The 55,439-nt window shown below is 72.4% G+C and carries 53 protein-coding genes (2 of these 53 cut by a window edge); 31 read left to right on the top strand and 22 right to left on the bottom strand.

The features are described from left to right. Positions 1–20, bottom strand: the start of a protein-coding gene (locus ACFFGY_RS10360; RefSeq protein WP_377044414.1) for a glycosyltransferase family 2 protein. 1,915 nt of this gene lie to the left of the window's left edge; the window shows 20 of its 1,935 coding nt (coding positions 1–20); it begins with the start codon at positions 18–20; its stop codon lies off the left edge, out of view. Between the two features lie 302 nt (positions 21–322). On the opposite strand from ACFFGY_RS10360, the gene rfbB reads away from it, so the two are divergent. From rfbB to rfbA, 4 genes are read left to right on the top strand one after another with little or no spacing between them, the layout of a single operon-like run. Then, positions 323–1,378, top strand: a complete 1,056-nt coding sequence (gene rfbB / locus ACFFGY_RS10365) for a dTDP-glucose 4,6-dehydratase (RefSeq protein WP_377044415.1) — start codon at positions 323–325, stop codon at positions 1,376–1,378. Between the two features lie 12 nt (positions 1,379–1,390). After that, entirely contained in the window at positions 1,391–1,948 is a 558-nt protein-coding gene (gene rfbC, locus ACFFGY_RS10370) for a dTDP-4-dehydrorhamnose 3,5-epimerase (protein ID WP_377044416.1), read from the top strand. 8 nt (positions 1,949–1,956) lie between these two features. Next, positions 1,957–2,859 carry a dTDP-4-dehydrorhamnose reductase gene (gene rfbD, locus ACFFGY_RS10375; protein ID WP_377044417.1) on the top strand — a complete coding sequence of 301 codons (903 nt, stop codon included), beginning with the start codon at positions 1,957–1,959 and terminating at the stop codon, positions 2,857–2,859. Between the two features lie 23 nt (positions 2,860–2,882). Then, complete coding sequence (rfbA, locus tag ACFFGY_RS10380; protein ID WP_377044418.1) at positions 2,883–3,752, top strand: glucose-1-phosphate thymidylyltransferase RfbA; 870 nt, start codon at positions 2,883–2,885, stop codon at positions 3,750–3,752. Between the two features lie 41 nt (positions 3,753–3,793). Here rfbA and ACFFGY_RS10385 read toward each other — a convergent pair whose 3' ends face one another. Then, on the bottom strand, positions 3,794–4,393 hold the full coding sequence (locus tag ACFFGY_RS10385) for a D-sedoheptulose 7-phosphate isomerase (RefSeq protein WP_377044419.1): 600 nt from the start codon (positions 4,391–4,393) through the stop codon (positions 3,794–3,796). Between the two features lie 263 nt (positions 4,394–4,656). Between ACFFGY_RS10385 and ACFFGY_RS10390 the strand changes: the two genes are divergently transcribed. Then, positions 4,657–5,064: a GtrA family protein gene (locus tag ACFFGY_RS10390; protein WP_377044420.1), complete on the top strand. Its 408-nt coding sequence runs from the start codon at positions 4,657–4,659 to the stop codon at positions 5,062–5,064. A gap of 31 nt (positions 5,065–5,095) precedes the next feature. On the opposite strand, the gene ACFFGY_RS10395 is transcribed toward ACFFGY_RS10390, so the two are convergent. Both ACFFGY_RS10395 and gmd read right to left on the bottom strand, forming a co-directional pair. Then, positions 5,096–6,097 carry a GDP-mannose 4,6-dehydratase gene (locus ACFFGY_RS10395; protein WP_377044421.1) on the bottom strand — a complete coding sequence of 334 codons (1,002 nt, stop codon included), beginning with the start codon at positions 6,095–6,097 and terminating at the stop codon, positions 5,096–5,098. A gap of 3 nt (positions 6,098–6,100) precedes the next feature. Further along, positions 6,101–7,081: a GDP-mannose 4,6-dehydratase gene (gene gmd / locus ACFFGY_RS10400; RefSeq protein ID WP_377044422.1), complete on the bottom strand. Its 981-nt coding sequence runs from the start codon at positions 7,079–7,081 to the stop codon at positions 6,101–6,103. A gap of 490 nt (positions 7,082–7,571) precedes the next feature. Here gmd and ACFFGY_RS10405 point away from each other — a divergent pair, with 490 nt between their 5' ends. Continuing rightward, positions 7,572–8,501 (top strand): 2-hydroxyacid dehydrogenase, encoded by a 930-nt coding sequence (locus ACFFGY_RS10405; protein ID WP_377044423.1) that lies wholly within the window; start codon positions 7,572–7,574, stop codon positions 8,499–8,501. A gap of 23 nt (positions 8,502–8,524) precedes the next feature. On the opposite strand, the gene ACFFGY_RS10410 is transcribed toward ACFFGY_RS10405, so the two are convergent. The 4 genes from ACFFGY_RS10410 to ACFFGY_RS10425 all read right to left on the bottom strand — a co-directional run bounded on the left by ACFFGY_RS10410 (position 8,525) and on the right by ACFFGY_RS10425 (position 12,330). Beyond that, positions 8,525–9,346, bottom strand: coding sequence for an ABC transporter permease (locus tag ACFFGY_RS10410; protein ID WP_377044424.1), 822 nt, complete (start codon positions 9,344–9,346; stop codon positions 8,525–8,527). After that, positions 9,346–10,152, bottom strand: coding sequence for an ABC transporter ATP-binding protein (locus tag ACFFGY_RS10415; RefSeq protein WP_377044425.1), 807 nt, complete (start codon positions 10,150–10,152; stop codon positions 9,346–9,348). Before ACFFGY_RS10415 ends, ACFFGY_RS10410 begins: the two co-directional genes overlap by 1 nt. Positions 10,153–10,234: 82 nt before the next feature. Next, positions 10,235–11,371 carry a hypothetical protein gene (locus tag ACFFGY_RS10420; RefSeq protein WP_377044426.1) on the bottom strand — a complete coding sequence of 379 codons (1,137 nt, stop codon included), beginning with the start codon at positions 11,369–11,371 and terminating at the stop codon, positions 10,235–10,237. After that, on the bottom strand, positions 11,368–12,330 hold the full coding sequence (locus ACFFGY_RS10425) for a hypothetical protein (protein ID WP_377044427.1): 963 nt from the start codon (positions 12,328–12,330) through the stop codon (positions 11,368–11,370). The genes ACFFGY_RS10420 and ACFFGY_RS10425 overlap by 4 nt, the downstream gene beginning before the upstream one ends. Positions 12,331–12,642: 312 nt before the next feature. Between ACFFGY_RS10425 and rfaE1 the strand changes: the two genes are divergently transcribed. The 3 genes from rfaE1 (at position 12,643) to ACFFGY_RS10440 (ending at position 16,602) form a co-directional block, all read left to right on the top strand. Continuing rightward, positions 12,643–14,118, top strand: a complete 1,476-nt coding sequence (gene rfaE1, locus ACFFGY_RS10430) for a D-glycero-beta-D-manno-heptose-7-phosphate kinase (RefSeq protein ID WP_377044428.1) — start codon at positions 12,643–12,645, stop codon at positions 14,116–14,118. Between the two features lie 190 nt (positions 14,119–14,308). After that, positions 14,309–15,670 carry a dGTP triphosphohydrolase gene (gene dgt, locus ACFFGY_RS10435; protein WP_377044429.1) on the top strand — a complete coding sequence of 454 codons (1,362 nt, stop codon included), beginning with the start codon at positions 14,309–14,311 and terminating at the stop codon, positions 15,668–15,670. Then, positions 15,667–16,602 (top strand): WcbI family polysaccharide biosynthesis putative acetyltransferase, encoded by a 936-nt coding sequence (locus ACFFGY_RS10440; protein ID WP_377044430.1) that lies wholly within the window; start codon positions 15,667–15,669, stop codon positions 16,600–16,602. Before dgt ends, ACFFGY_RS10440 begins: the two co-directional genes overlap by 4 nt. 154 nt (positions 16,603–16,756) lie before the next feature. Here the strand turns inward: ACFFGY_RS10440 and ACFFGY_RS10445 are convergent, their stop codons facing one another. From ACFFGY_RS10445 to ACFFGY_RS10460, 4 genes are all read right to left on the bottom strand, one after another. Further along, the gene (locus ACFFGY_RS10445) at positions 16,757–17,233 is read right to left on the bottom strand and encodes an MmcB family DNA repair protein (protein WP_377044431.1); all 477 of its coding nucleotides are present in this window, start codon (positions 17,231–17,233) and stop codon (positions 16,757–16,759) included. Between the two features lie 240 nt (positions 17,234–17,473). Continuing rightward, on the bottom strand, positions 17,474–18,247 hold the full coding sequence (locus ACFFGY_RS10450; RefSeq protein WP_377044432.1) for a cyclase family protein: 774 nt from the start codon (positions 18,245–18,247) through the stop codon (positions 17,474–17,476). Further along, a complete protein-coding gene (gene fahA, locus ACFFGY_RS10455; RefSeq protein ID WP_377044433.1) occupies positions 18,244–19,581 on the bottom strand; it encodes a fumarylacetoacetase in 1,338 nt (445 codons plus the stop codon). The genes ACFFGY_RS10450 and fahA overlap by 4 nt, the downstream gene beginning before the upstream one ends. 13 nt (positions 19,582–19,594) lie before the next feature. Then, on the bottom strand, positions 19,595–20,866 hold the full coding sequence (locus ACFFGY_RS10460; protein ID WP_377044434.1) for an MFS transporter: 1,272 nt from the start codon (positions 20,864–20,866) through the stop codon (positions 19,595–19,597). A gap of 133 nt (positions 20,867–20,999) precedes the next feature. Between ACFFGY_RS10460 and ACFFGY_RS10465 the strand changes: the two genes are divergently transcribed. Next, positions 21,000–21,635, top strand: a complete 636-nt coding sequence (locus ACFFGY_RS10465) for a TetR/AcrR family transcriptional regulator (protein ID WP_377044435.1) — start codon at positions 21,000–21,002, stop codon at positions 21,633–21,635. A 145-nt stretch (positions 21,636–21,780) separates the two neighbouring features. Here ACFFGY_RS10465 and panS read toward each other — a convergent pair whose 3' ends face one another. Then, positions 21,781–22,737 (bottom strand): ketopantoate/pantoate/pantothenate transporter PanS, encoded by a 957-nt coding sequence (gene panS, locus ACFFGY_RS10470; RefSeq protein ID WP_377044436.1) that lies wholly within the window; start codon positions 22,735–22,737, stop codon positions 21,781–21,783. Positions 22,738–22,976: 239 nt separating this feature from the next. On the opposite strand from panS, the gene ACFFGY_RS10475 reads away from it, so the two are divergent. From ACFFGY_RS10475 to ACFFGY_RS10505, 7 genes are all read left to right on the top strand, one after another. After that, entirely contained in the window at positions 22,977–23,969 is a 993-nt protein-coding gene (locus ACFFGY_RS10475; RefSeq protein ID WP_377044437.1) for a Bug family tripartite tricarboxylate transporter substrate binding protein, read from the top strand. A 207-nt stretch (positions 23,970–24,176) separates the two neighbouring features. Beyond that, complete coding sequence (locus ACFFGY_RS10480; RefSeq protein WP_377044438.1) at positions 24,177–24,647, top strand: hypothetical protein; 471 nt, start codon at positions 24,177–24,179, stop codon at positions 24,645–24,647. Next, entirely contained in the window at positions 24,644–25,135 is a 492-nt protein-coding gene (locus ACFFGY_RS10485; RefSeq protein ID WP_377044439.1) for a hypothetical protein, read from the top strand. The genes ACFFGY_RS10480 and ACFFGY_RS10485 overlap by 4 nt, the downstream gene beginning before the upstream one ends. A gap of 40 nt (positions 25,136–25,175) precedes the next feature. Continuing rightward, positions 25,176–25,598: a hypothetical protein gene (locus tag ACFFGY_RS10490; RefSeq protein ID WP_377044440.1), complete on the top strand. Its 423-nt coding sequence runs from the start codon at positions 25,176–25,178 to the stop codon at positions 25,596–25,598. Positions 25,599–25,641: 43 nt separating this feature from the next. Next, entirely contained in the window at positions 25,642–26,166 is a 525-nt protein-coding gene (locus ACFFGY_RS10495; RefSeq protein ID WP_377044441.1) for a hypothetical protein, read from the top strand. Continuing rightward, positions 26,166–26,585 carry a hypothetical protein gene (locus ACFFGY_RS10500; RefSeq protein WP_377044442.1) on the top strand — a complete coding sequence of 140 codons (420 nt, stop codon included), beginning with the start codon at positions 26,166–26,168 and terminating at the stop codon, positions 26,583–26,585. Before ACFFGY_RS10495 ends, ACFFGY_RS10500 begins: the two co-directional genes overlap by 1 nt. A 164-nt stretch (positions 26,586–26,749) precedes the next feature. Then, positions 26,750–28,135, top strand: a complete 1,386-nt coding sequence (locus ACFFGY_RS10505) for an L-serine ammonia-lyase (protein WP_377044443.1) — start codon at positions 26,750–26,752, stop codon at positions 28,133–28,135. Positions 28,136–28,201: 66 nt separating this feature from the next. Here the strand turns inward: ACFFGY_RS10505 and ACFFGY_RS10510 are convergent, their stop codons facing one another. The 3 genes from ACFFGY_RS10510 to ACFFGY_RS10520 form a co-directional block, all read right to left on the bottom strand. Continuing rightward, entirely contained in the window at positions 28,202–29,005 is an 804-nt protein-coding gene (locus ACFFGY_RS10510) for a hypothetical protein (RefSeq protein WP_377044444.1), read from the bottom strand. A 24-nt stretch (positions 29,006–29,029) separates the two neighbouring features. Then, positions 29,030–29,443: a DUF350 domain-containing protein gene (locus tag ACFFGY_RS10515; protein ID WP_377044445.1), complete on the bottom strand. Its 414-nt coding sequence runs from the start codon at positions 29,441–29,443 to the stop codon at positions 29,030–29,032. Between the two features lie 220 nt (positions 29,444–29,663). Further along, positions 29,664–31,382, bottom strand: coding sequence for a DUF2491 family protein (locus ACFFGY_RS10520; protein WP_377044446.1), 1,719 nt, complete (start codon positions 31,380–31,382; stop codon positions 29,664–29,666). Positions 31,383–31,675: 293 nt separating this feature from the next. Between ACFFGY_RS10520 and ACFFGY_RS10525 the strand changes: the two genes are divergently transcribed. Continuing rightward, positions 31,676–32,638: an aldo/keto reductase gene (locus tag ACFFGY_RS10525; RefSeq protein ID WP_377044447.1), complete on the top strand. Its 963-nt coding sequence runs from the start codon at positions 31,676–31,678 to the stop codon at positions 32,636–32,638. 89 nt (positions 32,639–32,727) lie between these two features. Here ACFFGY_RS10525 and ACFFGY_RS10530 read toward each other — a convergent pair whose 3' ends face one another. Continuing rightward, the gene (locus tag ACFFGY_RS10530) at positions 32,728–33,630 is read right to left on the bottom strand and encodes an MBL fold metallo-hydrolase (protein WP_377044448.1); all 903 of its coding nucleotides are present in this window, start codon (positions 33,628–33,630) and stop codon (positions 32,728–32,730) included. A 460-nt stretch (positions 33,631–34,090) separates the two neighbouring features. On the opposite strand from ACFFGY_RS10530, the gene ACFFGY_RS10535 reads away from it, so the two are divergent. The 4 genes from ACFFGY_RS10535 (at position 34,091) to ACFFGY_RS10550 (ending at position 41,187) form a co-directional block, all read left to right on the top strand. Then, on the top strand, positions 34,091–35,278 hold the full coding sequence (locus ACFFGY_RS10535; protein WP_377044449.1) for an N-acetylmuramoyl-L-alanine amidase family protein: 1,188 nt from the start codon (positions 34,091–34,093) through the stop codon (positions 35,276–35,278). 333 nt (positions 35,279–35,611) lie between these two features. Then, complete coding sequence (locus tag ACFFGY_RS10540) at positions 35,612–38,173, top strand: penicillin-binding protein 1A (RefSeq protein ID WP_377044450.1); 2,562 nt, start codon at positions 35,612–35,614, stop codon at positions 38,171–38,173. 122 nt (positions 38,174–38,295) lie between these two features. Then, positions 38,296–39,426, top strand: coding sequence for a peptide chain release factor 2 (gene prfB / locus ACFFGY_RS10545; protein WP_377044451.1), 1,131 nt, complete (start codon positions 38,296–38,298; stop codon positions 39,424–39,426). A gap of 204 nt (positions 39,427–39,630) precedes the next feature. Then, positions 39,631–41,187, top strand: a complete 1,557-nt coding sequence (locus tag ACFFGY_RS10550) for a hypothetical protein (protein WP_377044452.1) — start codon at positions 39,631–39,633, stop codon at positions 41,185–41,187. Positions 41,188–41,307: 120 nt separating this feature from the next. Here the strand turns inward: ACFFGY_RS10550 and ACFFGY_RS10555 are convergent, their stop codons facing one another. Both ACFFGY_RS10555 and ACFFGY_RS10560 read right to left on the bottom strand, forming a co-directional pair. After that, complete coding sequence (locus ACFFGY_RS10555) at positions 41,308–41,997, bottom strand: lysophospholipid acyltransferase family protein (RefSeq protein WP_377044453.1); 690 nt, start codon at positions 41,995–41,997, stop codon at positions 41,308–41,310. 274 nt (positions 41,998–42,271) lie between these two features. Beyond that, entirely contained in the window at positions 42,272–42,877 is a 606-nt protein-coding gene (locus ACFFGY_RS10560; RefSeq protein ID WP_377044454.1) for a nitroreductase family protein, read from the bottom strand. Between the two features lie 157 nt (positions 42,878–43,034). Between ACFFGY_RS10560 and ACFFGY_RS10565 the strand changes: the two genes are divergently transcribed. The 4 genes from ACFFGY_RS10565 to ACFFGY_RS10580 all read left to right on the top strand — a co-directional run bounded on the left by ACFFGY_RS10565 (position 43,035) and on the right by ACFFGY_RS10580 (position 48,846). Further along, a complete protein-coding gene (locus tag ACFFGY_RS10565; RefSeq protein ID WP_377044455.1) occupies positions 43,035–44,210 on the top strand; it encodes an FUSC family protein in 1,176 nt (391 codons plus the stop codon). Between the two features lie 199 nt (positions 44,211–44,409). Beyond that, positions 44,410–44,799 carry a DUF485 domain-containing protein gene (locus ACFFGY_RS10570; RefSeq protein ID WP_377044456.1) on the top strand — a complete coding sequence of 130 codons (390 nt, stop codon included), beginning with the start codon at positions 44,410–44,412 and terminating at the stop codon, positions 44,797–44,799. Continuing rightward, positions 44,796–46,619 (top strand): cation acetate symporter, encoded by a 1,824-nt coding sequence (locus ACFFGY_RS10575; RefSeq protein WP_456316158.1) that lies wholly within the window; start codon positions 44,796–44,798, stop codon positions 46,617–46,619. Before ACFFGY_RS10570 ends, ACFFGY_RS10575 begins: the two co-directional genes overlap by 4 nt. Before the next feature lie 172 nt (positions 46,620–46,791). After that, positions 46,792–48,846, top strand: a complete 2,055-nt coding sequence (locus tag ACFFGY_RS10580; protein WP_377044457.1) for an MASE4 domain-containing protein — start codon at positions 46,792–46,794, stop codon at positions 48,844–48,846. A gap of 106 nt (positions 48,847–48,952) precedes the next feature. On the opposite strand, the gene ACFFGY_RS10585 is transcribed toward ACFFGY_RS10580, so the two are convergent. Next, on the bottom strand, positions 48,953–49,756 hold the full coding sequence (locus ACFFGY_RS10585; RefSeq protein WP_377044458.1) for a ferredoxin--NADP reductase: 804 nt from the start codon (positions 49,754–49,756) through the stop codon (positions 48,953–48,955). A gap of 194 nt (positions 49,757–49,950) precedes the next feature. Between ACFFGY_RS10585 and ACFFGY_RS10590 the strand changes: the two genes are divergently transcribed. The 3 genes from ACFFGY_RS10590 (at position 49,951) to ACFFGY_RS10600 (ending at position 53,041) form a co-directional block, all read left to right on the top strand. Further along, a complete protein-coding gene (locus tag ACFFGY_RS10590; protein ID WP_377044459.1) occupies positions 49,951–50,670 on the top strand; it encodes a GNAT family N-acetyltransferase in 720 nt (239 codons plus the stop codon). Positions 50,671–51,023: 353 nt separating this feature from the next. Beyond that, positions 51,024–51,551 (top strand): GNAT family N-acetyltransferase, encoded by a 528-nt coding sequence (locus ACFFGY_RS10595; RefSeq protein WP_377044460.1) that lies wholly within the window; start codon positions 51,024–51,026, stop codon positions 51,549–51,551. A gap of 254 nt (positions 51,552–51,805) precedes the next feature. Then, complete coding sequence (locus ACFFGY_RS10600) at positions 51,806–53,041, top strand: oxalate decarboxylase family bicupin (protein ID WP_377044461.1); 1,236 nt, start codon at positions 51,806–51,808, stop codon at positions 53,039–53,041. Positions 53,042–53,115: 74 nt separating this feature from the next. Here the strand turns inward: ACFFGY_RS10600 and ACFFGY_RS10605 are convergent, their stop codons facing one another. Then, positions 53,116–53,538, bottom strand: a complete 423-nt coding sequence (locus ACFFGY_RS10605; protein WP_377044462.1) for a pore-forming ESAT-6 family protein — start codon at positions 53,536–53,538, stop codon at positions 53,116–53,118. Positions 53,539–53,766: 228 nt separating this feature from the next. On the opposite strand from ACFFGY_RS10605, the gene ACFFGY_RS10610 reads away from it, so the two are divergent. Further along, positions 53,767–54,207 (top strand): DUF3597 domain-containing protein, encoded by a 441-nt coding sequence (locus tag ACFFGY_RS10610; protein WP_377044463.1) that lies wholly within the window; start codon positions 53,767–53,769, stop codon positions 54,205–54,207. A 109-nt stretch (positions 54,208–54,316) separates the two neighbouring features. Here the strand turns inward: ACFFGY_RS10610 and ACFFGY_RS10615 are convergent, their stop codons facing one another. After that, positions 54,317–54,703 (bottom strand): hypothetical protein, encoded by a 387-nt coding sequence (locus ACFFGY_RS10615; RefSeq protein WP_377044464.1) that lies wholly within the window; start codon positions 54,701–54,703, stop codon positions 54,317–54,319. A gap of 39 nt (positions 54,704–54,742) precedes the next feature. On the opposite strand from ACFFGY_RS10615, the gene ACFFGY_RS10620 reads away from it, so the two are divergent. Next, on the top strand, positions 54,743–55,439 hold the 5' portion of the coding sequence (locus ACFFGY_RS10620; protein ID WP_377044465.1) for an ArsR/SmtB family transcription factor. The gene runs 350 nt beyond the window's last position; only the first 697 of its 1,047 coding nucleotides appear in the window; it begins with the start codon at positions 54,743–54,745; the stop codon falls past the right edge of the window.

The raw sequence follows: 55,439 nt of genomic DNA on the forward strand, positions 1-55,439 counted from the left end.
AGGTGCTGGGCGGGGCTCATGTCCCGCCATCCCTAGCCGGGGGGCGGAAGCGGCGCCACCCTTCGTGCCAGGGGGAGGGTCGTGCCAGGGGAAGGGGCAGGCCGCCACGTCCCGCCGCGCCTGCTTGCTGGCCCTGGTGCGATCTGGTAGCGACCGGCCCCTGTTTCCGGGGATCGGACCTGTGGGAGCCCGGACCGGTGGAGGCGCGGGTGACCGTGGGTTCCCGGTCAGCGGCGTCCTGCCGGCCGGCCACCTCCCCCGACCGGCACAGCCGGACCGGCAAAGCCAGACTGGCACAGCGTTGAAGGAAGATCCCCCGCCGATGCGCAAGAAGTTCCTCGTCACGGGCGGCGCCGGCTTCATCGGCTCCGCCGTGGTGCGCAAGCTGATCCGCGACACCCCGCACGAGGTCCTGGTGGTCGATAAGCTGACCTATGCCGGCAACCTCGAATCCCTGGGGCCGGTGGCCGACAGCGACCGCTACCGCTTCCTGCAGGCCGACATCGCCGACCTCGCGGCCATGCGCGCCGCTTTTGCCGAGTTCCGGCCCGACACGGTGATGCACCTGGCGGCCGAGAGCCACGTGGACCGCTCGATCGACGGGCCCGGCGAGTTCCTCCAGACCAACGTGGTGGGCACCTTCACCCTGCTGCAGGCGGCGCTGGACCACTGGCGCGGGCTGGACGAGGCCGGGAAGGGGGCCTTCCGCTTCCACCACATCTCCACCGACGAGGTGTTCGGCTCACTGGGCGCGGAGGGCTTCTTCCGCGAGGACACGCCCTACCAGCCGAACTCGCCCTACTCGGCCTCCAAGGCGGCCTCGGATCACTTCGTGCGCGCCTGGCACCACACCTACGGCCTGCCGACGGTGGCCACCAACTGTTCCAACAACTATGGCCCCTACCACTTCCCCGAGAAGCTGATCCCGCTCACCATCCTCAACGCGCTGGAGGGCAAGCCCCTGCCGGTCTACGGGAAGGGCGAGAACATCCGCGACTGGCTCTACGTGGACGATCATGCCGAGGCGCTGATCCTGGTGGCGGAGCGGGGCGTGGTGGGCGAGACCTACAACATCGGCGGCCACAACGAGCGCACCAACATCGACGTGGTGCGCGCCATCTGCGCCCTGATGGACGAGATGGCGCCGGCGGAACGGCCGCATGCCGAACTGATCACCTTCGTGACCGACCGCCCGGGCCATGACGCCCGCTACGCCATCGACGCCGGCAAGATCGAGCGCGAGCTCGGCTGGCGCCCGGCGGAAACCTTCGAGACGGGGCTGCGCAAGACCGTGCGCTGGTACCTCGACAACCGCGCCTGGTGGGAGAGCGTGCGCTCCGGCTCCTACCGTGGCGAGCGCCTCGGCCTCAGCGCGTAAAAGGCGATCCCCATGCTCGACGTCGAAACCACCGCCATCCCCGAGGTCAAGGTGATCCGCCCGAAGCGGTTCGGCGATCACCGGGGCTTCTTTTCCGAGGTCTACAACCAGGCGCGCTTCCGCGAGGCCGGCATCACGCTGGACTTCGTGCAGGACAACCATTCCCTGTCGGCCGAGGTCGGCACGGTGCGCGGCCTGCATTTCCAGAGCCCGCCCTTCGCGCAGGACAAGCTGATCCGCGTGGTGCGCGGCGCCATCCTGGACGTGGCGGTGGACATCCGCCGTTCCTCGCCGACCTACGGCCGGCACGTGGCGGTGGAGCTTTCGGCCGAGAACTGGGCGCAGATGCTGGTGCCGGCGGGCTTCGCGCACGGCTTCTGCACGCTGACCCCGGATGCCGAGGTGCTCTACAAGGTCACCGGCCTTTACGCCCCGGACCACGACCACGGCCTCGCCTGGGATGACCCGGCACTCGGGATCAACTGGCCCGTTTCGGCGGAAGCGGCGATCCTGTCCGACAAGGACCGCAGGCACCCCGTCCTCGCCGACCTGCCCACCTACTTCGCGTGAACCGCCCCATGCGCATCGCCGTCACCGGCCGCGAGGGCCAGGTGGTGCAGTCGCTGATCGAGCGCGCCGCCCACCACGGCGTCACCGTCGTGGCGGTGGGCCGCCCGGCGCTCGATCTCGCCCGGCCCGAAACCGTGTTGCCCGCCCTGCGCGACGCGGCGCCGGACCTGGTGGTGAGCGCCGCCGCCTATACCGCGGTGGACAAGGCCGAGAGCGAGCCCGAACTGGCCGAGCGGATCAACGGCGCCGGTGCCGGTGCCGTGGCCGCCGCCGCGGCCGCGATCGGCGTGCCGGTGGTGCACCTGTCCACCGACTACGTCTTCGACGGCACGCTCGACCGCCCTTACCGCGAGGACGACCCCACCGGCCCGATCGGTGCCTACGGCCGCTCCAAGCTGAGCGGCGAGCGGGCGGTGGCCGCCGCCAATCCCGACCACGCGATCCTGCGCACCGCCTGGGTGTATTCGCCCTTCGGCGCGAACTTCATCAAGACCATGCTGCGCGTCGGCGCCACGCGCGACGAGCTGACTGTGGTGGCCGACCAGCAGGGCTGCCCGACCGCGGCCCTCGACATCGCCGACGCGGTGATCGCGGTGGGGCGCAACCTCATCGCTTCGCGCAATGAGGCCTCGCGCGACGAAGCCTTGCGCGGCGTGTTCCACATGACCGGCAGCGGCAGCACCAACTGGGCGGAGTTCGCCAGCACCATCTTCAGCATCTCCGCCCGCCACGGCGGGCCGGAAGCGCGCGTGCGGCCGATCACCACCGCCGAGTACCCGACACCGGCCAGGCGCCCTGCCAATTCCCGCCTCGACGGCACGAAGCTCACGCGGGTTCACGGCGTGACGCTGCCCGACTGGCGCCTTTCCACCGAACGCTGCATCCTCCGCCTGCTCGCCGCGGCGGCCTGAGACACACCGAGGAACACGCGACCATGAAGGGCATCATCCTCGCCGGCGGCAGCGGCACCCGGCTGCACCCGATGACGCACGTCACCTCGAAGCAGCTGCTGCCGATCTACGACAAGCCGATGATCTACTACCCGCTTACCACGCTGATGCTGGCGGGCGTGCGCGATATCCTGATCATCTCGACCCCGGCCGACCTGCCGCGCTTCCGGGAGCTGCTGGGCGACGGCAAGGAATGGGGCATCAGCATCTCCTATGCCGAGCAGCCGAAGCCCGAGGGTCTGGCGCAGGCCTACATCATCGGCGCCGACTTCGTGGGCAACGACTGCTCGATGCTGGTGCTGGGCGACAACGTGTTCTACGGCCACGGCCTGCCGGACCTGCTCAAGCGCTCCTGCGCGCGCGACGCCGGCGCCACCGTCTTCGCCTACCGGGTGAGCGACCCCGAGCGCTACGGCGTGGTGGATTTCGACAAGGACTTCCGCGCCCTGTCGATCGAGGAAAAGCCGCTCAAGCCCCGCTCCAACTGGGCGGTCACCGGCCTGTATGTCTACGACCCGCAGGTGGTGGAGATCGCGGCCAAGCTGAAGCCGTCGCCGCGCGGCGAGCTCGAGATCACCGACGTGAACAACGCCTACTTGGAGCGCGGGCAGCTGCAGGTTGAGCTACTGGGCCGTGGCTTCGCCTGGCTGGACACGGGCACGCCCGACACACTGCTGGAAGCGGGCGAGTTCGTGCGCGCCCTGGAAAAGCGCCAGGGCTTCCGCATGGCCTGCCCGGAGGAGATCGCCCACAGCCTCGGCTGGATCGACACGGCGCAGCTGATCGCGCTCGGCCGTAAGCTGCAGAAGAGCACCTACGGCCAGTACCTGCTGCGGGTCGCCGAGGGCGGCTGAAGGCCGGCGGCGCGTCCCGCCGTAGGCCCCCCACCATCGGCTTAAGGGGCCGATGGCGGAAAGAAGTGCCGCTCCACCAGCGCGCAGACCACGTGCGCCGCGGTGATGTGCAGCTGCTGCACCACCGCTGTCTGCCCGGCCGGCGCCAGCAGCGTGGCGTCGCAGCGCTCCGCCAGTGCCCCGCCGTTGCGGCCCGTGAAGCCGAACACGTGCAGCCCCATCTCCCGCGCCGCCTCGGCCGCCAGCAGGATGTTGGGGGAGCGGCCGGAGGTGGTGATCCCCAGGAACACGTCGCCCGGCCGTCCGATCGCCCGCACCTGGCGTGCGAAGACCTGGTCAAAGCCGTAGTCGTTGCCGATCGCCGTCAGGGCCGAGGTGTCGGTGGTCAGCGCGATCGCCGCCAGCGGCGCGCGGTCGTACATCAGCCGCGACACGAACTCCGTCGCGATGTGCTGCGCGTCCGCGGCGCTGCCGCCATTGCCCGCGAGAAGCAGCTTGCCGCCGGCACGCAGGCTGCGGCAGGTCGCCTCCGCCACGCGGAAGATCACCTCCTGCGCCGCCGTGTCGGCCGCGAGGTCCTCGGTGGCGCGAACGGACTCCGCGAGGTAATCCCGTGCGTAGCGGCGCTCGGTCTCGTGCATGGTGGGGGCTCCGGGGCTCGGCGCATGGCGTGTGGTTGCGGCGTGGTTCCGTGCCGGGCGGCAGGAAGCGTGGTCGCTGGCCGCGTCCTGGGGCACCCTGGGCAGGCGGCTCCGGACGAGGCCGGGCGGCTCATACCATCGCCGCGCCACCGCATGAAGCCGGCGCGGCGACGGCCTGCCGGGTGGGACGCGGGGCCGGCAAGGGGGCGCACCTTCCCGCGTGTCGCGGGATGCCGCCGCGTCGTTGTTGGAGAGGATAACTGGTGGGAGGTTGGCGCGCCCTGGCGGCGCAGTTCCTGCGCTTCGGCGTGGTGGGCGCCACGGGCGTCGTGGTGGATTCGGCGGTGCTGCTGCTGGCGCTGCGGCTGGGCTTCGGCCCTTATGGCGGGCGCGTGCTGTCCTACCTCGTGGCGGCCACGGCGAACTGGGCGCTGAACCGGGCCTGGACCTTTCGCGGCAACGGGGCCGCGATGGGGCGCGCGCAGCAGTGGGGGCGCTTCCTGATCGTGAACCTCGCGGGGTTCGTGGCGAACTACGGCACCTACGCCCTGCTGCTGAACACCGTGCCGGCGGTGCGGGACCAGCCGGTGATCGGGGTGGCGGCCGGGGCGCTGGTCGGGATGACCGGCAACTTCGCGCTGTCGCGCCGCTACGTGTTCCGCCCGGGCTGAAACCAGGCCGGGGCCTGGCCCTGAACCGGCGTCAGCCCGCCGCCACCCTGGCGCGCCAGTCGGCCAGCATGTCATCGAGCGTGCGCTGCCAGGGCGTGGCCGGGCGCCAGTCCAGGGTCCCCCTGGCGGCGGCAACGCTGCCCGCGGTGCGCTCCAGGTCGGTGGGGCGCAGGCGCGCGGCCTCGGCCTCGACCCGCACGCCCTTCAGGCCCGCGCGCTCGATCAGCCCGTCGAGGATGTCGCCCACGCGGCGCGGCGTGCCGGTGGCGAGGTTGAGCACCGTGCCCGGCGGCAGTTCCGGCCGCACGAGCGCCGCGGCATAGGCGGTGCAGACGTCGCGCACGTCGAGGAAGTCGCGCCAGCGGTCCAGCGCGCCGGTGCGGATCACCGGCTCCTGTTGCCCGACCTCGATCAGCGCGACCTGCCGCGCGAAGGCGGCCACCACGTAGTCCGGCGACTGGCCGGGGCCGGTCTGGTTGAAGGGGCGCAGCCGCACGGCGTCGAGGCCGCGCAGCGCCATCTCGCCCACCGCGAGGTCGGCCGCGGCCTTGGAGGCGGCGTAGGGATTGGCCGGCTGCATCGGCGCGTTCTCGTCCAGCGGGGTGCCGGCCTGGAAGCTCAGCCCGTAGACCTCGGCCGAGGAGATATGCAGCAGCCGCGCCGCCGGACGCTCCGCCAGGATCGCTTCCGCCAGCGCCAGCGTCCCGTCGAGGTTGGTGCGCCAGGTCAGCCGCGGGTCACGGAAGGAAGCGCCCACCGAGGCCTGGGCCGCCAGATGCACCACCGCGTCGGGCGCCAGCGCGCGGATCGCGGGGCGCAGATCGGTCGAGAGCAGGTCGAGCGTGACCGTCTCGTCGGCGCCCGCCACCTTTCCGTCGCCGTGCCGCGTGGTGGCCACCAGCCGCGCGCCCGGCAGGGCGGCGCGCAGCATGGGCAGCAGGTGCCGCCCCACGAAGCCGCCCGCGCCGGTGAGCAGGACGCGACGCGGCCCCGCTGCGATCCCTGGTTCCGCTTCCGGCCCCGCGCCCGCCACGGCTCAGCCCATCCGCACCCGGTGGCGGGCGAGGTCGGCTTCCACCATCTCGGCGATCATGTCCTCGAGACTGGTTTCCGCCTCCCAGCCCAGCTTCTGCCGGGCCTTGGCGGCGTTGCCGAGCAGCACGTCCACCTCGGCGGGGCGCAGAAAGGCGGGGTCGACCTTCACGAACTCCTCGTAGTCGAGGCCCACATGCGCGAAGGCGATGCGGCACATGTCGCGCACCGTGGTGGTGCGGCCGGTGGCCACCACGTAGTCGTCGGGCGTGTCCTGCTGCAGCATCATCCACATGGCGCGGACGTAGTCGCGGGCGTGGCCCCAGTCGCGCTTGGCGTCGAGGTTGCCCATCTTGAGTTCGGTGGCCAGGCCCAGCTTGATGCGGGCCGCACCGTCGGTGACCTTGCGGGTGACGAACTCGATGCCGCGCAGCGGGCTCTCGTGGTTGAACAGGATGCCCGAGCTGGCGTGCAGCCCGAAGGACTCGCGGTAGTTCACGGTCATCCAGTGGGCGTAGAGCTTGGCCACCGCGTAGGGCGAGCGCGGGTAGAAGGGCGTCGTCTCGCTCTGCACCGGCTCTTGGATCAGCCCGTACATCTCGGAGGATGAGGCCTGGTAGAAGCGGGCCTTCGGGGCGGCGAGGCGCACCGCCTCCAGGATGTTTCCGGCGCCCAGCGCGGTGACCTGCCCGGTCAGCAGCGGCTGGTTCCAGGAGGTCTTCACGAAGCTCTGCGCGCCGAGGTTGTACACCTCGTCCGGCTGAACCTCCTGCAGGATACGCAGCAGCGAGCTCAGGTCGATCAGGTTGCCGTCCATCATCCGCACGCGCTGGGCGATGCCGAGCCAGCGCAGGCGCTCGTCGATCACGTCGCCCGAGGAGGAGCGGCGCAGCAGCCCGAACACCTCGTAGCCCTTGTCCAGCAACAGCTGCGACAGGTAGGCGCCGTCCTGTCCCGTCACGCCCGTAATCAGTGCTCTCGCCATGCGTGCCTGGTCTCTGCCTTCTCGGTCGTCGCGCTACACCTTCCTTAAAACACATTGTGCCCGGCGGGAACGCCGAAGGGCTGCCCGGGGTGCAATGGCGCGCAAGGAACCATCCTCAGGTTGCGGTGCGGCAAAGAGATGGGTGTCCTGCCGGCGGCGGCTTCCGCACTGGCGGGTCGCCCGGCAGCGGGAAGGCAGGCAGCCCGCCGCCGAACCGCCGGAGGCCTGCCGGCGCAAGGGCAGGCAGGGGTTCAGGATCGTCCGTGAGGGGTGGCCATGGGTCGTGCTCCCGGCTACTCCGCCGGGGGCACGGTTCCTGCTAATGGCCTCGTCGATGGCCTCCAGGGAGCCCCTCGAACGGCCCCCTGACAGGCTTCCCACCAGCTTCCCAGAGGTGTCCCGGCCTGCCTGCCCGCAGGCTTCCCGGTGGCGCCCGCCAGGGCTGCGGCGACCACCCCGCAGCCGCCAACCAGCCGGAGACCCGACCGACGTGGCGATCCTTTGCCGCCTGCACACCGCCTACGGCGACGCCCTGATGGCCTCCCTGCGCGCCGCCCTGCCGGAGGAGGAGCTGCGCCCCTGGCCCGAGACCGGCGACCCGGACGAGATCGAGATCTGCATGGTGTACCGGATGGAGCCGGGCTTCCTCGGACCCTTCCGCAACCTGCGCATGATTTCCTCCACCGGGGCGGGGATCGACCATTTCCTGGGCGATCCGGCGCTGCCGCGCGACGTGCCGCTGGTGCGCGTGGTGGACGAGGAGTTCGCCTCGCGCATGGCGGACTACGTCCTCTGCTGGACCATGTTCCACCACCGCGACGTGGCACATTTCCTTGCGGCGCAGCGGCGCCGTGAATGGGCCTATCGCACCATGCGCCCGGCAAGCGAGGTTTCGGTCGGCGTGATGGGGCTGGGACAGATGGGCGGCCTCACGGCGCGGCGCCTCGTGGCGCAGGGCTACCGCGTGCGCGGCTGGTCGCGCACGCCGCGCGAGATCGAGGGGGTGGAAAGCTTCCACGGACGCGAGGGCTTCGGGGCGTTCCTGCGGGGCACCGAGATCCTGGTGAACCTGCTGGCGCTGACGCCGGAAACCCGCGACATCCTGTGCGCCAGCACCTTCGGGCAGATGCCGGCGGGGGGCGTGGTGATCAGCGCCGGGCGCGGCGGGCACCTGGTGGAAGAAGACCTGATCGCGGCGCTGCGCTCAGGCCAGCTGCGCGGCGCCACCATCGACGCCTTCCGGCAGGAGCCCTTGCCGCCGGAACATCCCTTCTGGACGACGCCCGGGCTGGTGGTGACGCCGCACGCTTCCTCCACCGCCTCGCTCGAGACCACGGTGAACAGCTTCCGCGAGAACGTCCGCCGGTTACGGGCCGGGGAGCCGCTGCTGCACCGCGTGGACCTCGACCGCGGCTACTGAGGCGACGGCGGGGCCGCCGGCGGCTACTCGCCGATGCTGCCCAGTGCGCCGGTTTCGCGCGCCCGGCGGAACTGGCGGAGGAACACCCAGCTCATCGCCGCCATCCAGAGCGCGTCCAGCGCAAAGGCGGCGCCGAGATGGTTCCAGGCGATGCGCCCGTCCAGCAGCGCGGCGCGCATTCCCTCGAAGACGTGCGCGGCCGGCAGCGCCCAGGACAAGGGCTGCACCCAGACGGGCAGCGAGGCCACCGGGTAGAACACCGCCGCGAAGGGGGCGAGGCCGAACAGCAGCGACCAGGCCAGTGCCTCGGCCCCCGCGCCGTGGCGCAGGATCATCGCGATCACGCCCAGCGACACCGCCCAGCCCATCAGCAGCAGCGCCGCGAAGAACAACACGATCACCGGCCCCATCGCGAAGACGCCGAAGCCGTAGAGCAGCCAGGCCAGCCCCGCCGCCGGCAGCACCGCCACCACGGTGCGCAGCAGCGACAGCACCATGAAGCCGCCCAGCATCTCGCGCGGCCTGAGGGGCGAAACGAAGATATGGCCGAGGTTGCGCGACCAGATCTCCTCCAGGAAGGAGAGCGACATGCCCATCTGGGAGCGCAGCGCCACCTCCCACAGCAGCACGCCGCCCAGCAGCGCGCCCGCCGCCACGGCAGCGCTTCCGGCGGCGCCGGGCTGGTTCAGCGCCGCCTGGCTGGTGATCCAGCGGCTGGTGAAGCCCCAGAGCAGGATCTGCAACACGGGGAAGTACATCAGCTCGATCACCCGCGGCCAGGAGCGGCGGTAGAGCGCCAGGTGCCGGTACACGAGGCCCCAGACGCGGCGCAGCGCCGGGCGCATCACGCTTCTTCCCGCAGGTCGGCTACGGTGGGGTCGGTGGCCCGGCGCTCCCCGCCGCCCGGCGCCGCGCCGGCCGCCGTCCCCGTGTCGCGGGCGATGTCGAGGAAGACCTGTTCCAGGTCGTCGCGGCCGTAGCGGCGCACCAGCGCCTCGGGCGATCCCTCGTCCACCAGCTGCCCGCGGCGCAGCATCAGAACGTGCGAGCACATGCGCTCCACCTCGGCCATGTTGTGCGAGGCGAGCAGGATCGCGCAGCCGCTCTCGGCCCGGTAATTCTCCAGCCGGGTGCGGATCCAGTCCGCCGTGTCGGGGTCGAGGCTGGCGGTGGGCTCATCGAGCAGGAGCACCTCGGGCCGGTTCACCAGCGACTTGGCCAGCGCCGCGCGGGTCTTCTGCCCGGCCGAAAGCTGCCCCGCCGGGCGGTCGATGAACTCCCCCAGCGACAGCGAGGCCGCCAGCTCCTCGATCCGCCGCTCGGCCTTGGGTACGTCGTAGAGGTGGGCATAGACGCGCAGGTTCTCGCGCACGCTCAGCCGCGAGGGCAGGGCGACGTAGGGCGAGGAAAAGTTCATCCGCGCCAGCGCCCGGAAGCGGTCGCGCGCCATGTCGTGGCCCAGCACCTGGATCTGCCCCGCGCTCGGCACCAGCAGGCCCAGCAGCATGGAGATCGTGGTGCTCTTGCCGGCGCCGTTGCCGCCCAGCAGCCCCCAGGTGGCGCCGCGCGGCATCGCGAAGCTCAAGCCTTTCACCGCCTCGTGGGCGTCGTAGCGCTTGCTCAGGTCCTGGACCAGGATCGCGTCTTGCATCACCGCCGATCCTTAAGGGCTCCGGCGGGCGGGCGGCACCCCCGCGCACATGACGTTTCGGCGCGCAGGACGCGTGCTTGGGTCAGTCGCCGCGACGGCGCTGGATCGCGCGGCCCTGGAACAGCCGCAGCCCCGCCTCCCACCCCCAGGCGATCGCGGCGGCGGTGTCGCAGCCGGCGAGAACCACCTCCGGCCAGTCGCGGCGCAAGCCCTCGCGCAAGGATTGCGCCGCCGCCGGCAGGGCGGGGGAGAAGCCGATCCGCAGCCCGTCCACCGCCAGCGCGCGGGGCGGGAGGTAGCGCAGCGCCTCGGGCTCACCCACCTCCAGCACCAGGCGGTAGCCGCGGCTGCGCACGAAGTCCCGGGCGAAGCGGAAGCCGGCGGCGTCGCGCAGCACCTCCGCAGCGCCGATGCCCAGCGTCAGCAGGGGGCGCAGCGAGCGCGGCAGTTCCCGGTCGAGGCGCAGGAAGCTTTCGCCCGCCAGCGCCGAGAGCGGCAGCGGCAGGTGCAGCGGCGCGGGTTCCCCCAGCCAGCCCCGGCGCGACAGCAGCGAGCGCAGGAGGCGGCTGCTCAGCGCCTCGGCCAACGGCCCGGCCAAGCTGCCCGGTTCGCAGCCGTCCAGGAGCTGTTCGCGCACCGCCTCGGGCATCGGGCGAACGTCCTCGCGCACCGGCTCGAAGCGCGCATCCTCGGCGGGTAGCCGGCAGATCGTCTGTCGGGCGTGCAGCGGCCAGACATCGGCCTGCGCCAGCGCCCGCTCCGCCGCCCGCAGCCCCGCGGCGTCGAGCCGCCCGAGCGAGGGCATGGGCGCGTCGGGCACCAGGCCCAGGCTTTCTTCCAGCGCCGCCAGCACCGCCGCCCCTTCCTCGGGCAGGCGCATCGGGCGGAACACGCGGCCGAGCACTTCGGCCTCCAGCGCGCCGGCCAGCGCTTCGCGCGTCGCGGCGATGATGCCGGTGCCCGCGACGCGCGGGGTCAGCGCCACCACCGCGAAATCACCGTTGGGCAGGTGGAAGCTGCGACCCTGGGCGCTGTTGGGCGGGCGCACCGCTTCGCGCAGGAGACGGTGGTGGTGCGGCCGGTCCATGCCGCTGGGCAGCGCCGAGAAGCGCAGCCAGGCGACTTCGCGCGGGCGGTCGTCAGCGGAACAGTCGCGCAGCAGGGCCGCCAGCTCGGCCGCGTTGCCGGCGGGCGGCTCGGCCAGCAGCGCGAGGCTCATGCCGCCACCTCATGGAGCAGCCGCGCCGGGTCGTGACAGCCGGCACGCGCGGTGGCGGTGGTGCCCTCGGCCCGGGCGAGGCACTGGGCGGCGCTGCACCCCGCCCGGTGCGAACAGTTGCGTCGCCGCGTCGCCGCCAGCAGTCGCGACGGGTGGGCGCCGCTGAAACGGCCGATCCCCTGGGCGAGGCCCCAGGCCAGCGCGGCCTCACCGTCCACGCCGTCCAGCACCAGCCGGCCCGGGTCGAGCGTGGCGGCGAGGCGCGGTGCCAGCGCCGCCAGGGCCGGGCTCCAGCAGAGGTGCAGCGCGGCGCCCGGCAGGTCGCGCAGGGCGCAGAGTTCCAGGGTTGCGGCCTCGAGCCCGCCCAGCGCGAAGGGACCGGGAGGCAGCACCCCGAGAACCGTGTCGGGTGGCAGCACCGGCAGCACCGGCAGGGGGAGGGCGCTCAGGGCCGCGGCGGCCTTGCCCGGCGCGTCGAGGTGCAGCGGCACCCCCGGCGCCCCGCCCAGCAGCGCCGCGCGGCCTTCCTCGTCCTCCAGTGTTGCGGCCAGCGTCAGCGCGGCGGCCTCGGCGGCGTGCAGCGCGGGCGGCGCGTCGGTGGGGCCCCGGTGCCCCATTCGCAGCCCAGCCAGGCGCGGCAGGCCTCCGGGCACCAAGCCCATGATCGGCTCGCGAAAGAGTTCCAGGGGGCTGGCTGCCGGCGAGTCTGCGGCGGTGGGCGGCACGGTTCCGGCCGCGACGGCGCCGGGCGGCGGCTGTTCGGCCCAGCCCAGCGCCGGGCGCCCGAACAGCGGCAGCAGCGCCGTCAGCGCCCCTTCCAGCACCGCTTCCGGCGCGGCCAGCAGGAGCGGCCCGGCCGGCGGGACCTCCAGCAGCAGCCCGCCCGAGTCGCGTGCCAGGACACCCAGGAGGTGCCGCGCCACCCGCCGCCGGGACCCCGCGCTTCCGGGTCGGAGCACCAGCCATCCTCCGGCGGGCCATCCGCCAGTGGGCGGCGCGGCGCCGGGCAGCGGCTGCCGGCCCGGTGCTGCACTCAACGCGGAGGGGCTGGGGCGGCCCGTGGCGGCGCCCGGGGCGGAACTCCCCGCGGCATTCTGCTCGGCGGGCGACGTGCGGGGGGCGGGGTTCGGACGCATCGGCGAAGCACGAACTGTCACGGTTCCGCTTAAGACATTCCTTACGGGCACGCCGCCCGCCTGGGCGCCACCCGCCCGGGTTGCGAACGACGCAGCCTTGTGCGCCCCCGCGACCCTGGGCTAACCCGTGGGGTGATGAACGGCCCCTCGCCGGAAACCCCGGTTCCTCACGACCTCGCGGAGGCCGTGCGCAGTCTGAAGCGCGCCTCCGTGCTGGTGGTGGGCGACGCCATGCTCGACCGGTTCGTGTATGGAACCGTCGCCCGCGTTTCGCCCGAAGCGCCGATCCCCGTGCTGGCGGTGGAGCGTGAGGTCGCCATGCCCGGCGGTGCCGGCAACGTGGTGCGCAACCTCACCGCCCTGGGAACCCCGGTCGCCTTCCTGTCGGTGGTGGGCGACGACCAGGCGGGCTCCGACCTGACGGCGCTGATCGGCGGCCAGACGGGCGTGGAGCCCTGGCTGCTGGTGCAGGGCGGCCGCGCCACCACCACCAAGACCCGCTTCGTGGCGCAGGGGCAGCAGCTCCTGCGCGCCGACCACGAGAACCCGGCGGCGATCCACAGCCGCCTCGCCGACCGGCTGGTGCGCATCGCCCAGGACACCATCGCGGCGACCCGGGTGATGGTGCTGTCGGACTACCTCAAGGGCGTGCTGTCGGGCGACGTGCCGCAGCGCCTGATCGCCGCCGCCAAGGCCGCCGGCCGCAAGGTGGTGGTGGACCCCAAGGGTACGGATTACAGCATCTACGCCGGCGCCGACCTCGTGACGCCCAACCGCAATGAGCTGCGCCTGGCCACCGGCCGATCCATCGAGAGCGAGGGCGCGCTGGTGGATGCCGCCCAGGCGCTGCGGGCGCAGCACGGCTTCGGCGCCGTGCTGGTGACGCGTGCCGAGGATGGCATGACCCTGGTGGAGGATGGCAGGGTCCATCACTTCCCCGCCGCGGCACCCGAGGTCTACGACGTGTCGGGCGCCGGTGACACGGTGGTGGCGGTGGTGGCCGCCGCCATCGCGGCCGGCCTGCCCGTCGCGGTGGGCGCGCAGCTGGCCAACATCGCGGCCGGCATCGTGGTGGGCAAGGTCGGCACCGCCGTGGCGCGCGAGGACGACATCCTGGAGGCGTTGACGCCCGAGCGCGGCACGCTGCGCAAGGTCATGTCGCGCGCCGCCGCCGCCGAGCAGGCGGAGCGCTGGCGCCAGCGCGGCTACCGCGTCGGCTTCACCAACGGTTGCTTCGACCTGCTGCATCCTGGCCACGTCCACCTGCTGGAACAGGCGCGGTCTTGGTGCGACCGGCTGATCGTGGGCGTGAATTCCGACGCCTCGGTGTCGCGGCTGAAGGGTCCCACCCGCCCGATCCAGGGCGAGGCTGCGCGCGCCGCGGTGCTGGCCTCGCTGGCGCCGGTGGACCTCGTTTCGGTGTTCGAGGAGGACACCCCCACCGAGCTGATCCGCCTGCTGCGCCCCGACGTGCTGGTGAAGGGCGCCGACTACACCATCGAGCAGGTGGTGGGCGGGGAGCTGGTGATGGAATGGGGCGGCGAGGTGAAGCTGGCCCAGCTGCTGCCGGGCAACTCCACCACCGCCACGGTGGCGCGCATCCGCGGCTGAACCCGGCCGCCCGGTGGCCGACCGGGTGGTAGCCTGCCCGGTGGCCCGCCGCCCGATGGCCCGATCTCCTGTTGCCGTCTTTGTGCGACGCGGCACTTCCCGCTAGAGCAGGGTGCGACCCGCCGGAAGCACCCGCGTCGCACACCCGACCGGCCCGCTTCCGGATGCCCGAGGAACCTGAGCCGCCCCCATGCACTGGTCCAGCCTGCTCGACGCCCGACGCCTCGGCCCCGGCACCGCCGCGCAGGCGGAACTCTTCCCCGGCGAGGACGAGCCGGACCAGAACCCGTTCCAGACCGACGGCGACCGCATCGTCTTCTCGCGCCCCTTCCGCCGGCTGCAGCAGAAGACCCAGGCGCACCCGCTGCCCTTCAACGCCCATGTCCGCAACCGGCTGGTCCATACGCTGGAGGTCGCGGCGGTGGGGCGATCCCTCGGCTACGCCGTGGGCACGCACCTGGCGGAGGAGCTGGCCGAGGCGGGGCGGCGGCCGGACGACCTGGGCTACCTCACCCACGCCGTGTGCCTGGCGCACGACATCGGCAACCCGCCCTTCGGCCATGCCGGCGAGGAGGTGATCGCTGCCAACATGACGCGTTGGATGAACGAGGTGGGCGAGAACAGCGGCCTCGAGCTCGACGCCGACCTGCGCCACTTCGACGGCAATGCCCAGGGCTTCCGCATCCTCACCCATTCCGACGGGCACCGCGGCACGGGGGGCCTGCGGCTGACGGTGGCGAGCCTCGGCGCCACGCTGAAATACCCCTGGGAAGGCACCGATCCGCGCGCGGCGCGGGGCGGCGTGCCGGGCGTGAAGTTCAACGTCTTCGCCACCGAGCGCGCGGTGCTGGCCGAGGTGCGCGAGGCCTGCGCGCTGGACGGGCCGCTGCCGCGCCACCCGGCGGTGTGGCTGATGGAAGCCGCGGACGACATCGTCTACACCCTGGCCGACCTCGAGGACGCGCTGGAACTGGGCATCCTGCGCTACGCGGACTACGCCGCGCTGATCGCCCCGCTGGCCGAGGTGTCGGCCGTGAGCCTCGACCGCGAGGCCGACGAGATCGGCCGCGTCACGCTGCTGCGCACGCTGGCCACCCGCCGCCTCCAGCGCGCGGTGACCGAGGCCTTCCTGGTGCATCACGACAGCATCCTCGCCGGCAGCCTCAAGCCGCGCGAAAGCCTGACCGGGCTGCTGGCCGCCACCGCGCCGGCGCTGCACGACGCGCTGACGGTGGCCGCCGAGCGCACCGAGGAGGTGGTGTTCTTCAACGCCCGCAAGGTCGAGTTCGAGATCGGTGCCCACGACGTTCTGGGCAAGGCGCTGAGCGTGTTCCTGCCCGCCTGCCTCGCCTTCGCGCAGGCCAATGGCGACGAGGCGCGGCTGACCTTCCGCCAGCGCCAGGCGCTGTCGCTGCTGCTCGACTACCGGCCCCGCGCGGGGATGAGCAGCAGCGAGGTCATGCGCTGCGCCGTGGATTTCGTGGCGGGCATGACCGACACCTACGCCTCCTGGCTGGCCGCCAAGCTGCGCGGCCTGGACACCCGGGTTTGAGCGCCGGCACCGTTCGCCCCGGTCTCCAGCGGCGCGGCGCGGCGGGTGCTGCGCCGCGCCTCCTCGTCTTCGGGGGCGCCCAGGCGCGACGCATGGCCGCGCTGATGCGGGACCTGCCCGCCCCGGCGGGGCAGTTCGACGTGCTCCACCTCGACCACGCCGCGCCGGAGCAGCCCGATGCGGCGCTGGCCACCGGCGGGGCGCCAGTGCTGTTGTGGGAACAGGCGCTCGACGCTTCGGTGGGCGCGGCGGCCACGGCCGCGCGCGACAGGCTGCGGGCCTCGCTGCCGATGGGAACCCCGGTGGTCCGCTTCCCCACCCTTGGCTTCCCGTCGCTCTGGCCCTTCGAGGGGCAGGACCCGCGGCTGAACCGGGCGGGCGATGCCGCGCAGTACGCCGGGGGGATCCGCTACCCCTTCACCGACCGCATCGCGCAGGCCGTGGCGGCCGCGCCGGGCGCCGCCGCGCTGCCCGACGACGCGCTCTACGACCTTTACCTCGAGCGCTTCACGCCCGAGCTTCCCCGCCTCGACCGGCGGCTGGCCGCCGACCGGGCGCGGCTGGAATGGCGCGACCGGCACAGCGACGTCGCGGTGGCCCCGTTCATCCTGGCGAACTTCCGGAACCGGCGGCTCTTCGCCAATAGCCGGCAGCCCAGCGGCCCGCTGTTGGGCGAGGTGCTGCGCGGGCTGCTGGCGGCCTCGGCCGATGCGCTGGGCCTCGACGCCCGGGCCGCCCAGAACGGGATCGACCTCCTGACCCGGCACCGGCAGGACGATGCCGCGCTCGAAGCGCCCATCAACCCGCTGGTGGCCGGGCACTTCCGCCTCCGCTACGGCCGGGAAGGGGAGCGCACGACCCAGGCCGGAACCAGCTGGACCTTTCGCGACTACATCGTGGGCTACATGCGCTGGCGCGCCTACGCCTGCTGATGCCGGGCCGCCCGGCGACCGGAAGCCCCGTCGCCGAGGCCAAGGCCACCGGGACCGCCCTAGCCGGGCTCGCTCCAGAAAGAGTCGCTCCAGAAAGACAGGCCCCGTTCAGGGCAAAGCGCCACGCCTCCGGGGCGCACGCGCCCGGCCGAGGCTACTCGCAACGCAGCGCGGCGCGCATCTCGCTGGCCCCGGCGGGATCGCACAGGGTCGCCAGGCGCCCGGCCGCGATCACCGCGAAGCGGTGCAGCAGGGATTTCCGCCTCGCCCCCGCCAGTGGCCGGTGCGGGGCGTCGCGCAGCACCGCGGTCTCGTAGCCGTCGGTGCACCACAGGCCCACATCCTCCGGGATCAGCGTTTCGTGCGGGAAGTCGCAGTCCACCGCGAAGAACAGCCGGTCGCACCAGTCGAGGTATTCGGGCCATTTGTTGTCGGACAGGAAGTCGCGCGGGCCGCTCTTCACCTCGATGGCGTTGAGCTGGCCCTCCGGCGTCAGCGCCAGGATGTCGAGGCGGCGGCCGCAGGGGATCGGCACTTCCGCCACCGGCGCCCAGCCGAGGCGCGCGCAGTGGCGCATGGCCGCGCGGCACACCATGGCCGTGCGGTCCGGAATGGAAAGGTCGAGGGGCATGGGAACGAATCGGGGACAAAGCGCCGGTCGAGTCAAGCCGGAACCGCCTCGTGGCCGGAATGCGGGGCGGGAAGCCCGCCGGCCTCACGCGAACCTGCGGGCGAGGTGCCCTTCCTCCACGGGTGGGCATGACCTGGCCCGCGCGTGGCCACCCGCCCCACGTCCCTGCACCCTCCCGCGCGTCCTGGCTGGCCCGCGAAGGTCCCGTCCCGCGGCGGCCGGGACCGCCGCGGGACGGCGTCACTCCTCCAGGATCGCCACCGCCCTGGTCCAGCCGCCCGAGGCAGCGCGGATCTTCACCGGCAGGCAGGAAATCAGGAAGCCGGTGGCCGGCAGCTGTTCCAGCCCGTGCAGCTTCTCGATCTGGCAGTAGCCCGCCTCGCGCCCGGCCTTGTGGCCTTCCCAGATCAGGCTGGCATCGCCCGTCTCGGCGTAGCGCCGCAGCGTGTGCGAGAAGGGCGCGTCCCAGCTCCAGCCATCGGTGCCGACGACGCGGATGCCCTGTTGCACCAAGTGCAGCGTGCCGTCCCGCCCCACGCCGCAGCCGCGATGGATGTAGTCCTCCTGTCCGTAGCGTGCCCCGGCCGCGGTGTTGATCACCACGATCTCGAGCGGGCTCAACCGGTGGCCGATACGCGCCAGCTCGGCGTCGATCTCGGCGGGCGTCACGACGTGGCCATCCGGCAGGTGGCGGAAGTCGAGCTTCACGCCGGGCTGCAGGCACCAGTCCAGCGGCACCTCGTCGATGGTGATGGCGCGTTCGCCGTTGTTCATGGTGGCGTGATAGTGCCAGGGCGCATCGACGTGCGTGCCGTTGTGCGTCGAGATCCGCAGCTGCTCCACCGCCCAGCCCTGGCGGTCGGGCAGGTCCTCGGCCCGCAGGCCGGGAAACAGCGAGGCCACCGCCTCGGCCGTTTCGGCGTGGTGGCTGTATTGGATCGCCACGCGCTGGAACGGCGGGTCCGCCGGAACGTCGTTCTCGATCGGGATGGACAGGTCGATCAGCCGCCTCATGCCCGTGCTCCTTCCCCCGCGGTGCCGGGTGCCGGCAGGATCGTCCCCCGGCATTCCCCGAAGCCGATCGCGGCGAAGCCCGGACGCTCGCAGCGGCCGCGCAGGATGATCTCGTCGCCATCCTCCAGGAAGCGCCGGACCTCGCCGTTCGGCAGCGTGGCAGGGCGGGTGCCACCGACCGTCAGCTCCAGCAGGCTGCTCAGCTCCGCCTCGGTGGGGCCCGAGATCGTGCCGGTGCCGAGCAGGTCGCCGGGCTGAAGGTCGCAGCCGTTGCTCGCGTGATGGGTCACCATCTGCGCCGGCGTCCAGTACAGGTGGCGCGCGTTGGAGGTGATGATCACCACCGGCTCCTCGCCCGCCGCCCGCATCCGCGCGGTGCGGATCAGCACCGACAACCGTACGTCGAGCCCGCCGGCCGCCTGGTCCGCCGCGTCCAGCAGGTAGGGCAGGGGCGCCGGGTCGCCCTCCGGCCGCGCCATCGCCGCGACGCGGAACGGCGCCAGCGCCTCGGGCGTCACCACCCATGGCGAGACGGTGGTGGCGAAGCTCTTGGACAGGAAGGGGCCGAGCGGAAACATCTCCCACCGCTGCACGTCGCGCGACGACCAGTCGTTGAGCAGGCAGAAGCCGGCGATGTGCTCTGCGGCCTGGCCGACCGGCACCGGCTCACCCCGCGCGTTGCCGCGCCCCAGCACGACGCCCATCTCGAGCTCGAGGTCGAGGCGGCCGCTCGGCCCGTAGCCCGGCGCCCCGCCCACCTCCGCCGGCGGCAGCTGACCCAGCGGTCGCCGCACCGGCGCGCCGCTGACCTGCACCGAGGAGGCGCGCCCGTGGTAGCCGATCGGCACCCACTTGTAGTTCGCCGGCAGCGGGTTCTCCGGCGTGAGCAAGGCTCCGGCGGCGCGCGCGTGGTGAATGCCGGCGTAGAAGTCGGAATAGTTGCCGACCGAGGTGGGGCGATGCATCGTCACGCCGTTCTGCGCGCGCAGCAGCGGCGATAACCGCTCCCGCTCCTCCGCACCCGCGTCCAGCAGGGCCACGAGCCGTTCCCGCAAGGCCGCGAGTTCCGTGCCCGGCAGGGCGAGCAGGGGATCGAGAAGCGTGGCCCGCGCCGCCGCGGCGCAGCCTTCCGGCAGCAGCCCGGCTTCCGCCACGCCGCGCAGGTTCAGGACCTGATCGCCGATGGCGACGCCGATGCTGCGTTCGCCACCCGTGCTCTCGGAAAACAGGCCGTAGGGCAGGTTCTGAATCGGGAAGTCGGTCGCGCCGGTGTTGGCGGATGCCACCCAGCTGCGCCGGGCGGCGTCGTGCGTGCTGTCGGGCTTGGCGGTCATAGGCGGGAACCTTTCAAAGCACGGAGGGCTGGGCGGCGGGCAGGCCCGCGGCCGTATCCGCGCCCTGCCAGCGACGGGTGAAGGCATCGAAGCGCGGCAGGGCAGCGATGGCCAGGGAGCTCACCGCCAGCAGCGCGATGACGCACCACAGCGGCACGGTGTAGCTGCCGGTCAGGTCGAACAGGGTGCCGGCCGCGGCCGGGCCGACCGCCGCCCCCACCGCGAACATCGCGTAGATCAGGGCGTACAGGAAACCGTAGCGCGCCATGCCGAAGTAGCGGGCGGTGAGGTAGGCGATCAGGTCCACCTCCGCCCCCAGCGACAGCCCGACGAGAACGGCCGCGACCGGCGCCAGCGCGGGACCGCCGAGCAGCAGCAGGAGGCAGCCGAGCGCGGTCGCCAGAAACATCGCGGCCGCGACGAAGGGGGCGAAGAAGCGGTCGATGACGTAGCCGGCCAGGATGCGGCCGCCCAGCACGCCGATGCCGATCACCGAGGCGATGCGCGCCGCCGCCATCGCGTCCAGCCCGGCGTCGCGCAGCAGCGGCGTGATGTGCACCACCAGCGCCGACACGGCGACGGCGATCGCGGCGAAGCCCAGCCCGATCACCCAGAAGGTGCCGCTGCGCAGTGCGAAGGCCACGGAAGCGCCGTCGCGCAGCACGGCGGAACGGGCCGCCTCGCCTTCGCGCAGGCCCAGCAGCGCGAAGGGCCAGGGCAGCAGCGCCAGCACCGCCAGGGTCAGGTAGGCCGTGCGCCAGCCATGTGCCTGGATGATCCAGGCCAGCAGCGGCGGCAGCGCGAAGGCCGCGACGCCGATCCCGGCGAGCGAGATGCCCAGCGCCAGTCCCCGCCCGCGATCGAACGCGGCGTTGACGGCGCGGGTGTAGTTGATCGGCGTGGCCCCGCTGCCCACCAGCCCCGCCAGCGCGTAGAGCAGGTGAAAGCCCGTGACCGAGCCTTCGAAGCGGCTGATCGCGAACAACACCGCGGCCAGCAGCGGGATCGACACCAGCGCCACCGGCCGCACGCCGACGCGGTCGATCAGCCCGCCCAGCAGCGGCGATACCAGCGCCAGCACCACGGTGGTGTAAAGGAACGACGAGGCCACGTCGCCGCGTCCCCAGCCGAACTCCGCCTGCAGCGGCGCGATGAAGCTGCCCAGGCTGTAGAAGGGCAGGGAGCTGAGCCCCATCGCGCAGCCCACCGTGGCGGCCAGCAGCGCCGGCCAGCCGTGGCGGAACTCGGCGGGTTTGCCGCCCTCCGCCGGAACAGTCCTGTTCATTCTCTTGGTTCCCGTGGCCGCCGGCTTCGCTGGCCGGCTGGCCAGGACCACGATTGTACGACCGTACAAATATCGCAAGCCCTCGCGGGAGCTCCTATGAACGGCGCGCGGGAAAACGGCGCGGACGGGGTGGATGCCTGCGGGGGCTGAGAAGATCGAGGAAGGGCGCGACCGACGCGCGGAGATCCTGCGCGCGGCCGAGCTGCTGTTCGCGGAACGGGGCTACGCGGCCGTGTCGATCCGCGACATCGCGGGCGCGGCCTCGGTGCCGATCGCCCTCGTCCGCTACTATTTCGGCCGCAAGGAGGAGCTGTTCGGCTTCATCTTCGAGGCGCACCGGCACCTGATCAGCGAGCGCGTGGAGGGCATCCGCGCCGTCGGTGGCCCGGCGGGCCCGGCGCGGGTCGAACGCATCGTGCGCGCCTGGGCGGAGCCGGTGCTGCGCGAGCGCGCCACGGAAGCGGCGAACTCCTTTTCCGTGCTGGTGGCGCGCTCCATCTGGGAGGCGGACGCGGTGAACCGCCGCATCGTCGAGCAGTATTACGACCCGCTCGCCCACTGCTTCCTGGCGGCGATGCGCGAGGCCCTGCCCGGGCGGGACGCGGCGTCGCTGGTGCTGGCCTACGAGTGGTCGCTCGGCGCGCTGCTGACCTTTATCGCCGACAACCGGGTGGAGCGCCTGTCCGCCGGCGCCGTCCGCGCCGGCGACCCGCAACAGGCGGAGCGGCTGATCCGCTTCATCGTGGCGGGGTTTCTGGCCAGCGGCTGACGCTGCGGGGCGAAGTTGCGGCATCCGCCTCGGCAAGGTCGCGCACGGGACGGGCGGGGCGGTTGCGACCCGATGGCGCCGGGCCGGCCCGCGAGGGAATGCCGCTGCTCCCGCGGGCCGGCCTGGGTGGAACCGCCCGGGCCGTTCAGTGACCCGTGTAGGCCGCGCGCTCCACCGGCCGTGCATCCGCCGCTGTGCCGGTGGGACGCGCCGCCCAGAACCCGGCCAGCAGCGAGCCCGACAGGTTGTGCCACACCGAGAACAGCGCGCCCGGCAGTGCCGCCAGGGGCGAGAAGTAGAGCTTGCCCAGCGCCGCCGCGAGGCCGGAATTCTGCATCCCCACCTCCAGCGCCAGGGTGCGGCAGATGCTCTCGTCGAAGCCCAGCAGCCTGCCGCCCCAGTAGCCGCCGAGCAGCCCGACGCCGTTGTGCAGCACCACGCCCAGCATCACCAGCGGCCCCACGGCCGCGATGCTGGCCTGCGTGCCGCCCACCACCGCGCCGATGATCAGCAGGATCGCCACCACCGAGACGATCGGCAGCACCGGCTTCACCGCCTCGACCAGGCGCGGCACCAAGTGGCTGACCACCAGCCCCACCGCGATCGGCAGCGCCACGATCTGCAGGATGCTTTCCAGCAGGCCCAGCGTGTCCACCGCGATGTCGGCCGACACGTAGAGCCGCGTCAGCAGCGGCGTCGCCACCACGCCCACCACCGTGGACAGCGCGCTGATCGTCACCGACAGCGCCACGTCGCCGCGCGACAGGAACACCATCACCGTTGAGGAGGTGCCGCTCGCCACGCTGCCCACCAGGATCATGCCGGCCGCGAGGTCGGGCGGCATGTTCAGCGCCCGCGCGATCACCCAGGCCGCCAGCGGCATGATCAGGTAGTGCAGCACCAGCCCTGCCAGCACCGGGGCGGGGCGCAGCAGCACGCGGCGGAAATCCTCCAGCCGCAGGGTCATGCCCATGGTGAACATGATCAGCGACAGCAGCAGCGTCACCCAGGGCCCGACGGGCGTGAAGCTCGCGGGCGAGAAATAGGCGGCCAGGGCGACCAGAAGTGCCCATAGCGGGAAGAGGCGGGTAACGAATGACATGGCGGCTGGACGGTTCCTGAAGCTTCGTTGCGTGTCCTTCTTAATCGTGGTTCGTTCCGGCAAGAACCCCGCTCTCCGCGCCCCAGCCCCGCCGCTGCGCCGTGCCGGAGGTGCCGCCCGGCCCCACCCGCGGGCCGGCTCCGGCGCGCGATGGGTTCGGCCCGGAACACGCCCCGCTTGACCGCGCCGCCCGTCCGGGCGACCTGCGCCGAAACAAGGACGAACAAGGAAACGCCCCCGTGTCGATCCGCCCCGCTTCCCGCCCGCTCACCCTGCCGCGCCGCGCTCTGATCCTGGCCGCGCCGGCGCTCGCCATCCTGCCGCGGCCATCCCGCGCGGAAAGCCTGCCCCCGCTGCACCTTGTGGTGCCGGCCCCGCCGGGCGGCCCCACTGACATCCTGGCCCGCGTGGTGGGTGAGCGCGCCGGGCCCGCGCTCAACCGCGTCGTGGTGGTGGAGAACCGGCCCGGCGCCGGCGGCGCGATCGGCTCGGAAGCGGTGGCGCGCGCGGCGCCCGACGGCAACACGCTGGTGCTGGGTCACAACCAGACCCATGCCTCGAACCAGTGGATGATGCCGGGGCTGCGCTACGACGTGGTGCGCTCCTTCACGCCGGTGGCGCGACTGGGCACCGTGCATCACGCGCTGGTGGTGCCGGCCGACGGGCCATCCGCCACGCTGGCGGCGCTGATCGAGCGCGGCCGGAAAGAGGATCTCAGCTACGCCTCGTCGCAGGCGGGCTCGGCCTCGCACGTCATCAGCGAGGCGCTGGTGCGACGCAACAGGATGCACGCGACCCACATCCCGTATCGCGGCGCGGCGCCGGCGGCCACCGACACCATGACCGGCGTGGTGGATTTCTACACCGCGACCTTCCCTTCCGTGGCGCCGCTGGTGCGCGAAGGGCGGCTGCGGGCGCTGGCGATCGGCGCGCCGGCGCGCCTGCCGGACTTCCCGGCGCTTCCCACCGCCGCCGAGCAAGGGCAGGGCGAGCCCTTCGTGGATGCCTGGTTCGGTCTTTTCGCCCCGGCCAATACGCCCGAGGCCGTGGTGGAGCCGCTGTCGCGCGCCCTGCTCGGCGCGCTGGACGATCCCGCGGTGCAGACGCGGCTCGAGGCCGCGGGCTTCACGCTGTCGCCTGCCGGCCCGGCGGAGTTCGCCGCCTTCCAGCAGGAGGAAGTGGCGCGCTGGCAGCGCATGGTGCAGCTGACCGGCATCCGCATCGAGGAGTGATCAGGCAGACCGGGACGGATCGGCTCACGGGTGATTCAAAAAGGCCGTTCTGGCCAACGGCGCGCTATTTACAACTCAATGTAACTAACTCAGACTTTTGTGTAATAATTTCGTGAGCCGATTCGCATGTTTCCTCGTCTTGGAAGGGCAGCTGCGGGCGCTTCCCTGCTGCTCCTGTGTGCCTGCGTTACGCCGAACGACGCTGCCATGAAAATCGGCCAGCCCGCGCCGGACGCGGCCGCGATCCGTACCGCGGAAACGCACCAGTTCGCGGTGGACGAAGCGACGCTGCTGAGCGAGGCGACGCAGACGCTGCAGGATCTCGGCTTCAACGTCACCGAATCCTCGTCCGAGTTCGGTGTCGTGACGGGGCGCAAGAGCCGCGATGCGACGGAAGCCGGCCAGGTGGCTGGCGCGGTGCTTCTGACGGTCGCCACTGCCCTGCTCGGGGCGCCTACCAATGTCGGCTGGGACAAGGAGCAGGAGATTCGCGTCACCATCGTGACCCTCAACGGCGGCAGCCCGGCTGCCGCGACGGCGCGCGTGTCCTTCGAGCGGGTGGTGACCAAGAGCAACGGTTTGCGCTGGCATGAGCGCCTGACCGATCAGGCCATGATGCAGGAGTTCTTCACCAAGCTGAACGCGGGCCTCGCATCCGCTCCCGGAGCGCGCACGTGAAGACCTCGTTTCGCGCAAGGCTGCGGTACCTGTCCCTGCTGGCGGTGCTCGGCCTCCCGGCCTGCGCCGGACAGCCGGGCGAGCACAGCGTCGTCGCCAGCCAGAAAAGCGCCGTCGAGCTGCGCTCGATGCAGTCGCGCGTCTTCGAGACGGCCGACCGGACGCGCGTGCTGCGCACCACCATCGCGACGTTGCAGGACATGGGCTACGCGATCGACAAGGTGGATGCGCAGGCCGCCACGGTCAGCGCGACCAAGGCGTCGCAGCTCCGCATGAGCGCGGCGGCAGCGCCGCGCGGAACCAGCCAGACGGTGCTGCGGGCCAACGCGATCGTCGTCGGCCAGAGCAGCGACACGCAGGTGGACGAGCCGCGCTTCTACCAGGAGCTGTTCTTCGCCCCCCTGGCGCAGCGCCTCGCACTGGCGTCGCAGGACCTTCCGGCGGATGCCGCGGCACCCCTCCCGAACCCGCCCGCCGCCACGCCCTGAACCCCGCAGTCACACCTCAACCATGAACGGAAACGTCACGATGCCTGTCCGCAAGGGCGTGAAGGCGCTCGCAGGCCTGGCCCTGCTGCTGGCCGGCTGTTCCTCGGCCGCCGACCACGCAGCCTCGGTGGCCGCCGGTCAGGCCGCCGGCAGCCGCCTGACCGTAGGCACGGTCCAGCGCGAGATCCGCGTCGGCATGAGCAGTGCCGAGGTGGTGGAGGTGCTGGGCGCGCCCAACGTGGTCAGCACCGACGATCAGCGTCGCGAGAACTGGGTTTATGACCGCATCGCCACCCAGACGGTGTACAGCGGCTCCTCGGGCGGGGTGAACGCCCTGTTCCTGGCGGGCGTCGGAGGGAGCGCCGGGGCCGTCAGCACTTCCCAGCGCAGCCTGACCGTGATCGTGCGCTTCGATGCCGCGCAGCGCGTGCGCGACTTCTCCTACCGCTCAAGCTCCTTCTGAGCCGGTGCGGTCCGCCACGCGCGCGCGACGTGCCGCGGCTGCGATGCTGACGCTGCCGCTGCTCCTCGGCTGTGTTCCGAAGGAGCAGTTGCAGAGCGCTGCGCTGCAGCCGTCCAGCAACGCGGTCGCCCTGCGCCAGCTCCAATCGCGCCGCTTCGACACGCGCGACGAGACGGTGCTGCTTTCGGCCTCCACCGGTGTCCTGCAGGACCTGGGCTTCACGGTCGATGAAAGCATGCCGGCCGCCGGCCTGCTGGTCGGCTCCAAGTCCCGGACCGCAATCGAGGCGCAGCAGATTGCCGGCCAGATGCTGCTGCTGGCGATGGCCGCTGCCCTGGGCGCGCGGACCGATCCCACCTGGGACCAGGATCAGCGCATTCGGATCTCCATCGTGGTGACCCCGGCCCGCGACCGCGCTGCAACCGTGGCGAGGGTCAGCTTCCAGCGTATCGTCCGCAACAACCGCGGCGGCGTGTCGAAGGTGGAAACGATGGAGGACCCGCAGCTCTACACGGAGTTCTTCGAGATGCTGTCCAAATCAACCTTTCTGCAGGCGAACCAGATCTGATGCGGCATCTTCGTGGTGTTCTGTGCCTGTCCGCCCTGGCGCTGGCGGGTTGCCAGACGGACTCGCGGCAGCAGGTCCTGGCCACCGACCGCAGCCAGGTTGAGCTTCGTTCGATCTCCACCCGCGCTTTCGACACCAACGACCGCAGGCAGGTCTTCCGTGCGGTGATCGGCACCTTCCAGGACCTGGGTTTCGTGGTGGACCGCGCCGATGAGACGCTGGGAACCGTGAGCGCCACGAAGCTGCAGAACTACGTGCTGCGCATGACCGTCACCGTACGGGCGAGGGGCGCGACGCAGGTCGCGGTCCGTGCCAGCGGGCAATACAACCTGGATGCCATCTCCGACCCCAAGCCTTACCAGGACTTCTTCAATGCCCTGGAACAGGCCCTGTTCCTGACGGCCAACCAGATCGACTAGCCTTCCGCAGGGCGGCCCCCCAGGCACATGCCCGCCGCTTCGCGGGCAGCGGGGGGGAACCCGGTTTCCGCATCCCGCGCGCAACGACCGGCCCAGGTGGTTGCGCCAACCCTGGCCTGGCGCGATCTAGGGCTGATGACCACCCCCGCGGCGCACTCCTCGCGATGATCAGCGTTTTCGACCTCTTCAAGATCGGCATCGGCCCCTCCTCCTCGCACACGGTGGGGCCGATGCGCGCCGCCGCCGCCTTCGTGCTCACGCTGGAGGAAGCGGGGCTGCTGGGCGCCGTCACGCGGGTGGAGGCGGTGCTGCTGGGCTCGCTGGCCTGGACCGGCGAAGGGCACGCCACCGGCCCGGCCACGATCCTGGGCCTGTGCGCCGAGGCGCCCGACACGGTGCAGCCAGAGGTCGCGGCCCAGCTGCTGCACGAAGCATTAGGGGAACACCGCCTCCACCTGGGCGGCACGCGGGTGATCCGCTTCGACCCGGCCACCGACCTGCGGCACGACCGTGACACTCCGCCGCCGAAGCATCCCAACACCCTGGTGCTGCGCGCCACCGACGCCGCCGGCGCGACCCTGCTGGAACAGCGCTGGTGCTCGGTTGGCGGCGGCTTCGTGCAGCCCGAGGCCGAGGTCGGCGCCACCCCGATCGCCGACACCGCGCCCGTGCCCTATCCCTTCACCTCGGGGGAGGAGCTGCTGGCCATCGGCGCGCGCACCGGCCTGACCGTCGCCGCGATCATCCGCCGCAACGAGCTCGCCCTGCGCCCCGAGGCGGAGGTTTCGGCCCACCTGCGCGCCGTGACCGCCGTGATGATGAACTGCATCGAGCGCGGCGTGCGGGCGGAAGGCCACCTGCCGGGGCGCCTGCGCGTGCGCCGCCGCGCCGCCGCCCTGCGCGCCAGGCTCGATGCCGCGGCCGGGCGCAACGACCCGGCGCTGCCGGCCCCACCGCACGCGGCGATGGATCGTGTCAGCCTCTACGCCATCGCCGTGAACGAGGAGAACGCCGCCGGCGGCCGCGTCGTCACCGCCCCTACCAACGGCGCGGCCGGCGTGATCCCGGCGGTGCTGCGCTACTATCGCGACCACTGCCCGGGCGCGACGCCGCAAGGCATGGAAGACTTCCTCCTCGCCGCCACGGCGATCGGCACGCTGTGCAAGCTCAACGCCTCGATCTCGGGCGCCGAGGTCGGCTGCCAGGGCGAGGTCGGCAGCGCCTGCGCCATGGCGGCGGCGGGCCTCGCCGCCGCGCTGGGCGGCACGAACGCGCAGGTGGAAAACGCCGCCGAGATCGGCATGGAGCACCACCTCGGCATGACCTGCGACCCGGTGGGCGGGCTGGTGCAGATCCCCTGCATCGAGCGCAACGCCTTCGGTGCCCAGAAGGCGATCACCGCCGCCTCGCTGGCGCTGCACGGCGACGGCGCGCACCACGTGTCGCTGGATCAGGTGATCAACACCATGCGGCGCACCGGCGCCGACATGCACAGCAAGTACAAGGAAACCTCGCAGGGCGGGTTGGCGGTCAGCTTCCCGGAATGCTGACCGCCACCGTTTCGGACCCGGCGCCGCGGGCGGGGTGATCAGTCCGCCGCCGAGGCCGGGCCGCGATCAGCCCCGGGGCGCCGGCAGCGCCGCCTGCGTCCCTTGCTTCTGGCGCAGCGCCGCCAGCCGGTCGCCCAGGCTGCTCGGCCCCGGCAGGCGGCCCGAGGCCGCGTCCATCGCCGCGGCGATGTTGGGGTCGTCCTTCTCCGGCCGCGTCGGCGTCAGCAGCTTGGCCTTGGCGTTCGCGGCCTCGGCCTGCGCCAGGTCGCGCGCGGCGGCGTCCTGCATCGCCTTCAGCGCGGTGTTGAGGCCGCTGGTGGCCCCCGACAGCCCCGCCGCCTGACGCGCCGCCTCGGCCCGCCGCTCGGCGGCCTCGCGCTGGGCGTCGGCGCGGCTCATGTCGCGCTGGGCACGGGTCAGGTCGCTGCGCGCGGCCTTGAGCTTGGCGCCGGCCTGCTCGTAGGTCTGCTGCAGCGTTTCGAGGAAGTCGGCGGCATCCACCGCGTCCTGCTTCTCGCGCTCCACCTCGGGTGCCATCTCCTCGAGCATGCCCACCAGCGTGGTGAGGGAGCGCTCCAGCCCCGCCTTGGCGGTGGGGTCGGCCTCGGCCTCCAGCCGGCGCTGCAGCTGTTCCGCCGCCGCCATGCGCTGCTGCGACAGCGCCTGGATGGCGTCGGCCTCCTTCTTTTCCCGGTCGTAGTTCTGCCGCGCTTCCGCGACCTGGAGGCCCAGCTGGTCGAGGTGCTGTTCCATGGTGCGCAGCTCCGCTTCGGTGGCGGATTTCGGGTCCCAGCGGACGATGGCCTCGACGGCGTTGTTGACGGCCTGGTCGGTCTTGACCCCGACGAGGTTGCGGATGAAGGCGAGCATGGTGTTCTCCCGGTTCGTGAATTCTCAGCCGGCCATGGCGCCGGCGTTCAGCAGCGCGACCGCGAATTGCATCCCCACCAACACCCAGGCGGCGGCGACGTTTCCGGCCTCGATCATCCCGCGCAGGCCCCGGATCAGCGCCGAGGCCACGGCGAAGGCCAGGAGCTGCACGATCACGGCCACCAGGCCCCAGATCAGGATGTCCAGCGTGAAGGCGCTGGTGGCCAGCGTGGCTGCCAGCGGGATGGCCAGCGACACGGTGGTGCCCGCCAGCACAATGCCGGCCGCGAGGTTGCCTTCCCGCACCAGCCGCATCTCGTGGAACGGCGTGATGGCCATGTAGGCCACCACGCCCAGGGCCAGCAGCAGCAGCGTCACGGCGAACTGCAGGATCAGCACGGGCAGGCCGGCCCGCAGGGTGTCCAGGATCACGTCCATCGCGGTGTTCCGTTTCTCAAGCTCTTGGGGGCCGCGGGGCGGGCCGGGGGAGGGGTGATGCCAGCCAGGCCTGCGGTCTGGCCGGGCCGCCGTGCCATGCCGGCCGGGCGCGGCGTGGAGCCGGCCAGGATTAGCCGGGTAGCGCGCGGAACCGATCCAACTGGATCGCTCCCGGAAAAGGCAGGGCGGGATGGTTCGCGCCCAGGGTCGGTCGCGCGGCTCATGCCAGCGACAGCGAGGCCGGGTTCACGTCGATGCCGCAGCGGATCTCGACCCAGGCCTGCGTGCCGTCCTCCACCGCGGAGACCAGGATGTATTCCGTGGCGGGCGCCGGTTCGGCGAGGCCGGTGGGCGCGGCGTAGAGCATCGCCTGGCTGCGGACCACGCGGCTGCCCTGCGCCGTTTCCATTGTTTCCTCCAGCACGCGCGGTGCCACGCGCGTGCTCCCGGGCGACCAGGCGCGGGCGTAAACCTTGCCGTCCTTCGTCTGGAACTCCGGCCAGCCGATCATGCCCTCGTTGTTGTCCAGCCAGGCGCCCCACTCGTTCTCGTCGGCGGGCGCGACCTCATCCAGCGGCGCGAAGTAGCGGCACTCGTCCGGCTGCCCGCCGCTGCCCAGGTGCAGCTGGAGCATGGCGTTGTCGCCGGGCAGGTAGAGCCGCACCAGCGCGTCGCGCTCCATCCGCCCCACCGCCGTGACGCTGACGGTCTGCCCGGCATCGGCGGGGCTGCTGAGGTGGGTCGCGCCCGCCGCCAGCAGGAAGGGCGTCGGGTCCAGCGTCAGGGTCATGCCGACGCGGAACTGCGACGGCGTGTAGCCCTCGCCGGAGGCCTTGTGGCGCAGCATCTCCGCCCCGCTGCGCAGGGTGCCCAGGGTTCCGCCCGTCATCGATCCCGCTCCTGTTCTGCCCGGACCCACCCCGCCGCTGCCGCGCCGCCGGCGCCAGGCGAGGAAGCCCAGCACGCCGCCGCCCACCAGAACCACGCCGATCACGCCCGGCGCGATGCCGCCACCGGACCCGTTTCCGGCCTCGGCGCTGGGTGTCCTGACGTCGGTATCGTCCGGCTCCGCCTGCCCGGTCGCGACCTCGGCCGGCACGTCGGGGGGCAGGTAGTTCGGGTCGCGCGGCGCGTCGCCGCCGGCCTGCACGCGCCGGTCCAGGTCATCGAGCCGGCCGCGGATCTCCGCGTCGCTCTGCGCCCGGCGCTCGGCCTCGGCGCGCCATTCGCGGTAGCCAGGATCGTCCTGATGGTTGCGGAAGAAGTCGGCATGGCCCGGCTGCGACAGGGTGCTGAGCAGGAACCACAGGAAGGCCGCGTCCCACACGCCGAAGGAGCGGGGCCCGCCCATCATGCCGCCCGGCATCTGCCAGCCGCGGCCCTGGTACCAGCTGCCGTTGCCGCCGCCCCAGCCGCCGCCGGTGGAGCCGGCGTATCCGCCCCCGTATCCACCCCCGAACCCGCCGCCATACCCGCCACCGTAGCTGCCCCCGTACCCGCCACCCCGGGTGGAAGGGGTGCGCGGCCGGCTGGCCTCCTCGGCCTGTCGCTGAGCGCTTTCCTGCTGTTCCCGCATGCGCCGCAGCGCGTCGCCCGCCTGGCTCCGCCCGTAGGAGCGGTCGCCGGCGGAACTGCTGCCGTAGTCGAAGGACGAACGCCCCGCGCTCGAGCCGGGCAGGGAATACCCGCCCGAGGACGGGGTGCGGCTCCGGGAATAGCCGCCCGAATAGCTGCTCGACGATCCGCCGGAGGAGCGACTGAAGGAGGGTGTGCGGGAAGAACTGCTCGGCCGCGAATAGCCGCCGCTGGACCGGGGCCGGGCCGAAGCCTCGCCCGCAGAGCCCAGCAGCAGGAGGGTCGCCGGCGCCGCCGCCTGGGCCAGCAGGAGCAGGGCGCAGAAGACGCGCCCGAAGCGGTTCCAGCGATCGGTCCTGATCATGCCCGTTCCTGGTTCCCGCCCCCGCTCTGCCAGGCATCAACGCCGCGTCCGATCGATTGGTTGGATCGCGGCGGTCCGGGAAAGTGGCGGCGCGGCGCGGGGGCGGCGCCCGCGCCGCCGGACGGCATCTTGCCACCCTGCGCCCGGCGTTCCACCGGCTCCGCCGTGCCGTGCCGTGCCGTGCCCTGTGGTCAGGCGCAGGGCAGCCGCACCGCAACCACGGTTCCGTCTTGCTCCTTATCCGGATGAGGCCGACGCTTCACCGTCCGTGCCTGCTTCCCCGGAGCCATCCCATGCAGAAACGACCCCTCGGCCGGTCCGGCCTGTCCATTCCGCCGCTGGTGTTCGGCGGCAACGTCTTCGGCTGGACGGCGGATGAGGCCACCTCCTTCCGCCTGCTCGACCGCCTCGTGGAGGCCGGCCTCAATGCCATCGACACCGCCGACATCTATTCCCACTGGGCCCCCAACCATCGCGGCGGTGAGTCCGAGACCGTGATCGGCAACTGGCTGAAGCGCCGCGGCCGGCGCGACGATGTGATCATTCTGACCAAGGTCGGCGGCCCGATGCCGGACCGGGCCGAGGGCGGCGGCGGCAAGGGGTTGAAGCGCGACTGGATCCGGCGCGGGGTCGAGGCCTCGCTGCGGCGGCTGCAGACCGACCATATCGACCTGTACCAGGCCCATTTCGACGACCCCGATACGCCGCTGCGCGAAACGGTGGGCGCCTTCGCCGAGCTGATCGCGACGGGCAAGGTGCGCGCCGTCGGGGCCAGCAATTATTCCGCCGCCCGGTTGCGCGAGGCGCTGGAAACCGCAGCCGAGATGGGCGTGCCCCGCTACGAGAGCCTGCAGCCGCACTACAACCTCATGGAGCGCGAGGGCTTCGAGCGGGAACTGCAGCCCTACTGCTACGAGCAGGGGCTGGGCGTTATCCCCTACTTCTCGCTGGCGGCGGGCTTTCTTACCGGCAAGTACCGCTCCGAGGCCGACCTGTCCAAGAGCCCGCGCGGCGAGGGCGTGCGCAAGTACCTCGACGCGCGTGGCAAGCGCGTGCTGGAGGCGCTGGACGACGTGGCCTCGCAGCACGGCGCCACCCCGGCGCAGGTGGCGATCGCCTGGCTGGTGAACCGCGCCGGCATCACCGCGCCGATCGCCAGCGCCACGCGGGAAGAACAACTGGAGGATCTGATCAAGGCCGTGACGCTGGACATCCGGCCCGCCGACGTGGCCGCGCTGGACGGCGCCAGCGCCTGATCGTGTGAGGCGCGGGCCATAGGGGCAACCCCGGTGGCCTGCGCGTCGTTCCCGCCGGGACTCGACAGCGTTGGCCGCTGTCTAGCCCGTCAGCCCGCCGGCCAGACCGCGCCGGGGAAGCGGTTCAGCGGGATGCGGAGGTACTGCCCGCCATCGGGCTCGGGCGGCGGCGGGCGCCCGCCGCGGATGTTCATCTGCAGCGCGTGGAGCATCAGCCGCGGCAGCGGCAGCGTCCGGTCGCGGGCCTCGCGCGCCGCCACGAAGCCGGCCTCGGTCTGGTCCACCAGGTGCGGGTTGCAGCGCTGCTGCTCCGCCACCGTGCTTTCCCAGCGCGCTTCCCGCCCGCCCGGGCGGTAGTCGTGCCCGGTGAAGATGCGGGTCTCGGGCGGCAGGCTCAGGATGCGCCCGATCGAGCGCCACAGCGCCCGGGCGTCGCCGCCGGGAAAGTCCGCCCGCGCCGTGCCGCTGTCGGGCATGAACACCGTGTCGTGCACGAAGGCGGCGTCGCCCACCACGTAGCTCACCGAGGCCAGGGTATGCCCGGGCGAGAACAGCACCCGCGCTTCCAACTCGCCGATCCGCAGGACCTCGCCGTCGCGCAGCAGCCGGTCCCATTGCGAGCCGTCCGCCGGCAGGTCCGGCAGGCCGTAGATCTCCCGCCACAGGCGCTGCACGCCGGTGACCTCGACGCCGATGGCGGTGGGCGCGCCGGTTCGTTCCCGCAGGTAGGGCGCGGCCGAAACGTGGTCGGCATGCGGGTGGGTGTCCAGGATCCAGGCGGCGGTCAGCCCTTCGGCCCGCAGGTACGCCAGGATGGCGTCGGCGCTGCGCGTCGCGAAGGAGCCGGAACAAGGGTCGAAGTCCAGCACCGGGTCGATCACCGCGCAGTGCCCCGTCGCCGGGTCGGACACCACGTACTGCACGCTGCCGGAGCAGGGTTCGTAGAAGCCCTGCACCACCGGTCTGCCGTGCGGGACGCGTGACTGTGGCATTCCGTGCGACTCCGTCGTTGGGGCGACCCGCCTGCCGGGCCACTCCGCCGCCGCGCCCACGCGGGTGCAGCGCCACGCAGGGCGGTTACCCAGTCCAGGCTGCCCAGTCCAGGCTGCCCAGTCCAGGCTACCCAATCCGGGCTTGGCCGGGTCGAGCCAGGTTGGACCACTCCAACCCGGGCCGACTTGGACCAAGCCGAGTCAGGCCAGGGTAGGCCATCCGGTTCCAATCAATCCGGCCGCTCAGTCTCCCCGGTGCCCAGCGAGCGGCCCGCCCCGAGGGCACTGATCGCGGCCAGGATGCCACACCCTGCCATCGAGCCGCCTTCGTAAACGTCGAAAAACGCCATGCCTGCCCCTATGCTCCCGCCGGCGGCCCTTCCTGCGGGAGGGGGCGCGTCGCGGGCCACCTTCCGGGGGGAGGGTCGCCCGCCGACGAAGCTGTTGGGGGATGTGCATCGTGCTTGAACAATCGCTTGGCCGGCGTGCGGCGCTGCGCCTCGGCCTGTCGCTGCTGGCCACCAAGCTGGCCGGCGCGGCGCTGGCCGGCGCGGCGCTGGCCGGCGAGGCGGAGGCCGCGGCGCTGATCCGGGCGGACGGGGCGGGGGCCCGGCTGACGCTGCCGGTGGGACCGTCGGATCGCTGGCGGCTGACGGCCACGGTGCGCCCCGCGCGCCTGCGGCTGAGCCTGCCCGGCGGCTGGCGCGGCCCGGCACGGGCAGGCGGGGCGGGCCCGGTGCGCGCCCTGCGCTGGGACGCGCGGTCGCGCACCCTGCTGATCGACCTCGAGGCCCCGGTCGCCGCCCCTTCCGTCAGCCGCGCCGGCGCGAGCCTGGTGCTCGGCCTCCAGCCCGGCGGCAGCGCCGCTTTCGCCCGGCTCGTGCGCGGCGGCACGGTGGCCGAGGGCGGGGCGGCGCCCGCCAGCGCCACCCGGACCCTGCCGGTGGTGGTGATCGACCCGGGCCATGGCGGCAAGGACCCCGGCACGATCGGCGTGTCGGGCACCTACGAGAAGCACATCGTGATCGCCGCGGCGCGCGAGCTGAAGCAGCGGCTGGAGCGCACCGGCACCTGCCGGGTGGTGCTGACGCGCGGCGGCGACACCTTCATCCCCCTGGCCGGGCGGGTGGAATTCGCCCGCAAGCGCGGCGCGTCGCTGTTCATGTCGATCCATGCCGACAGCGCGCCCGGCGCCAGCGGGGCCAGCGTCTACACCCTGTCGGACCGCGCCTCGGACGCGCTTTCGGCGGGGCTGGCGCGGCGCGAGAACGCGGCCGACGCCGCGGCCGGCCTCCATCTGCCGCCCGTCTCGCCCGAGGTCGCGCGCATCCTGATGAGCCTGGTACGCCAGGAAACCCGCACCGGCTCCGACCGCATGGCCGGGATGGTGGTGTCGGCGCTGCGCGGCGACATACCGCTGCTGCCCAATACCCATCGCGAGGCCGCTTTCGCGGTGCTCAAGGCCCCCGACATCCCATCCGTGCTGGTGGAAATGGGCTTCCTGAGCAATGCCCGTGACGAGGCCGCGCTGAAGCGCCCGGCGCACCGCGCCAAGGTGGCCGCCTGCCTGGCGGAAGCGGCGAGTGGCTTTATCCGGCAGCAGCAGGCGGCTCTGGAAGGTCTCGGCGTGCCGGCCGGCCTGGGCTGAGCACCCGCGCCCGCTGCCTCTGCGCCGCGGGTTGCGAAGGCCGGAGCGGGGCGGCGCCCCGGCATCGCCGCCCACGGTTCCGGCCGGGCGGCTTCGCCCCGGCAGCCCCCCCGGCAGCTCCCTCGGCAATTCTCCTGGTGGTCCGCTCGGCTGGTGGCTCTCTCGGCGGCGTGATGCGTGACGGTTCGCCGCCGAACGGTTCAACCCCCCGTTGACCATGTGGCGAAAACTATCCACCCGCCGGGCCACAATACGGTGATCCCGCCTTGGCAAGCGGATGACGCGCACGGGAAGCGTGGCACCCGCCCCCCGGTCCGTTGTAGGAGGACGCCCATGTCCGATGATCCCCGTCGCGCCCGGCCGCCCTTGAGCGGCGACGAGGCTCCCGCGGCAGCGCCGCGCCGCGCCGCGAACCGTGCCGCCCGCCGCGCGGCCGAGCGTGAGACCCGACGTCCGCGCCGCCGCTGGCTGCGCCGCATCGTGGGCGGCGTGGCCGGCATCGGCATGGTGGCGGTGGTGCTCGCGGGTGTGGGCGCCTACGGCGCCTTCGAGGTCGCGACGCGCGACCTGCCGGACTACAAGTGGCTGGAAGACTACCAGCCGCCGCAGATGAGCCGCATCTACGCCGCCGACAGCCAGCTGATGGCCGAGCTCGCGGCGGAACGGCGCGTCTTCGTGCCGATCGACGCTATCCCGCCGCTGGTGCAGCAGGCCTTCATCTCGGCCGAGGACCAGAACTTCCGCACCCATGGCGGCGTGGACCTTTTCGCCATCGCCCGCGCGGCCATCACCAATGTCGAGCAGATCGGCTCCGGCAGGCGCGCGGTGGGTGCTTCCACCATCACGCAGCAGGTCGCCAAGAACATGCTGACGGGTGCGGACCGCACCATGCTGCGCAAGGTGCGCGAGGCGGTGCTCGCGAATCGCATCGAATCGGCGATGAGCAAGGACCGCATCCTCGAGATCTACCTGAACGAGATCTTTCTCGGTCAGCAGAGCTACGGCGTCGCGGCGGCCGCCTGGAACTACTTCAACAAGAGCCTGAACGACCTTTCGATCGCCGAGATGGCCTTCCTGGGCGCGCTGCCCAAGGCGCCCAACAACTACAACCCCGCCAAGTATCCCGAGGCCGCCAAGGCCCGGCGCGACTGGGTGATCGACCGCATGGCCGAGGACGGCGCCATCACCCGCGCCCAGGCCGACAGCGCCAAGGCCGAGCCGATCCGCTCGCAGAACCGCGGGCGGCCGGACGTTCTGGCGGTGGGCCGCTACTTCACCGAGGAAGTGCGGCGCGAGCTGATCTCCCGCTTCGGCGAGGAGCAGACCAACATGGGCGGCCTGGTGGTCCGCACCTCGCTGGAGCCCAAGCTGCAGGCGGCCACCGAGAAGGCGCTGCGCGACGGGCTTAACGAGTACGACCGCCGCCGTGGCGGCTGGCGCGGCGCCGTGACGCAGATCGCCTACGGGCAGACCGAGTGGATGCCGGCGCTGGCCGCCACCGCCCGCCCGCCGGGGATGCTCGCGGAATGGAAGCTCGCCGTGGTGACCGGCGTGTCCGATCGCGAGGCGCGGCTGGGCTGGGTCGACCGGCCCGACAACGGCGGCGCGCCGCAGCCGCGGCAGGGCTCGCTCTCCTTCGGCGAGGTCAGCGGCTGGGCCCGCCCCGCCGACAAGAACGGCCGCCTCGGTGCCGCACCCCGCCGCATGAGCGACGTGGTCAAGCCCGGCGACGTGGTGATGATCGAGACCGGCTCGAACGGCCGCATCGCGCTGCGCCAGATCCCGGTGGTGGAAGGCGCGGTGGTGGCGCTCGACCCCGCCACCGGTCGCGTGATGGCGATGGCCGGCGGCTGGAGCTTCGACATGTCGGTGTTCAACCGCGCCACCCAGGCGATGCGGCAGCCCGGCTCCTCCTTCAAGCCCTTCGTGTACCTCCCCGCCCTGGAAATGGGCATTCCGCCCAACCAGCAGCTGCTCGACGCCCCGCTGGAGGTCATGACGCCGCAAGGGCCCTGGCGTCCCGGCAACTACGACGGTCGCGCTTCGGGCGGCTACGTCACGATCCGCGCCGCGCTGGAAAAGTCGCTCAACCTGCCGACCGTGCGCATGGCGCAGGAGGTGGGCATCGACAAGGTGGCCGACACCGCCGCCCGCTTCGGCGTGATCCCCAACATGCCGCGCGTGCTGTCCATGGCGCTGGGTGCCGGCGAAACCACGGTGATCCGCATGGCCGGCGCCTATGCCGCCTTCGCCAATGGCGGCCGGCAGGTGACGCCGACGCTGATCGACAGCGTGCAGGACCGCCTCGGCCACGCGGTGTGGCGCAACAACATCCGCGCCTGCGCCGGCTGCGAGGCCGACGTGACGGCGGGTCCGCCGACGCTCACGGACGAGCGCAAGCAGATCACCGACCCGATCGCCGCCTACCAGATGACCAACATCCTGACCGGCGTGATCCAGCGCGGCACGGGCGCCAAGGTCGGCGCCGGGCTCGACCGGCCGATCGCCGGCAAGTCGGGCACCTCCAACGACTTCAAGGACAACTGGTTCGTGGGCTTCACGCCCGACATCGTGGTGGCGACCTGGTTCGGCTTCGACGACAGCCGCTCGCTGGGCAACGGCGAAACGGGCGGCGGCAATGCCGGTGGCATCGTTCACGACGTGCTGGCGGCAGCGCTGGAAGGCAGCCCGCCGGTGCCCTTCCGCGCACCCCCCGGCGTGGCGCTGGTGCGCACCACCGACTTCAACGGCGCCCCCATCACCGAGGCCTTCCGCCCCGGCACCGAGAACAGCGCCCGTCCGCCCTCCGGCGGCGGTGGCGGGGGCGGCGGCGGGGACTACGGCAGCGCGCCCACGGCATCGGCCGTGGACAGCAGCCTGGGCGGGCTCTACTAGAGGCCGCTTCCGCCCCGGGCCGCGAACCGGGGCGCAGCCTTCTGAACTCTGTTGTGGGGGGCAGCCCCGCGCCGGCGCCGGCCTCCCGGCCCGCGGGCGCGCTGCCCCAGCCGGGGCCCCCAATGCGTGCCGATGCCGAAGCCCTGAAGGGGCAGATCGAAGACTCCATCGCCCTCCTGCGCCGCCATCTCGACTGGGACGCCGCCACGGTGCGCCTGATCGAACTCAATGCCCGCGCCGAGGACCCGACGCTGTGGAACGACGCCGACGAGGCCGGGCGCGTGATGCGCGAGCGCGGCCGGCTGAGTGACCAGATCGACGGCGTGGCCAAGCTGACCCAGGACGTGCGCGACGCGCTGGAACTGATCGAGCTGGCCGAGGCGGAGGGCGACGCCGCCACCGCCGATGCCGCCGTGGCCGACCTCAAGGGCTTCGCCGCCGAGGCCAAGCGGCGCGAGATCGAAAGCCTCCTGAGTGGCGAGGCCGATCCCAACGACGCCTTCCTCGAGGTGAACGCCGGCGCCGGCGGCACCGAGGCGCAGGACTGGGCCGAGATGCTGCGGCGCATGTACACGCGCTGGGCCGAGAAGCGCGGCTACAAGGTGGTCGTGACCGAGGAAAGCGAGGGCGAGCAGGCCGGCATCAAGTCCGCCACGCTGCAGATCACCGGCCCCAACGCCTACGGCTGGCTCAAGACCGAGGGCGGGGTTCACCGCCTGGTGCGCATCAGCCCCTTCGACGCCGCGGCGCGGCGCCAGACCTCGTTTGCCAGCGTCTACGTCTACCCGGTGATCGACGACAAGATCGAGGTCGAGATCAACCCGGCCGACCTCAAGACCGACACCTTCCGCGCCTCCGGCGCCGGCGGCCAGCACGTCAACAAGACGGAGTCCGGCGTGCGCTTCACCCATATCCCGACCGGGATCGTGGTGGCCTCCACCCAGGACCGCTCGCAGCACCGCAACCGCGCCATCGCCATGGATATGCTGCGCGCCCGCCTCTACGAGCTGGAGCTGAGCAAGCGCGAGGCGATCGCGGCGGGCGTCGAGGCCAGCAAGACCGACATCGGCTGGGGCCACCAGATCCGCTCCTACGTGCTGCAGCCCTATCAGATGGTGAAGGACCTCCGCACCAGCGTCGAGAAGGGCAACCCGGCCGCGGTGCTGGACGGCGACCTGGACGAGTTCATGGCGGCCGCCCTGGCGCAGCGCGTCGGCGGCACCCGCTCCGAGGCCAGCGCCGCGGCGCTCTGAGCCCCGGGCACCGCCTGTAACGGCGCGGGCCAGCCGCGCAGAGCAGGGCCCGTCGCGCCGCAAGCCTGTTGAAACATCGCGCGGAGGGTGCCCCTGGTAGGAGGGGCACCTCACGGCCGCGAGATGTTCATGGCGCTTCCTCTTTCCCACGGGGCCGGGTCCGCCTTCGGTCCGGATGTCGCTGCCGCGGAGCTTGCCGCTCCATTGAGCCGGCCGTCGGGCGGGGGCTGGCGCCGGGTTCTGCCGGCGGTGCATCCCGGCGTGGCGCTGCTGCTCGTGGCGCTGGCGCTGCGGCTGCCGGGCTTCGGCAATCCGGTGCTCGACGTCGACGAGGAGTTCTACCTCCTGGTGGGCGACCGGCTGCTGCACGGCGCGCTGCCCTTCGTCGACATCTGGGACCGCAAGCCGGCCGGGCTGTTCCTGATCTACGCCGCGATCCGGCTGCTGGGTGGCACGGGCATCCTCCAGTACCAGCTCGTCGCCACCCTTTCGGCGGCGGCCACGGCCACGGTGATCGCCCGGATCGCCCGGCGCTTCGCACCCGGCCGCGGCGCCATCCTGGCTGGCGTCGCCTACCTGCTCTGGCTGGACGTGCTGGGCGGGCAGGGTGGCCAGTCCCCCGTCTTCTACAACCTTCCGGTGGCGCTGGCGGCGCTGCTGACCCTCGGCGCCGTGACGGGAGCACCGACCCCGTCGCGGCTGCGGCGGCAGGGCTGCGCGGTCATGCTGCTCACCGGCCTGGCGATGCAGATCAAGTACACCGCCGTGTTCGAGGGCGTCTTCTTCGGCTGCGCCCTGCTGCTCGCCGCCCGGCGCGGCGGCGCGGGGCCGGGGCGGCTGGCGGCGAACGCTGCGGCCTGGATCGGCTGTGCCCTGCTGCCGACCGCCCTGGTGCTCGGGTTCTTCGTCGCGATTGGGCAGGGCGGGGCCTTCGCCTATGCCAACTTCGTCTCGATCTTCCAGCGCTCCGCCCCGGAAGACGGTTCATCCCTCGTCAGGCTGGGCAAGATGGCGGCCTACCTCGCGCCGCTGGCGATCTGCGCGGTGCTGTCGCGCTGGCCGCACAGGCCTGCCGCCATCGCCGCGCGGGCGGAGGCGGCCGCGGCGCAGGGTTTCGTGGTCGCCTGGGCCGGCGCGTCCGTCGCCGGCGTCCTGGTCTTCGGCACCTATTACAACCACTACGCCCTGCCGATGCTGGTGCCGCTCGCGGCCGCCGCGGCGCCGCTGCTGGCCACCGCCGATCCGCGCCGGGCGCTGCGCGCCGCCTTCGCGCAACCCTCCGCCGTGACGGCGGGCCATGCGCTGCGGCTGGGCTTCCCGCTTCTCGCCCTGTTCGCGGCCCTGGTGACCGGGTTGGTCATGCACCGCCATCACCTGCGCAACCGCGGCGACGGCAGCCAGGTCCGCGCGATCGCCGACTACCTGCGCCCGAGGCTGCACGACTGCCTCTTTATCTTCGAGGGTGAACCGATCCTCTACCACCTGACCGGCAGCTGCCTCGCGACGCGCTACGCTTTTCCCAGCCACCTGGCCGATGCCAAGGAAGCCGGCGCCACCGGCGTCGTGCCGGAGGAGGAGGTGGCACGTATCCTGGGAACGCGGCCGGAATTCGTGCTGTCCGACGATGCGCCGCTGCCGCGCAGCAACCGGCGCAGCTGGGCCGTGGCGCTGGAGGCCCTGGAGCAGAACTACCACCCGGTGCTGCGGGTGCAGGTCGGGAAGCGGCAGCGCGTCCTGTACCGGCGAAACGACGCCGGCTGAGGGGCGGCGGCCGGACGCACGGCGCGACCCACGGGGGCGGGGACCGGCGCCCGGCCACCCGGTCGTGGCCCGGAACCGCCGGCCGGGAAGGCCTGACGGAAGGATAAGGCTCCGGACGTCCTAGCCGCGCCCTGCCGCGGCGCGCCGGGAACCCTCCACCGCCAGCGTCGCGGCCGCCATCGCGGCGCACAGGGACTCCGACAACAGCGCCGAAGCCTGTTCCGTGCCGCCCCCGGAGACATGGACGGGGGCGCCCACCACCGCCACGCAGCGCGCGAAGGGGAAGGGGATGACCATCCGGTCCCAGCTTCCGAGCCGCCGACAGGGCTTCGCGTAGGCGCCGCAGGGCACCACCGGCACGCCTGCCATCATCGCGATCCGGGCACTGCCTTGCGAGATCCGGCGCCGCGGCCCGCGCGGGCCGTCGGGCACGATCACCACCACCGCGCCCTCGCGCATCGCCTGGAGCATGTCGCGCGTCGCGGCCGTGCCGCCCGCCGAGGAACTGCCGGCCACCGGCTCCAGCCCGAAGCGCGACAACAGCGCCCCGATCATGCCGCCGTCGCGGCTGCGCGACACCAGCACCATCCCGCGCTTGCGCGGCGTGGCGTCTTCCACGGACCGCCAGAACTCCGACCAAGCCAGCGGCATCAGCGGCAGGCACTCGTGCCAGAAGCCCAGGATGAAGCCTCCGGGCGCAGCGGCGAGGCTCCGCAACTCCTCGGTGCCCTGCAGTTCCCAGCGGGCGGTACGGCTGCACAGGTCCAGGTAGCCGCCCAGCATCCTTGTCAGCAGCTTGCTCCGGATCACGGCCTTGCCCACCCGGGCGATGGGGCCCCGGCGCCTGGCAGGTTTCGGCACGGCCCCATGCAAGGGAAGAGACGGGATCGCCGGAGGCCGGTGTGGAAGACTCATCCAAGGTTTGTGGGAAAAAATCCCACGGATGACGAGTTACGAACTGCGTCCGCCCGCCTCCGCACCGGAGCAGCCTTCTGCGTCGCGGCGAGGCCCGACGGTACGGGTTGACGGTACGCTCAGGCGAGGACGCCGGAGCGATCCCGATCCGGCAGCCTCGGGCCCACCCTCAGCCCTGCCATTCCCGGACGTGCTCGGCCACCGCGCCACGCCGCGCCGGCGCCATGGCGGAGCCGTCGGGCGTGCCCACGAACAGGAAGCCCAGCAGGCGGTCCGGCGCGCTCAGCCCCAGCGCCTCGGCCACGCTCGGGTCGTAGGCATTGGCGCCGGTGACCCAGATGGCGCCGTACCCCGCCGCGTGCAGCGCGTTCAGCACGTTCATGGTGCCCGCCGCGACGGTGAGCAGCTGCTCGAGTTCGGGGATCTTGCCCTCCCGCACCTGGGCGCCGAGCGCGATCACCAGCGGCGCCTTGAGGATGCGGCCGCGTTGCTTGTCGATCAGCGGCTGCGGCCCTTCCGGGTCGCGGGCGCGCATCGCGGCCTCGATCGTGTCGGCCCAGCGCGCCCGGGCCTCGCCCCGGATCAGCACGAAGCGCCAGGGCCGCAGCGCCCCGTGGTCCGGCGCGCTCAGCGCGGTGGCGAGGATGCGCTCGAGCTCCTCGCCCTCGGGTGCCGGGGCGCGTAGCATGGGCGCGGGAACCGAGCGGCGCTCCAGCAGTGCGCCGAGAACGGCACCCGGATCGATGCTGTCCCGCTGTCCGTCGATCGCGTCCATGGAACCTCCTGAGATGAAAACAGTTCTCAACTGAGCCACATAGTCGGGCAGGGCCATGCCGCCAAGCCTGGCGAGGCCCCGGGGCGACCTCGGACCGTTCCGCGGTGCGTCACCATACGCCGCGCAACCATCCGGTGGAGCCACGGCTTCCTCCGCCGTGCCCGATATCTCCAGATCCGTCAGCGGGAAGGGTGGCGCGCCGCCGGAACCCACCATCGGGAGCCGGCTTCCGCGGCGCTTCCTGGCCGCGCGCGACGCCACGCAGCAGATCTTCCACCTCGACTGGAAGGCGCGGCAGCTGCGCATCGCCACGCTCTGCATGCCGGCGATCGCGCTGGTGCTGCTGGCGGGCTTCCTGCTGGACCAGATGGGTCCGGCCCTGGTGGCCGCGGGCGGCGCCATGACGGTGGGCTTCGGTGCCGTGCAGCGCTTCTCGCGCGGCTGGAGCCAGCCGATGCTGGGCGCCCTGCTCGGCATGACGCTCTCGACCCTGGCGGGCTCGCTGCTGGGCGGTTCCGCCTGGGGGCAGGTGCCGGCGGCGGGGCTGCTGGCCGCGGTCTGCGGGCTGCTGAACGTGGTGGGCACAGGGGCGTGGTGGATCGCCCTGCAGTGGAACGTGACGCTGGCCGTGGCGGGCGCCTATCCCTCGGGCTGGGAATCGGCGCTGGGGCGGGCGCTGCTGGTGATGGCGGGCGGCGGGGTGCAGTGGACCTTCCTGGCCTCGCTGCAGCACTACTTCCCGCCCACCGAGCCCTGGCCGCCCGGCCGGCAGGTGCCCAATGCCTGGCGCGCGGTGCGCGAGGCGATCCGCTGGAATGCCCCGGACGGGCGCTACGCCGTGCGCCTGGCGGTGGCGGCGATGATCGCGGCGGGGCTGGCGCGCGGCACCGGGCTTCCCAGCGGCTACTGGGCCACCATGACCGCGGTGGTGGTGATGAAGCCGACGCTGCGCGAAACCTCGGCGCGTGGCGTGCAGCGCGTGGCGGGCACGGTGCTCGGCGCGGGGGTGGCAACGCTGGGGGCGGCGCTGCTGCACCCTGGCCACCCGGCGCTGGCCGTGGCGGTGCTGGTGCTCGCCTGGGCCAGCTACGCCCTGCAGAAGGTCAACTACGCGGCGCTGTCCACCGCGATCACCGCCTATGTCGTGACGCTGATCGCCCTGGGCGACACGCCGGAGGTGCTGACCGCCCTGCACCGGGTGGTGGCGACGCTGGTGGGCAGTGCCGTCGCGCTGGTGGTGGATGCGCTGTTCTGGGGCGCGACCCATTGGGATCGCACGCCCTGGAGCGGCTGGTTCCGACGGCTGGCCCACACCCGCCGCCACGGGGGTTGAAGCGGCCTCGCGCCCGGTCGCACCCGGCACCCGGAGGCCTGGCGGGTGCCGCGAAACCCGCCGAGGGTCCGTTGCAAAACATGATTGACCGCCGCCCTTCCGCCATCGGAGGGTTGCACGATCGTGACGGATCGTTCCGGCGCGAAACAACGTCCAAAGCAAGCAACCCGGCAACAGATCCGGGGAAACGGGAACACCCATGTCCATGCCAGCCGGCCTCGCTTACCGCGACGCCGCCGCCACCGCGCCACCCGTGGCGGGGGGCGTCAGCCCGATCCTGCGCGACCCGACCTTCCAAGAACTCGCCCGCAGCCGCTCCGCCTTCGGCTGGACGCTGTCGGCGGTGATGCTGGTGATCTACCTGGGCTTCATCCTGCTGGTCGCCTTCGCGCACGGCGTCATGGCCACGCCGGTCTTCGCGGGCGGCACGACCTCGCTCGGCATCGTGCTGGGCCTGGGCGTGATCATCGCGGCCTTCGTGCTGACCGGCATCTACGTCGCCCGCGCCAACGGCCGCTACGACGCCATGACGCGCGAGCTCCAGGCGCGCTACGGCAAGGCGGCGCCGGCGGGAGGGATCCGCCGGTGAGTGCTTCCGCCCGTACCGCGCCGTCGCGCGGCGCCGCCTCCGGCATCCCGGCCACCCGGCCCATGACGGCCCGCTCCGCGCCCGTCGGCCTCGGGGCGGCCGGTTCCGCGCCGCGCCGCCTGGCAGGCCGCGCGGCGCTGACTGTCCCGCTCGGCGCCGCGCTGTGCACCGCCGCGGCCGGCGCCGCGCAGGCGGCCGACGCCATCACCGGGCCGGTGGACCGGCAGGCGCTGAACTACAGCGCTATCGCGATGTTCGTGCTCTTCGTGCTGCTGACGCTGGTGATCACCTATCGTGCGGCCAGGCGCACCCGCTCGGCGGCCGACTTCTACGCGGCCGGCGGCGGCGTCACCGGTTTGCAGAACGGGCTGGCGATCGCTGGCGACTTCATGTCCGCGGCGTCGTTCCTGGGGATTTCGGCGCTGGTCTACACCAGCGGCTTCGACGGGCTGATCTACTCGATCGGCTTCCTGGTGGGCTGGCCGATCGTGCTGTTCCTGATCGCCGAGCGCCTGCGCAACCTCGGCAAGTTCACCTTCGCCGACGTGGCGTCCTTCCGCCTGGACCAGACGGCGATCCGCACGCTCTCGGCCATCGGCACGCTGATTGTGGTGGCCTTCTACATGATCGCGCAGATGGTGGGGGCGGGTAAGCTGATCCAGCTGCTGTTCGGCCTGCAGTACCTGTATGCCGTGGTGATCGTGGGCGTGCTGATGATCGTCTACGTGGCCTTCGGCGGCATGAAGGCCACCACCTGGGTGCAGATCATCAAGGCCTGCCTGCTGCTGTTTGGCGCCTCCTTCATGGCGCTGGCGGTGCTGTGGCACTTCGGCTTCAGCCCCGAGGCGATGTTCAGCTCCGCCGTCGCGGCGCACCCGCGCGGGGCCAGCATCATGGCGCCGGGCAACATGGTGGCCGACCCGGTCTCGGCGATCTCGCTGGGCCTCGCGCTGATGTTCGGTACGGCCGGCCTGCCGCACATCCTGATGCGCTTCTTCACCGTGTCCGACGCCCAGGAAGCCCGCAAGTCGGTGTTCTACGCCACCGGCTTCATCGCCTACTTCTATATCCTGACCTTCATCATCGGCTTCGGCGCCATCACCTACCTGATGAACGACCCGAGCTACTTCACCGCCCCCGCCGCCGGCGGCGCCATCAACAAGCTGACCGGCCTCATCGGCGGCTCCAACATGGTGGCGGTGCACCTGGCCAACGCGGTGGGCGGCTCGCTGTTCCTGGGCTTCATCTCGGCGGTGGCCTTCGCGACCATCCTGGCGGTGGTGGCGGGGCTGACGCTGTCGGGCGCCTCGGCAGTCAGCCACGACCTTTACGCCTCGGTGATCGCGCGCGGCCGCGTGTCGGAAGGCGGCGAGGTGCGGCTGAGCAAGATCGCGGCGGTGGTGATCGGCCTCGTGGCGATCTGGCTCGGCTACGTGTTCGAGAACCAGAACGTCGCCTTCATGGTGGGCCTGGCCTTCGCGGTGGCGGCGTCGTGCAACTTCCCCGTGCTGCTGATGTCGATCCTGTGGCGCGGCACCACCACCATGGGCGCGCTGCTGGGCGGGCTGCTCGGCCTCGTGGCGGCGGTGCTGATGGTGGTGCTGAGCAAGGCGGTCTGGGTGGACACCTTCGGCCATGCCAGTGCCCTGTTCCCCTACGACAACCCGGCGCTCTTCTCGATGCCGCTGGCCTTCGTGGCGATCTGGGTCATCTCGAAGATGGACACGAGCCGCCGTGCCGCGCGCGAGATGGCGGCCTTCGAGGCGCAGTACGTGCGCTCCGAAACCGGCATCGGCGCCGAGGAAGCGACGGCGCACTGATCCAGCCTTCCGGCGGCACCTACCCGGGTGCCGCCGGAGTAACCGCGACGTCCAGGTGCCCCGCGCATCCGGGGCGACACGCCCCGTTTCGCCACCCTGCGGGTGATCTGCTAGGCTCCCTGGCAGCCGGACTCGCCGCGACTTCGGCGACCGCGCGCAGGAAGGTGAAGCGATGGACCCGGCATTCCGCGGCCAGGCAGCCACGATCGTGACCGAGCCACCGCCCCGGGCACAGCGCCGGGTCGCCGGCTGGCTCTGCCTCCTCGCCGCGCTGGCGACGCTCTGCCTCCTGCCGCTCGCGGCGCGTGGCGGCCCCGTGCTGCCCGGCTTCATGCTGATCCACCAGACCGCGCTGGTGATCACCTACGGGCTGAGCGCCTGGGTGCTGTTCGCGCAGTTCCGCCGCGCCCGTTCCGTGCCGCTGCTGCTGATCGCCGGCGGGACGCTCTACACCACGGCCATCGTGCTGCTCCAGCTGCTGAGCGTGCCCGGCATCGTGCCGGCGGGGCGGCTGCTCGGCGCGGGGCCGGAAACGACGACCTGGCTCTGGACCTTCTGGCACCTGGGGCCGCCGGCCTGCGCCCTGGCCTATGCCCTGACGCTGCGCGGTGAGCAGACGCGGCTGGTTCCGTCCGGCGCCGGCCGGCTCGCGGTGGCCACCGCGGTGCTGGCGGCGCTGGTCGCGGCCGGGCTGAGCGCGCTGCTGGCGACCGGAGGCCTGCCCTGGCTGCCGCACCAGGTGACCGGGGACGACTACACGGCGCTGACCACCTCGGGCGTCGGGCCGGCGGTGCAGCTTCTCACGGTCGTGGCGCTGTTGGCGGTTTGGTGGGCCACCAGGCGCAGGCCCAGCGTGCTGGACCTTTGGCTCGGCGTGTCGCTGGTGCTGCTGGTGCTGGACAACTTCCTGACCATGGCCGGCAGCGCGCGGGCCACGGTCGGCTGGTACGTGGGGCGCATCGAGGCGCTGGCCTCGGCCTTCGCGATTCTGTGGGCCTACCTGCACGAGGTGGATGCCCTGCGCGCGCGGGCCGAGGCCTCGGCCGAGGAAGCGGCCCGGGCCGGCGCGGCCCTGCGGCAGGCTCAGAAGATGGAGGCGATCGGGCGCCTGACCGGCGGCATCGCGCACGACTTCAACAACCTGCTGATGGTGGTGACCAGCGGCTTCGAGATGATCCGGCGCCGGCCGGAGGATCAGGCGCGCACCATCAAGCTGGCCGATGCCGGGCTGGAGGCGGCGCAGCGCGGCGCCCGGCTGACGCGGCAGCTGCTGACCTTCGCCCGCCGCCAGAACCTGCGGCCCGAAACCGTCAACCTCAACGCCTCGCTGCTGGACTTCGAGCCGCTGGTGCGCCGCGCCCTGGGCGAGGCCGTCGAGTTCCACTTCACCCTGCACCCGGCGCTTCACCCGGCCCGGATCGACCCCGGCGAGTTCGAGGCCGCGGTGCTCAACCTCGTGGTCAATGCCCGCGACGCCCTGCCGCCGCAGAACGGCCGCATCCTCGTCACCACCCGCAACGAGCGCCGCGCCGCGCCGGCGCAGCCGCAGGCGCCCGAGGCGGTGCCGGCCGGCGACTACGTGGTGATCTCGGTGGTGGACAACGGCACCGGCATGGACGCGGCCACCCGTGCGCAGGTCTTCGAACCCTTCTTCACCACCAAGGAGTTCGGCAAGGGCTCCGGCCTCGGGCTGAGCCAGGTCTGGGGCTTCGCGCGCTCCGCCGGCGGCACGGTGGAGATCGCCTCGGCGCCCGGCCAGGGCACGACGGTCGAGATCTGGCTGCCGCAGGCCGAGCGCCTCCAGCCGTCCGCCGAGCACGGTACCGGCGCGGCCTCGCCGCTGCGCCGCGCCGATGCGGGGGAAACCGTGCTGGCGGTGGAGGACGAGCCCGCCGTGCTGGCCGCGGTGACGGAAAACCTGGCCGATCTCGGCTACCGCGTGCTGGCCGCGCGCAATGCCGGCGAGGCGCTGGCGATCCTGCGTGGGCCGGAGCGGGTCGACATCCTGTTCTCGGACGTGGTGATGCCCGGCGGCATGAACGGCGTGCAGCTCGCGGTCGAGGCCGGGCGCCTGCGCGGCGGCCTGCGGGTGCTGCTGACCTCCGGCTACACCGATGAGGCGCTGGCCGGGCAGCACAGCGTGCCCTCCGACGTGCCGATCCTGACCAAGCCCTACCGGCGGGAAGAGCTGGCGGAACGCCTGCAGGTGGCCCGCCGCAACGGCTAGGCGCCGCGTCGCGCCTCGGTGGAGGGTGGCAGGGCAGGGGAAGCCGCCCGCCCATCCGCGCGGGCCGGCGGCGCCTCGCCCGCCCTCCGCCCCGCGCGGGGGCGCCTTACTTCTCGACGAAGGCCTTCTCGATCACGAACTCCGCCGGCTCGTGCTGGCTGCCCTCGCGGAAGCCGCGCTCCTCCAGGATGGCGCGGCAGTCGGCCAGCATCTCGGGGCTGCCGCACAGCATCACGCGGTCGTCTTCTGGCGAAAGCGGCGGCAGGCCCAGATCCTCGAAGATCTTGCCCGAGGTGATCAGGTCGGTGACGCGGCCCTGGTTGCGGAAAGGCTCGCGCGTCACGGTCGGGTAGTAGAGGAGCTTGTCGCCCACCAGCTCGCCCAGGAACTCGTGCTGCTTCAGCTCCGTCTCGATCAGGTCCCGACACGCGAGCTCCGCCACCTCGCGCACGCCGTGCACCAGCACGATGCGCTCGAAGCGGTCATAGGCCTCTGGCTCGCGGATCAGGCTCAGGAAGGGCGCGAGGCCGGTGCCGGTGGACAGGAACCACAGGGTCTTGCCGGGGCGCAGGTTGTCCAGCAGCAGCGTGCCCACCGGCTTGCGCCCGACAAGCACCGTGTCGCCCGGCTGCAGGTGCTGCAGCCGCGAGGTCAGCGGCCCGTCGGGCACCTTGATCGACAGGAATTCCAGCTCCTCGTCCCAAGGGGCGGAGGCGATGGAATAAGCGCGCAGCAGCGGCTTGCCGTCCACCGGCAGGCCGATCATCACGAACTGCCCGGCCTGGAAGCGCAGCGCCTGGTCGCGCGTGGTGCGGAAGGTGAAGAGCCGGTCGGTCCAGTGGTGCACGGACAGCACCGTCTCGTGGAAGAAGGCGGCGCTCGGGGCGGGCTTGGCAAGGGGTGCGTTCATGTCGCCGCCCCTATGAAACGGAGGCGGTCCGGACGCAACGGCCAACCGCGAGCCGAGCACGGTGAATTGCGAGGCATTCGCGCAACGCAACCCTTGCGGTCCAGTGGCCAGCCCGCCGCGACGCGGTGGCAACCTGCCCGGTGCGCCCCGGCGGTGCCGTTGCCAGCCGGCCCGGCCCGATGCCAGGGTGGCGCATGTCCGCCGCGTCCCATTCCCCCGCAACCTCGCCCGCAACCGAACCGCCGCTCGGGCCCGAGGTCGATCCCACGCCCCGGCCCCTGCCGGCCCGCATCCCCCATCGCGGCGCCTCGGTCGACCTCGAGCCGCTGCACCCGCGCCACGCGGCCGAGCTTTTCGCGGCCTCCCAGGGGGCGGAGGGCAGCTGGGCTTATCTCGGCTACGGCCCCTTCGCGGACGTGGCGGCGATGCGCCGGCACCTCGGAAGCTTTTCCACCCAGCACGACCCGGTCGCCTGGGCCATCCGGCCGCACCGCACCGGCACCGCCGACGGCTGGCTGACGCTGATGGAGATCGCCCCGGCCGACGCGGCGATCGAGCTCGGCCATATCTGGTTCAGCCCGCGCCTTCAGCGCACCCGCGCCGCCACCGAGGCGATGTTCCTGCTGATGCGCCACGCGATGGACGACCTCGGCTATCGCCGCCTCACCTGGAAGTGCCACGCGCTGAACGCGCCGTCGCGCCGCGCGGCGGAACGGCTGGGCTTCCAGTACGAGGGCACGCTGCGGGCGGTGAAGGTGGTCAAGGGCCGCCTGCGCGACACCGCCTACTTCTCGATCCTGGCCGAGGAATGGCCCGAGCGCGCCGCGCGGATCGCCGCCTGGCTCGACGACGCGAACTGGGACGCCGCGGGCCGACCCCGCACCTCGCTGGGCGGTAGGGGGCTCGCCGGGTAGAGGGCGGGCAGGGGGGCTCGCACGGACCGGGAAATCTCCCGACGGACCCGACGTTGGCGCCTGTGTCGTCGTTCCGGCCGCAGCCCTGACGCCGAATCGTTGCGGGGCCGATGATGATCCCGGTGGGTGGGCGCGACACCATCCCCATAGGGGGCGAAGTGGGAACCACCACGCGCCACCGCGCCAGGGGGATGAACACCGGTGCCTGAACCGATCCCTCTGCCCCGGCCCTCGCGCAGCGTCGCGAAGCGAACCTCCGCCGGAGTCCACGTTTTCCGCAGCTTTCCGGCAGCTGACGCGCTTGCTCCCGGGCGCCGGTATGGACAAGTTGGCAGCCCCTAACGGAGTTCCCGATGCCGATCCGCGACGCTGCTTCCTCCGACATCCCGGCGATGACCGCCATCTACGCGCACCACGTCGCCCATGGCACCGGGACCTTCGAGGAGGAGGCGCCCGACGCCGCGGAGATGACGCGCCGCTTCGAGCGCGCGCAGAAAGCCGGCTGGGCCTGGCTGGTCTTCGAGAACGAGGCGAACGAGGTGGTGGGCTACGCCTACTACGCCCAGTTCCGCGACCGCTCCGCTTATCGCTTCACCGCCGAGGACTCGATCTATATCCGCGACGACGTGCGCGGGCAGGGCGTGGGCAAGGCGCTGGTGGCGGAGCTGCTGGCACGCGCCGAGGCCGCGGGCTTCCGGCAGATGCTGGCGGTGATCGGCGACAGCGAAAATGTGGGCTCGATCGGCCTGCACCTGTCGCTGGGCTTCCGGCAGACCGGCGTGCTGCGCGCCACGGGGTTGAAATTCGGCCGCTGGCTCGACGTGGTGTTCATGCAGCGCTCGCTGGGCGAGGGCGACCGCACGCTCCCCGACGAGGGCTAACGGCGGGTCGACGGACGCGGCGGCGATACGCGCCCCGGTCCACCGGATAACGGCCCACCGTACCCGGCACGCCATTCGCGCCCCTGCTTCCCAGTCCGTTCTTTCGAGACCGTTCTTCCCGAACCGTTCTTCGCAACTGCGGGAGGATCGTGACGTGTGCTCCATTCCCGGGAACGATCCGCCCGGCTGACCCGTTCGGGCCACCGGACGCGGGTTCCTCCACGACCCGCCGTCGCCGGAGGTTCGTACACGCCATGCCTGATCTGTCCCGCCGCGCCGCGCTGGGCGCCGCCACGGGTGCCGCCCTCGTGGCCGGCGTCGCCCGCGCATCCGATGCCGTGGCCCAAGGGGCACCGACCGCCCCGCTGCCGATGCGCGGCAACGAGGGCGCCGACATCCTGGGGCCCCGCAACCTCGCGCGGGAAGCGCAGAACCCCGACATCGTGTCGCCGCCCAACACCGATGCCGGCACGCTGCCCAACCTCCGCTTCTCCTTCGCCGACAGCCACCAGCGCATCGAGCCGGGCGGCTGGGCGCGTCAGGTCACGGCGCGCGAGCTGCCGGTCAGCAAGAGCATCGCGGGCGTCAACATGCGCCTCAAGAGCAACGTCGTGCGGGAGCTTCACTGGCACAAGGAAGCCGAGTGGAGCTACATGCTGGCCGGCCGTGCCCGCATCACCGCCGTGGATGCGGACGGCAACTTCTTTATCGACGATGTCGGGCCGGGCGACCTCTGGTACTTCCCCTCGGGCATCCCGCACTCGATCCAGGGCATCGGCGACGAGGGCTGCGAGTTCCTCCTGGTTTTCGACAGCGGTGACTTCTCGGAAGACAGCACCTTCCTGCTGACCGACTGGTTCGCGCACACGCCGAAGGATGTGCTGGCCAAGAACTTCGCCCTGCCAGCCAGCGCCTTCGACAACATCCCCAAGAAGGAGCTCTACATCTTCCCGGCGCCCGCCCCCGGCGCCACGGTCGCGGCCGATACGCCCCAGGGCGCGGGCAAGGTGCCCGAAAGCTTCAGCCACCGCATGCTGGCGCAGGATCCGTTCCGCTTTCCCGGCGGCACGGTGCGCATCACCGACAGCAAGGTCTTCAAGGCGTCCAAGACCATCGCCGCCGCGCTGGTGGAGGTCGAGCCCGGCGGCATCCGCGAGCTGCACTGGCACCCCAACACCGACGAGTGGCAGTACTACATCGAGGGCACCGGCCGCATGACGGTCTTCGCCTCGCAGAGCAGCGCGCGCACCTTCGACTTCGCCGCCGGCGACGTGGGCTACGTGCCCTTCGCGCAAGGCCACTACATCGAGAACACCGGCTCCACCACGCTGCGCTTCCTGGAGATGTTCCGCTCCGACCACTACGCCGACATCTCGGCGCGGCAGTGGCTGGCGCTGACGCCGCACGCGCTGGTGCAGGCGCACCTGAACCTGCCCGCCGGCGCGGTGGAAGGCTTCCCCACGGCCAAGACCGTGGTGATCAAGGGCTGAGGAGAGGCCCCGGCGCGACCCGGGCACGGTGCCCGGAATGCGCCGGGGCAGGGGCTCCGGCCGGAACGCCGCCGTCAGGGTGCCGCGGGCTTCGGGGCAGCGGCCCCGCCCGGCACGTTCGCCGCGCCGTTGACCACCATGTCGCCCATCTGCTTGCACAGCGCGGCCTCGGAAACGTTCTGCGCCTTGGCGGCATCGGCCAGCGTCACCGTGTTGCCGTTGATCGAGATCGTGCCGGAGCGGCCCAGCGCCTCGGCCGCGTCCACGGGCGTCTTGTCGGCCGGCGGCGGCAGCATCGTCATCATCCTGCGCTGGGTGTCCACCGTGCTCGCCTCGATGAAGCTCCGGCCCTGGCAGTATTCCAGGACGCCCAGCTGATTTCCGGCCATCTGGTGGAACATCGCGATCTGCTCGGGCGTCTGCGCCGCGGCGGGGGCCGCGAGGCCCGCGCCGCCGCCGAGCGACATCACACCCAGCAGCAGGATGGTACGGTTCATGACGCTGTCCTCTTGGTTGCGGGAGCGGAACACGCCGGGCGGGTAATCGTTTCAGTTCCGGTTCCGGCCGGTCCCGGGTCCTCCGCGCCGCCGGTGCGCGGCCACTCGTGCCGCCTCGCAAACGTCACCCTTCGCGGCATTAACCGATGACACTTCTGCCCCGCTGGCGGCGTTACGTGGCCGCGACGCCCGGTCCCGCCGGGCCCTTTTGCGAGGAGCCAAGACCCGATGAGCCTGTTCTCCACCATCATGAACAAGATCTTCCACCCGACCGCCGCGGCGGCCGAGCCCCCGGCGCAGTCGGGCACCCCGGGCCAGACCGGCACGCCGGCCAGCGGCAGCGCCGGCACGCAGCAGACCAGCCCCGCCTCGGCCTCACCGCCGCCCGCCGCCGGCGGCGCCGCGCCGCAGAACGTCGACGTGCAGCAGGTGCTGACGGACATGGCCGCGAAGAAGGGCGGCGGCGGCAATTGGCAGACCTCGATCGTGGACCTGCTGAAGCTGCTCGACATGGACAGCAGCCTCGATGCCCGCAAGCAGCTAGCCCAGGAGCTCAACGTTCATGCCGGTGCCGACGGCTCGGCCGAGCAGAACATCGCCCTGTCCAAGGCGGTGTGGCAGCAGCTGGCCCAGAACGGCGGCCAGGTTCCGGCCAGCCTGCGCGACTGAGGCGCGCGGCGTGGGCCGGCGTTTCAGCCCCGAGGCTGTGACGCGCCTGCCCGCGCCTTTCCTCCCCCGGCAGCGGGTGGGTTTGTCGGCCCTCCCGCGCCCCTGAGGATCATCCCGCCTGAGCGACCGGCTCCATTCGGAACCGCGCGGCCGAGACCGCGTCGTCGCGCAGCGCACCCTCCACCATGTCTCTCGCCGCCTCGCCGGGCACCAGCGCCACCACGCGGTCGAACCACGCCACCGTGCCCCGCACCCGCGCCTGGAACAATCGGTCCAGCGCCTGAGCCGCCGGGGAGCGGCCGCCACAGCAGGCGCAGGCGACGGCGTGGCTGCTGAACACCTCGAAGCTCAGCGCCGCCACCGCGCCCACCATCGGCCGTGCCGGCAGCTCGCCCGCCGCCAGCACGGCGGAGGGTCCGGCGCGGAGGGCTTCGGCCATCGCGTCCTCACTCTGCACGAGGATCACGGGCACGCGGGCATCGAGGGACCAGTTCATTCACTCGACATAAGGATATCTTTATGTCATTGTCCAGGGGTGGACGACCTTCTCGCCCAACTCCGTGCCGCCGCCGAACCGACCCGGCTCCGCCTGCTCGCCCTTTGCGCGCGGGGCGCCTGGTGCGTATCCGATCTTTGCGCCGTGTTGGGGCAGTCGCAGCCGCGCCTGTCGCGCCACCTGCGCCTGCTGACCGAGGCCGGGCTGCTGGACCGCACGCCCGAGGGCGCCAACGTGTATTTCCAGGTCCCTGCCGGTCATAACCTCGCCCATGCCCTGCTGGCCCGCCTGCCGGAGGATGACGCGCAACTTGCGGCCGACCGTCGCGCCGCGGCGCGGCTGGCGGCGGAACGCGCGCGCGAAGCCTCGGCCGCCTTTCAGCGCGACGGCGCCGACTGGGATGAACTGCGCGCCCTGAACCTTCCGGCCGAGGCGATCGAGGCGGCGCTGCTGCGCGCCCTGCCGGCGCATCCGGGCCGGCTCCTCGACATCGGCACCGGCACCGGCCGGCTGCTGGAACTGGTGGCCGACCGCGCCGACAGCGCGCTGGGCGTCGATGCCTCGCGCGCCATGCTGGCACTGGCCCGAGCCCGGCTGGCGGAGCGTGGCCTCGCGCATCGCTGCGCCGTGCGGCAGGCCGACATGTACCGCCTGCCGCTGCCCGACGCCGCCTTCGACACCGTGGCCCTGCAGATGGTGCTCCACTACGCCGAGGACCCGGCCGCCGTGCTGGCCG

The organism is Roseomonas elaeocarpi, assembly GCF_042433915.1.
Lineage (GTDB): Bacteria > Pseudomonadota > Alphaproteobacteria > Acetobacterales > Acetobacteraceae > Roseomonas > Roseomonas elaeocarpi.

Bases quoted from the DNA above. Each gene is read 5' to 3' on its own strand.
- rfbB (WP_377044415.1), top strand. From the start codon at position 323: ATGCGCAAGAAGTTCCTCGTCACGGGCGGCGCCGGCTTCATCGGCTCC.
- rfbC (WP_377044416.1), top strand. From the start codon at position 1,391: ATGCTCGACGTCGAAACCACCGCCATCCCCGAGGTCAAGGTGATCCGC.
- rfbD (WP_377044417.1), top strand. From the start codon at position 1,957: ATGCGCATCGCCGTCACCGGCCGCGAGGGCCAGGTGGTGCAGTCGCTG.
- rfbA (WP_377044418.1), top strand. From the start codon at position 2,883: ATGAAGGGCATCATCCTCGCCGGCGGCAGCGGCACCCGGCTGCACCCG.
- ACFFGY_RS10385 (WP_377044419.1), bottom strand. From the start codon at position 4,393: ATGCACGAGACCGAGCGCCGCTACGCACGGGATTACCTCGCGGAGTCC.
- gmd (WP_377044422.1), bottom strand. From the start codon at position 7,081: ATGGCGAGAGCACTGATTACGGGCGTGACGGGACAGGACGGCGCCTAC.
- ACFFGY_RS10410 (WP_377044424.1), bottom strand. From the start codon at position 9,346: ATGCGCCCGGCGCTGCGCCGCGTCTGGGGCCTCGTGTACCGGCACCTG.
- ACFFGY_RS10415 (WP_377044425.1), bottom strand. From the start codon at position 10,152: ATGCAAGACGCGATCCTGGTCCAGGACCTGAGCAAGCGCTACGACGCC.
- ACFFGY_RS10420 (WP_377044426.1), bottom strand. From the start codon at position 11,371: ATGAGCCTCGCGCTGCTGGCCGAGCCGCCCGCCGGCAACGCGGCCGAG.
- rfaE1 (WP_377044428.1), top strand. From the start codon at position 12,643: ATGAACGGCCCCTCGCCGGAAACCCCGGTTCCTCACGACCTCGCGGAG.
- dgt (WP_377044429.1), top strand. From the start codon at position 14,309: ATGCACTGGTCCAGCCTGCTCGACGCCCGACGCCTCGGCCCCGGCACC.
- ACFFGY_RS10445 (WP_377044431.1), bottom strand. From the start codon at position 17,233: ATGCCCCTCGACCTTTCCATTCCGGACCGCACGGCCATGGTGTGCCGC.
- ACFFGY_RS10450 (WP_377044432.1), bottom strand. From the start codon at position 18,247: ATGAGGCGGCTGATCGACCTGTCCATCCCGATCGAGAACGACGTTCCG.
- fahA (WP_377044433.1), bottom strand. From the start codon at position 19,581: ATGACCGCCAAGCCCGACAGCACGCACGACGCCGCCCGGCGCAGCTGG.
- ACFFGY_RS10460 (WP_377044434.1), bottom strand. From the start codon at position 20,866: ATGAACAGGACTGTTCCGGCGGAGGGCGGCAAACCCGCCGAGTTCCGC.
- ACFFGY_RS10465 (WP_377044435.1), top strand. From the start codon at position 21,000: ATGCCTGCGGGGGCTGAGAAGATCGAGGAAGGGCGCGACCGACGCGCG.
- panS (WP_377044436.1), bottom strand. From the start codon at position 22,737: ATGTCATTCGTTACCCGCCTCTTCCCGCTATGGGCACTTCTGGTCGCC.
- ACFFGY_RS10480 (WP_377044438.1), top strand. From the start codon at position 24,177: ATGAAAATCGGCCAGCCCGCGCCGGACGCGGCCGCGATCCGTACCGCG.
- ACFFGY_RS10490 (WP_377044440.1), top strand. From the start codon at position 25,176: ATGCCTGTCCGCAAGGGCGTGAAGGCGCTCGCAGGCCTGGCCCTGCTG.
- ACFFGY_RS10495 (WP_377044441.1), top strand. From the start codon at position 25,642: ATGCTGACGCTGCCGCTGCTCCTCGGCTGTGTTCCGAAGGAGCAGTTG.
- ACFFGY_RS10500 (WP_377044442.1), top strand. From the start codon at position 26,166: ATGCGGCATCTTCGTGGTGTTCTGTGCCTGTCCGCCCTGGCGCTGGCG.
- ACFFGY_RS10505 (WP_377044443.1), top strand. From the start codon at position 26,750: ATGATCAGCGTTTTCGACCTCTTCAAGATCGGCATCGGCCCCTCCTCC.
- ACFFGY_RS10510 (WP_377044444.1), bottom strand. From the start codon at position 29,005: ATGCTCGCCTTCATCCGCAACCTCGTCGGGGTCAAGACCGACCAGGCC.
- ACFFGY_RS10515 (WP_377044445.1), bottom strand. From the start codon at position 29,443: ATGGACGTGATCCTGGACACCCTGCGGGCCGGCCTGCCCGTGCTGATC.
- ACFFGY_RS10520 (WP_377044446.1), bottom strand. From the start codon at position 31,382: ATGATCAGGACCGATCGCTGGAACCGCTTCGGGCGCGTCTTCTGCGCC.
- ACFFGY_RS10525 (WP_377044447.1), top strand. From the start codon at position 31,676: ATGCAGAAACGACCCCTCGGCCGGTCCGGCCTGTCCATTCCGCCGCTG.
- ACFFGY_RS10530 (WP_377044448.1), bottom strand. From the start codon at position 33,630: ATGCCACAGTCACGCGTCCCGCACGGCAGACCGGTGGTGCAGGGCTTC.
- ACFFGY_RS10540 (WP_377044450.1), top strand. From the start codon at position 35,612: ATGTCCGATGATCCCCGTCGCGCCCGGCCGCCCTTGAGCGGCGACGAG.
- prfB (WP_377044451.1), top strand. From the start codon at position 38,296: ATGCGTGCCGATGCCGAAGCCCTGAAGGGGCAGATCGAAGACTCCATC.
- ACFFGY_RS10560 (WP_377044454.1), bottom strand. From the start codon at position 42,877: ATGGACGCGATCGACGGACAGCGGGACAGCATCGATCCGGGTGCCGTT.
- ACFFGY_RS10570 (WP_377044456.1), top strand. From the start codon at position 44,410: ATGTCCATGCCAGCCGGCCTCGCTTACCGCGACGCCGCCGCCACCGCG.
- ACFFGY_RS10580 (WP_377044457.1), top strand. From the start codon at position 46,792: ATGGACCCGGCATTCCGCGGCCAGGCAGCCACGATCGTGACCGAGCCA.
- ACFFGY_RS10585 (WP_377044458.1), bottom strand. From the start codon at position 49,756: ATGAACGCACCCCTTGCCAAGCCCGCCCCGAGCGCCGCCTTCTTCCAC.
- ACFFGY_RS10590 (WP_377044459.1), top strand. From the start codon at position 49,951: ATGTCCGCCGCGTCCCATTCCCCCGCAACCTCGCCCGCAACCGAACCG.
- ACFFGY_RS10595 (WP_377044460.1), top strand. From the start codon at position 51,024: ATGCCGATCCGCGACGCTGCTTCCTCCGACATCCCGGCGATGACCGCC.
- ACFFGY_RS10600 (WP_377044461.1), top strand. From the start codon at position 51,806: ATGCCTGATCTGTCCCGCCGCGCCGCGCTGGGCGCCGCCACGGGTGCC.
- ACFFGY_RS10605 (WP_377044462.1), bottom strand. From the start codon at position 53,538: ATGAACCGTACCATCCTGCTGCTGGGTGTGATGTCGCTCGGCGGCGGC.
- ACFFGY_RS10610 (WP_377044463.1), top strand. From the start codon at position 53,767: ATGAGCCTGTTCTCCACCATCATGAACAAGATCTTCCACCCGACCGCC.
- ACFFGY_RS10615 (WP_377044464.1), bottom strand. From the start codon at position 54,703: ATGAACTGGTCCCTCGATGCCCGCGTGCCCGTGATCCTCGTGCAGAGT.